Origin of the sequence: Limnothrix sp. FACHB-1083 (assembly GCF_014696485.1) — a bacterium.
Classification (GTDB): domain Bacteria; phylum Cyanobacteriota; class Cyanobacteriia; order CACIAM-69d; family CACIAM-69d; genus CACIAM-69d.
Map to the genome: position 1 here is coordinate 287,988 of NZ_JACJQD010000003.1, position 57,671 is coordinate 345,658.

51 protein-coding genes, 1 tRNA gene and 1 riboswitch (2 of these 53 cut by a window edge) are annotated in these 57,671 nt (G+C 55.4%); of the genes, 28 read left to right on the forward strand and 24 right to left on the reverse strand.

The genetic code is table 11. The features are described from left to right. On the reverse strand, nucleotides 1-337 hold the 5' portion of the coding sequence (gene recR / locus H6F46_RS05415; protein WP_190353861.1) for a recombination mediator RecR. It extends 290 nt beyond the left edge of the window; 337 of the gene's 627 nt are visible here — the first part of the coding sequence; the start codon lies at nucleotides 335-337; the stop codon falls past the left edge of the window. Between the two features lie 77 nt (nucleotides 338-414). On the opposite strand from recR, the gene purN reads away from it, so the two are divergent. Beyond that, entirely contained in the window at nucleotides 415-1,107 is a 693-nt protein-coding gene (gene purN, locus H6F46_RS05420) for a phosphoribosylglycinamide formyltransferase (RefSeq protein WP_242027790.1), read from the forward strand. A gap of 242 nt (nucleotides 1,108-1,349) precedes the next feature. On the opposite strand, the gene rpsJ is transcribed toward purN, so the two are convergent. The 7 genes from rpsJ to H6F46_RS05455 form a co-directional block, all read right to left on the reverse strand. Continuing rightward, nucleotides 1,350-1,667: a 30S ribosomal protein S10 gene (rpsJ, locus tag H6F46_RS05425; RefSeq protein ID WP_099532978.1), complete on the reverse strand. Its 318-nt coding sequence runs from the start codon at nucleotides 1,665-1,667 to the stop codon at nucleotides 1,350-1,352. 119 nt (nucleotides 1,668-1,786) lie between these two features. After that, entirely contained in the window at nucleotides 1,787-3,016 is a 1,230-nt protein-coding gene (tuf, locus tag H6F46_RS05430) for an elongation factor Tu (protein ID WP_099532979.1), read from the reverse strand. A gap of 25 nt (nucleotides 3,017-3,041) precedes the next feature. Further along, nucleotides 3,042-5,117 (reverse strand): elongation factor G, encoded by a 2,076-nt coding sequence (gene fusA, locus H6F46_RS05435; RefSeq protein WP_099532980.1) that lies wholly within the window; start codon nucleotides 5,115-5,117, stop codon nucleotides 3,042-3,044. Between the two features lie 228 nt (nucleotides 5,118-5,345). Then, entirely contained in the window at nucleotides 5,346-5,816 is a 471-nt protein-coding gene (gene rpsG / locus H6F46_RS05440) for a 30S ribosomal protein S7 (protein ID WP_190353862.1), read from the reverse strand. A gap of 279 nt (nucleotides 5,817-6,095) precedes the next feature. Continuing rightward, nucleotides 6,096-6,476 (reverse strand): 30S ribosomal protein S12, encoded by a 381-nt coding sequence (rpsL, locus tag H6F46_RS05445; protein ID WP_099532982.1) that lies wholly within the window; start codon nucleotides 6,474-6,476, stop codon nucleotides 6,096-6,098. Between the two features lie 232 nt (nucleotides 6,477-6,708). Further along, nucleotides 6,709-7,050 carry an iron-sulfur cluster assembly accessory protein gene (locus H6F46_RS05450; RefSeq protein WP_099532983.1) on the reverse strand — a complete coding sequence of 114 codons (342 nt, stop codon included), beginning with the start codon at nucleotides 7,048-7,050 and terminating at the stop codon, nucleotides 6,709-6,711. Between the two features lie 220 nt (nucleotides 7,051-7,270). Beyond that, nucleotides 7,271-7,693: a phosphomannose isomerase type II C-terminal cupin domain gene (locus H6F46_RS05455; protein ID WP_099532984.1), complete on the reverse strand. Its 423-nt coding sequence runs from the start codon at nucleotides 7,691-7,693 to the stop codon at nucleotides 7,271-7,273. A gap of 811 nt (nucleotides 7,694-8,504) precedes the next feature. Between H6F46_RS05455 and atpD the strand changes: the two genes are divergently transcribed. From atpD to H6F46_RS05470, 3 genes are all read left to right on the forward strand, one after another. After that, nucleotides 8,505-9,956 (forward strand): F0F1 ATP synthase subunit beta, encoded by a 1,452-nt coding sequence (gene atpD, locus H6F46_RS05460; RefSeq protein ID WP_099532986.1) that lies wholly within the window; start codon nucleotides 8,505-8,507, stop codon nucleotides 9,954-9,956. Nucleotides 9,957-10,063: 107 nt separating this feature from the next. Further along, nucleotides 10,064-10,465: an ATP synthase F1 subunit epsilon gene (gene atpC / locus H6F46_RS05465; protein WP_099532987.1), complete on the forward strand. Its 402-nt coding sequence runs from the start codon at nucleotides 10,064-10,066 to the stop codon at nucleotides 10,463-10,465. Between the two features lie 344 nt (nucleotides 10,466-10,809). Then, entirely contained in the window at nucleotides 10,810-11,196 is a 387-nt protein-coding gene (locus H6F46_RS05470; RefSeq protein WP_099533033.1) for a hypothetical protein, read from the forward strand. 299 nt (nucleotides 11,197-11,495) lie between these two features. Here the strand turns inward: H6F46_RS05470 and H6F46_RS05475 are convergent, their stop codons facing one another. Next, nucleotides 11,496-12,026, reverse strand: a complete 531-nt coding sequence (locus H6F46_RS05475) for a peroxiredoxin (protein WP_190353863.1) — start codon at nucleotides 12,024-12,026, stop codon at nucleotides 11,496-11,498. Between the two features lie 306 nt (nucleotides 12,027-12,332). Between H6F46_RS05475 and H6F46_RS05480 the strand changes: the two genes are divergently transcribed. From H6F46_RS05480 to rpsR, 4 genes are all read left to right on the forward strand, one after another. Further along, nucleotides 12,333-12,758 carry a biopolymer transporter ExbD gene (locus tag H6F46_RS05480; RefSeq protein ID WP_242027792.1) on the forward strand — a complete coding sequence of 142 codons (426 nt, stop codon included), beginning with the start codon at nucleotides 12,333-12,335 and terminating at the stop codon, nucleotides 12,756-12,758. Between the two features lie 175 nt (nucleotides 12,759-12,933). After that, entirely contained in the window at nucleotides 12,934-13,479 is a 546-nt protein-coding gene (locus tag H6F46_RS05485) for an RDD family protein (protein ID WP_099532990.1), read from the forward strand. A 159-nt stretch (nucleotides 13,480-13,638) separates the two neighbouring features. After that, nucleotides 13,639-13,833 carry a 50S ribosomal protein L33 gene (gene rpmG, locus H6F46_RS05495; protein ID WP_190353866.1) on the forward strand — a complete coding sequence of 65 codons (195 nt, stop codon included), beginning with the start codon at nucleotides 13,639-13,641 and terminating at the stop codon, nucleotides 13,831-13,833. 152 nt (nucleotides 13,834-13,985) lie between these two features. Further along, nucleotides 13,986-14,201, forward strand: a complete 216-nt coding sequence (gene rpsR / locus H6F46_RS05500) for a 30S ribosomal protein S18 (RefSeq protein ID WP_099532992.1) — start codon at nucleotides 13,986-13,988, stop codon at nucleotides 14,199-14,201. A gap of 150 nt (nucleotides 14,202-14,351) precedes the next feature. On the opposite strand, the gene H6F46_RS05505 is transcribed toward rpsR, so the two are convergent. The 4 genes from H6F46_RS05505 to rlmN form a co-directional block, all read right to left on the reverse strand. Beyond that, nucleotides 14,352-15,515 (reverse strand): sirohydrochlorin chelatase, encoded by a 1,164-nt coding sequence (locus tag H6F46_RS05505; RefSeq protein WP_190353867.1) that lies wholly within the window; start codon nucleotides 15,513-15,515, stop codon nucleotides 14,352-14,354. A 136-nt stretch (nucleotides 15,516-15,651) separates the two neighbouring features. Beyond that, nucleotides 15,652-15,824, reverse strand: a riboswitch (cobalamin riboswitch). Between the two features lie 124 nt (nucleotides 15,825-15,948). Further along, a complete protein-coding gene (locus H6F46_RS05510; protein ID WP_190353868.1) occupies nucleotides 15,949-16,773 on the reverse strand; it encodes a DUF3226 domain-containing protein in 825 nt (274 codons plus the stop codon). Further along, nucleotides 16,770-17,957: an ATP/GTP-binding protein gene (locus H6F46_RS05515; protein ID WP_190353869.1), complete on the reverse strand. Its 1,188-nt coding sequence runs from the start codon at nucleotides 17,955-17,957 to the stop codon at nucleotides 16,770-16,772. Before H6F46_RS05515 ends, H6F46_RS05510 begins: the two co-directional genes overlap by 4 nt. 89 nt (nucleotides 17,958-18,046) lie before the next feature. Continuing rightward, nucleotides 18,047-19,189, reverse strand: a complete 1,143-nt coding sequence (gene rlmN / locus H6F46_RS05520) for a 23S rRNA (adenine(2503)-C(2))-methyltransferase RlmN (protein ID WP_190353870.1) — start codon at nucleotides 19,187-19,189, stop codon at nucleotides 18,047-18,049. 221 nt (nucleotides 19,190-19,410) lie between these two features. Here rlmN and H6F46_RS05525 point away from each other — a divergent pair, with 221 nt between their 5' ends. Further along, on the forward strand, nucleotides 19,411-21,501 hold the full coding sequence (locus H6F46_RS05525; protein WP_190353871.1) for a PAS domain S-box protein: 2,091 nt from the start codon (nucleotides 19,411-19,413) through the stop codon (nucleotides 21,499-21,501). Nucleotides 21,502-21,509: 8 nt separating this feature from the next. On the opposite strand, the gene H6F46_RS05530 is transcribed toward H6F46_RS05525, so the two are convergent. Beyond that, the gene (locus H6F46_RS05530) at nucleotides 21,510-22,199 is read right to left on the reverse strand and encodes a phosphoribosylanthranilate isomerase (protein WP_190353872.1); all 690 of its coding nucleotides are present in this window, start codon (nucleotides 22,197-22,199) and stop codon (nucleotides 21,510-21,512) included. A 484-nt stretch (nucleotides 22,200-22,683) separates the two neighbouring features. Between H6F46_RS05530 and psaK the strand changes: the two genes are divergently transcribed. Beyond that, on the forward strand, nucleotides 22,684-22,959 hold the full coding sequence (gene psaK / locus H6F46_RS05535; protein WP_099533036.1) for a photosystem I reaction center subunit PsaK: 276 nt from the start codon (nucleotides 22,684-22,686) through the stop codon (nucleotides 22,957-22,959). Nucleotides 22,960-23,067: 108 nt separating this feature from the next. Here psaK and H6F46_RS05540 read toward each other — a convergent pair whose 3' ends face one another. Together H6F46_RS05540 and H6F46_RS05545 are read right to left on the reverse strand one after the other, a co-directional pair. Then, nucleotides 23,068-23,541 carry a hypothetical protein gene (locus H6F46_RS05540; protein ID WP_206753573.1) on the reverse strand — a complete coding sequence of 158 codons (474 nt, stop codon included), beginning with the start codon at nucleotides 23,539-23,541 and terminating at the stop codon, nucleotides 23,068-23,070. Between the two features lie 40 nt (nucleotides 23,542-23,581). Next, a complete protein-coding gene (locus tag H6F46_RS05545) occupies nucleotides 23,582-23,950 on the reverse strand; it encodes a hypothetical protein (RefSeq protein ID WP_190353873.1) in 369 nt (122 codons plus the stop codon). Nucleotides 23,951-24,267: 317 nt separating this feature from the next. Here H6F46_RS05545 and ccsB point away from each other — a divergent pair, with 317 nt between their 5' ends. The 3 genes from ccsB (at nucleotide 24,268) to H6F46_RS05560 (ending at nucleotide 29,102) form a co-directional block, all read left to right on the forward strand. Beyond that, nucleotides 24,268-25,278, forward strand: coding sequence for a c-type cytochrome biogenesis protein CcsB (gene ccsB, locus H6F46_RS05550; RefSeq protein WP_099533000.1), 1,011 nt, complete (start codon nucleotides 24,268-24,270; stop codon nucleotides 25,276-25,278). A gap of 23 nt (nucleotides 25,279-25,301) precedes the next feature. Further along, nucleotides 25,302-27,053 (forward strand): glycosyltransferase family 61 protein, encoded by a 1,752-nt coding sequence (locus tag H6F46_RS05555; RefSeq protein ID WP_190353874.1) that lies wholly within the window; start codon nucleotides 25,302-25,304, stop codon nucleotides 27,051-27,053. 261 nt (nucleotides 27,054-27,314) lie between these two features. Next, nucleotides 27,315-29,102: a chromosome segregation ATPase gene (locus tag H6F46_RS05560; RefSeq protein WP_190353875.1), complete on the forward strand. Its 1,788-nt coding sequence runs from the start codon at nucleotides 27,315-27,317 to the stop codon at nucleotides 29,100-29,102. A 76-nt stretch (nucleotides 29,103-29,178) separates the two neighbouring features. Here H6F46_RS05560 and H6F46_RS05565 read toward each other — a convergent pair whose 3' ends face one another. The 3 genes from H6F46_RS05565 to H6F46_RS05575 all read right to left on the reverse strand — a co-directional run bounded on the left by H6F46_RS05565 (nucleotide 29,179) and on the right by H6F46_RS05575 (nucleotide 34,247). Beyond that, nucleotides 29,179-31,638, reverse strand: coding sequence for a VIT domain-containing protein (locus H6F46_RS05565; protein ID WP_242027793.1), 2,460 nt, complete (start codon nucleotides 31,636-31,638; stop codon nucleotides 29,179-29,181). Nucleotides 31,639-31,869: 231 nt separating this feature from the next. Further along, the gene (gene der, locus H6F46_RS05570; RefSeq protein ID WP_099533003.1) at nucleotides 31,870-33,228 is read right to left on the reverse strand and encodes a ribosome biogenesis GTPase Der; all 1,359 of its coding nucleotides are present in this window, start codon (nucleotides 33,226-33,228) and stop codon (nucleotides 31,870-31,872) included. Nucleotides 33,229-33,350: 122 nt separating this feature from the next. Continuing rightward, on the reverse strand, nucleotides 33,351-34,247 hold the full coding sequence (locus tag H6F46_RS05575; protein WP_099533004.1) for a pentapeptide repeat-containing protein: 897 nt from the start codon (nucleotides 34,245-34,247) through the stop codon (nucleotides 33,351-33,353). A gap of 662 nt (nucleotides 34,248-34,909) precedes the next feature. On the opposite strand from H6F46_RS05575, the gene H6F46_RS05580 reads away from it, so the two are divergent. The 8 genes from H6F46_RS05580 (at nucleotide 34,910) to H6F46_RS05615 (ending at nucleotide 42,588) form a co-directional block, all read left to right on the forward strand. Next, on the forward strand, nucleotides 34,910-35,653 hold the full coding sequence (locus H6F46_RS05580) for a pyridoxine 5'-phosphate synthase (RefSeq protein WP_190353876.1): 744 nt from the start codon (nucleotides 34,910-34,912) through the stop codon (nucleotides 35,651-35,653). A 130-nt stretch (nucleotides 35,654-35,783) separates the two neighbouring features. Further along, nucleotides 35,784-36,119, forward strand: a complete 336-nt coding sequence (locus tag H6F46_RS05585) for an MgPME-cyclase complex family protein (RefSeq protein WP_190353877.1) — start codon at nucleotides 35,784-35,786, stop codon at nucleotides 36,117-36,119. 278 nt (nucleotides 36,120-36,397) lie between these two features. Then, the gene (locus H6F46_RS05590; RefSeq protein ID WP_190353878.1) at nucleotides 36,398-37,051 is read left to right on the forward strand and encodes a hypothetical protein; all 654 of its coding nucleotides are present in this window, start codon (nucleotides 36,398-36,400) and stop codon (nucleotides 37,049-37,051) included. Between the two features lie 297 nt (nucleotides 37,052-37,348). Then, on the forward strand, nucleotides 37,349-37,987 hold the full coding sequence (locus H6F46_RS05595; RefSeq protein WP_099533008.1) for a sigma-70 family RNA polymerase sigma factor: 639 nt from the start codon (nucleotides 37,349-37,351) through the stop codon (nucleotides 37,985-37,987). Continuing rightward, a complete protein-coding gene (locus H6F46_RS05600) occupies nucleotides 37,984-38,514 on the forward strand; it encodes a hypothetical protein (RefSeq protein ID WP_190353879.1) in 531 nt (176 codons plus the stop codon). The genes H6F46_RS05595 and H6F46_RS05600 overlap by 4 nt, the downstream gene beginning before the upstream one ends. A 38-nt stretch (nucleotides 38,515-38,552) precedes the next feature. Beyond that, nucleotides 38,553-39,218 carry a Spy/CpxP family protein refolding chaperone gene (locus tag H6F46_RS05605; protein WP_190353880.1) on the forward strand — a complete coding sequence of 222 codons (666 nt, stop codon included), beginning with the start codon at nucleotides 38,553-38,555 and terminating at the stop codon, nucleotides 39,216-39,218. A gap of 344 nt (nucleotides 39,219-39,562) precedes the next feature. Next, nucleotides 39,563-40,222 (forward strand): YqiA/YcfP family alpha/beta fold hydrolase, encoded by a 660-nt coding sequence (locus H6F46_RS05610; protein WP_190353881.1) that lies wholly within the window; start codon nucleotides 39,563-39,565, stop codon nucleotides 40,220-40,222. A gap of 74 nt (nucleotides 40,223-40,296) precedes the next feature. After that, nucleotides 40,297-42,588, forward strand: a complete 2,292-nt coding sequence (locus tag H6F46_RS05615; RefSeq protein ID WP_190353882.1) for an ATP-dependent helicase — start codon at nucleotides 40,297-40,299, stop codon at nucleotides 42,586-42,588. 249 nt (nucleotides 42,589-42,837) lie between these two features. On the opposite strand, the gene H6F46_RS05620 is transcribed toward H6F46_RS05615, so the two are convergent. Continuing rightward, nucleotides 42,838-43,491 (reverse strand): hypothetical protein, encoded by a 654-nt coding sequence (locus H6F46_RS05620; RefSeq protein WP_190353883.1) that lies wholly within the window; start codon nucleotides 43,489-43,491, stop codon nucleotides 42,838-42,840. Nucleotides 43,492-43,711: 220 nt separating this feature from the next. Then, entirely contained in the window at nucleotides 43,712-44,947 is a 1,236-nt protein-coding gene (locus H6F46_RS05625) for a HetZ-related protein (protein WP_099533013.1), read from the reverse strand. A gap of 610 nt (nucleotides 44,948-45,557) precedes the next feature. On the opposite strand from H6F46_RS05625, the gene H6F46_RS05630 reads away from it, so the two are divergent. Beyond that, a tRNA-Asn gene (locus tag H6F46_RS05630) sits at nucleotides 45,558-45,629 on the forward strand. Nucleotides 45,630-45,913: 284 nt separating this feature from the next. Here the strand turns inward: H6F46_RS05630 and H6F46_RS05635 are convergent. After that, a complete protein-coding gene (locus H6F46_RS05635) occupies nucleotides 45,914-46,855 on the reverse strand; it encodes an ABC transporter ATP-binding protein (RefSeq protein ID WP_190353884.1) in 942 nt (313 codons plus the stop codon). 321 nt (nucleotides 46,856-47,176) lie between these two features. Here H6F46_RS05635 and H6F46_RS05640 point away from each other — a divergent pair, with 321 nt between their 5' ends. The 3 genes from H6F46_RS05640 (at nucleotide 47,177) to H6F46_RS05650 (ending at nucleotide 51,855) form a co-directional block, all read left to right on the forward strand. Then, nucleotides 47,177-47,320: a hypothetical protein gene (locus tag H6F46_RS05640; protein WP_099533016.1), complete on the forward strand. Its 144-nt coding sequence runs from the start codon at nucleotides 47,177-47,179 to the stop codon at nucleotides 47,318-47,320. A 134-nt stretch (nucleotides 47,321-47,454) separates the two neighbouring features. Beyond that, complete coding sequence (locus H6F46_RS05645) at nucleotides 47,455-48,213, forward strand: phycocyanobilin:ferredoxin oxidoreductase (RefSeq protein WP_242027794.1); 759 nt, start codon at nucleotides 47,455-47,457, stop codon at nucleotides 48,211-48,213. A 1,500-nt stretch (nucleotides 48,214-49,713) separates the two neighbouring features. Next, nucleotides 49,714-51,855 carry an ATP-binding protein gene (locus H6F46_RS05650; RefSeq protein WP_190353885.1) on the forward strand — a complete coding sequence of 714 codons (2,142 nt, stop codon included), beginning with the start codon at nucleotides 49,714-49,716 and terminating at the stop codon, nucleotides 51,853-51,855. An 88-nt stretch (nucleotides 51,856-51,943) separates the two neighbouring features. Here H6F46_RS05650 and H6F46_RS05655 read toward each other — a convergent pair whose 3' ends face one another. Together H6F46_RS05655 and H6F46_RS05660 are read right to left on the reverse strand one after the other, a co-directional pair. Beyond that, nucleotides 51,944-53,197, reverse strand: a complete 1,254-nt coding sequence (locus H6F46_RS05655) for an MFS transporter (protein WP_347278283.1) — start codon at nucleotides 53,195-53,197, stop codon at nucleotides 51,944-51,946. Between the two features lie 281 nt (nucleotides 53,198-53,478). After that, nucleotides 53,479-54,474 carry a glycosyltransferase gene (locus H6F46_RS05660; protein WP_190353886.1) on the reverse strand — a complete coding sequence of 332 codons (996 nt, stop codon included), beginning with the start codon at nucleotides 54,472-54,474 and terminating at the stop codon, nucleotides 53,479-53,481. A gap of 244 nt (nucleotides 54,475-54,718) precedes the next feature. On the opposite strand from H6F46_RS05660, the gene rpsB reads away from it, so the two are divergent. From rpsB to H6F46_RS05675, 3 genes are all read left to right on the forward strand, one after another. After that, complete coding sequence (gene rpsB, locus H6F46_RS05665; RefSeq protein ID WP_099533040.1) at nucleotides 54,719-55,486, forward strand: 30S ribosomal protein S2; 768 nt, start codon at nucleotides 54,719-54,721, stop codon at nucleotides 55,484-55,486. A gap of 405 nt (nucleotides 55,487-55,891) precedes the next feature. Continuing rightward, nucleotides 55,892-56,551 carry a translation elongation factor Ts gene (tsf, locus tag H6F46_RS05670; RefSeq protein WP_099533020.1) on the forward strand — a complete coding sequence of 220 codons (660 nt, stop codon included), beginning with the start codon at nucleotides 55,892-55,894 and terminating at the stop codon, nucleotides 56,549-56,551. A 405-nt stretch (nucleotides 56,552-56,956) separates the two neighbouring features. Further along, nucleotides 56,957-57,671 carry the 5' portion of a hypothetical protein gene (locus H6F46_RS05675; protein ID WP_190353887.1) on the forward strand. Its footprint extends 437 nt past the window's final position, so only the first 715 of its 1,152 coding nucleotides appear in the window; the start codon lies at nucleotides 56,957-56,959; its stop codon lies off the right edge, out of view.

A 57,671-nucleotide genomic window follows, 5' to 3' on the forward strand; every position in this document is an offset into this window, starting at 1 on the left:
GCCCACGATATTCACGAGTGCGCTCGATCGCAATCAGATCCCGCGAATCCGCCACCACACAGATCGTCTGTTGATCGCGGTTCGGGTTGCTGCAAACCTCGCAAACCGGCTCCGCCGAGAGGTGATAGCAAACCTGACAATGGCCCACCTGTTGCTTGGCATCCAGTAGCGCTTGGGCCAGGGTTTGAATTTCCGCTTCCGGGCGATTCAACAGATACAGCGCCAACCGCTGGGCAGATTTGGGGCCAATGCCCGGTAGCCGTTGCAATTGCTCAATTAATCGAGCCAAAGGACGAGTATAAACAGCACACCTCCTGCGCTGCGCCGCGTAAAGCACCAGTTTGTTTCGCAGTCGCGTATTCTAGCACTTCCCTTTCGGGCAAGCGGAGCCTACAATCGTGCTGATTTTTCGCAATGGCTGGAACTATGACCGAGGCTCCGATCGATCGCGCTTCCGAGCCTAACTTGGTCTCCCCTCAACTGTCCGGTGACCTATTAGCGCTCTATCAAAACCTGCTCCCGATCGCCCTGGGCGTATTGGCCTCAGGAAGTGGCAGCAATTTTGAAACCATCATGGAGGCGATCGCCGATGGCCGCTTACGGGCAGAGGTGAAAGTGCTGGTTTACAACAATCCCGGGGCCAAAGTCGCCGCCCGGGCAGCCCGCTGGGGCGTGACCGCCGTTCTCCTCGACCATCGCCAATACCCCGATCGCAACCAGTTTGACGCAGCCGTTGTCCAAGCGCTCCAAGCCGCTGGAGTGGAATGGGTTGCCATGGCCGGTTGGATGCGGCGGGCCACCGAAACTCTCGTCAACGCCTTTCCCAAACGGGCCATCAACATTCACCCCAGCCTGTTGCCCAGCTTTCCCGGCATTCGAGCCGTTGAACAGGCCCTCGCCGCCCAAGTCAGAATCACTGGCTGCACGGTGCATTTCGTGGAGCTAGAGGTGGACAGCGGCCCCATCCTGATGCAGGCTGCTGTTCCTGTTTACCCCACCGACAGCGCCGAAACGCTCCACGCCAGAATCCAAACCCAAGAGCATTTGATTTTTCCCCAGGCGATCGCCCTGGCCGTCGCTCAAGCCAATCAAGCCACTCAGCCCTAGTCGCTTCAAGCTCAATCCAAAGTCAATCCAAAATCAATCCAAAACGCCCAAGAGTTACATGAACTCTCGGGCGCTGAAGCATTAGCTTGAGTAACAAACTCAATTCCCCACTGGGCAATTCAACCAACGCAGCATTTAATTACTGGCAACACTGGCAACTTTTTTAATTACTAGCAATTGCTGGTAATTGCTGATTGAAATTGCTAGGGATAATTGGCGATCAATCGCCCTACTGAAAATCTCTAGAGCTTCACTTCAATATCCACACCAGCCGGCAAATCGAGCTTCATCAAAGCATCGATCGTTTTCGACGACGGTTGATAAATATCAACCACACGGCGGTGAGTGCGCGTTTCAAAATGCTCACGCGAATCCTTATCCACGTGGGGAGAACGCAGCACGCAATAGATCTTGCGCTTCGTCGGCAGCGGAATCGGGCCCACCGCCGTTGCGCTCGTGCGGTTCGCCGTATCCACAATCTTTTCGCAGGAAGCATCCAACAGCTTCCGATCGAAAGCTTGCAAGCGGATCCGGATTTTCTGTTGCTGAATCGTCGCCATACTCAAAGACTCAGGGGGTGTAAAGACTCAAATTTTCAAGGTTCAGGGTTTGACTGAAGACAGCCGTAGGAACGCTGAATTCAGCGTTCCTACAGTGTCTAGCTCAGATGAACCAACAACTACTTAACGATCTTGGCAACCACACCAGCACCAATCGTCCGGCCGCCTTCGCGAATAGCGAAGCGCATCCCCTGTTCGATTGCTACCGGGCAGATCAACTCAACCGTCATCTTGATCCGGTCACCGGGCATCACCATTTCCACGGTCGAGCCGTCGTCAGCGGTGTAAGCCGTGATTTGACCGGTCACATCCGTAGTCCGCACATAGAACTGAGGACGATAGCCAGCGAAGAACGGGGTGTGGCGGCCGCCTTCTTCCTTGGTCAACACGTACACTTCAGCCTCGAATTGCGTATGGGGGCTGATCGACTTCGGCTTCGCCAGCACCATGCCGCGCTCGATATCTTCCTTTTGGATACCGCGCAACAGCAAACCAGCGTTGTCCCCAGCCATCCCTTGATCCAGGGACTTCTTGAACATTTCCACGCCGGTCACAGTGGTGCTGCGGGTGTCCTTCAGACCCACGATTTCCACCGTGTCGCCCACCTTGACGATACCGCGCTCGATCCGGCCGGTGGCAACCGTACCACGACCCGTAATCGAGAACACGTCTTCCACCGCCATCAGGAAGTCACGATCCACATCGCGCTCAGGAGTGGGCACGTAGGCATCCACTTCATCCATCAGCTTCAGGATCTTGTCAACCCACTCGTTTTCGCCGCGAGCGATCTTGGGGTTAGCGGTCAGGGCTTCCACAGCCTTCACAGCCGAACCAATCACGATCGGGATGTCGTCGCCGGGGAAGTCATAGCTGCTCAGCAGTTCACGGACTTCCAGCTCAACCAGCTCCAGCAGTTCAGCATCATCCACCAAGTCTTCCTTGTTCAGGAAAACCACCAGGTTGGGCACGCCCACCTGGCGAGCCAGCAGGATGTGCTCACGGGTTTGGGGCATGGGGCCGTCAGCCGCCGACACCACCAGGATGCCGCCGTCCATTTGAGCAGCACCGGTGATCATGTTCTTCACGTAGTCCGCGTGACCAGGGCAGTCCACGTGGGCATAGTGACGATCTTCGGTCTCGTATTCCACGTGAGCCGTGTTGATCGTGATCCCACGGGCTTTTTCTTCCGGTGCGGAGTCGATGTCGGCGTAGTTACGAGCCTTGGCCTTCCCTTGAGCCGCCAGCGACATGGTGATTGCAGCGGTCAGGGTCGTTTTGCCGTGGTCAACGTGACCGATCGTCCCGATGTTGACGTGAGGTTTAGTCCGTTCAAACTTTTCGCGTGCCATGAGTCTTGTGCGTTCCTTTTCCTTGCTATGCGTTCCCCTTACTCTTCGCGATGATCGCCTCAGCGACGTTGCGAGGAACTTCGCTGTATTGGCTGAACTCCATCGAGAAGATACCGCGGCCTTGCGTCATCGAGCGAATGTCGGTGGCATAACCAAACATTTCTGCCAGAGGTACTTTAGCAGCAACCTTGGCCGTTCCGCTCTCGGAACCCATCCCTTCGATTTGACCGCGACGGGAGTTGAGGTTCCCCATCACGTCACCGAGAAACTCTTCAGGAGCTTCAACCTCAACCTTCATCAAAGGTTCAAGGAGGACGGGTGCTGCTTTCATGACCGCCTCGCGGACAGCCATGGAGCCAGCAATTTTGAATGCCATTTCCGACGAGTCCACATCGTGGTAAGACCCATCGACCATGGTGACCTTCACATCGATCAGTGGGTAGCCTGCTAGGATACCGGATTCGCAAGCTTCGCGCATCCCCTGTTCCGCAGGGCCGATGTATTCCTTCGGCACCACACCACCGACGATCTTCGAGACGAACTCAAAGCCCGTCCCCGGTTCGCCCGGCTCAATTTCAACCACCACGTGGCCGTATTGACCCTTACCACCGCTCTGGCGAACAAACTTGCCTTCTGCTTTGGCAGCCTTGCCGATGGTTTCGCGATACGCCACCTGAGGCGCACCCACGTTGGCTTCCACGCGGAATTCCCGCATCATCCGGTCTACTAGGATTTCGAGGTGCAGCTCACCCATCCCAGCGATCACGGTTTGATTGGTTTCCGAGTCAATGCTGACGCGGAAGGTCGGATCTTCTTCCGAGAGGGATTGCAGGGCCTTGGACAGTTTTTCCATGTCCTGCTTGGTCTTCGGCTCAACGGCCACCGAGATCACCGGCTCAGGAATGAACAGGGATTCCAGAATGACCGGGTCGCTTTCGCTACAAATCGTGTCGCCGGTGATGGTGTCCTTCAGACCCAGGGCTGCGCCGAGGTCGCCAGCACGCATTTCGTCTACTTCGATTCGTTCGTCAGCTTTGAGCACGATCAAGCGCGAAATCCGCTCTTTCTTGCCCTTGGTGGCGTTATAGACATAGCTACCCTTGGTGATCACGCCGGAGTAGACCCGGATGAAGGTCAAGCGACCGTAGGGGTCAGCCATGATCTTGAAGGCCAGGGCTGCCGGGGGCGCGTTGTCGTCGGCCGGACGGGTCACTTCCGAACCGTCGGGCAGCAGACCCTTAATCGGGGGCACGTCGATCGGGGCGGGCAGGTAGTCCACCACGGCATCAAGCAGCAGTTGAACCCCTTTGTTCTTGAAGGCAGAACCACAGAGCATGGGGACGATCGTGCCGTCGATTGTGCCCTTGCGCAGCGCACCCTTGATTTCCTCTTGGGTCAGCTCTTCGCCTTCAAGATACTTTTCGGTCAAGACATCGTCGGTTTCTGCAACCGCTTCCACCAACTTCAGGCGATATTCATCAGCCAGGTCAACCAGATCTTCAGGAATATCGGTTTCTTGGATGTCGGTGCCCAGATCGTTGGTGTAGAGGTAGGCACGCATCTTCACCAGGTCAACAATGCCGCGCAACTCGGATTCAGCCCCGATCGGGATTTGAATCGGCACTGCATTGGCCTTCAGGCGATCGCGCACCTGACCATAGACCTTGTAGAAGTTCGCACCCGTCCGGTCCATCTTGTTCACGAACACGATCCGGGGCACTTTGTAACGGTCAGCTTGCCGCCACACCGTTTCCGACTGGGGCTGCACGCCACCCACCGAACAGAACACCGCGATCACACCATCGAGCACCCGCATGGAGCGCTCCACCTCGATCGTGAAGTCCACGTGACCAGGCGTATCAATGATGTTGATCTTGTGATCGTTCCAGCTCGTACTGATGGCCGCAGCGGTGATCGTGATCCCACGCTCACGCTCTTGCTCCATCCAGTCCGTGACGGCAGTTCCTTCGTGAACTTCACCGATCTTGTGAACCACGCCCGAGTAATACAGAATCCGCTCGGTCGTCGTTGTTTTGCCCGCATCAATGTGGGCGGCAATTCCAATATTTCGCACTCGTTCGAGCGGAATCGATCTGGCCACTTTAACCTCCTGGGACTCCTATCGCAGATACCATGTTACATCCTTGTTAAGTAATCGAAACAAAGACAGAACGCCGGGGGAACAGATTGGGCTGATCGCTATTTAGAGTGCGATCGAACCCCACTGCCACCAAAGCGCTTGTCTCAGTTTTCAACTCATGAGGACTGAAGCACTGAGCCATTTGTCAGCCGATGAATCATCGTGACAAACGCTCGAAACTCTCGAAACCTAGTAGCGATAGTGAGCAAAGGCCTTGTTCGCTTCCGCCATCCGGTGCGTTTCTTCGCGCTTCCGGATTGCGCTACCCGTTTCGTTGGCCGCATCCATCACTTCATTCGCAAAGCGGCTCACCATGCTGCGGCCGCCGCGTTGGCGAGCAAATTGGATCAACCAGCGCAGGGCCAGGGCAATGCCCCGATCGCTCCGCACTTCCATGGGCACTTGGTAAGTCGCACCACCCACCCGGCGGGCTTTCACTTCCACCAGGGGCGTTGCATTCTTTACGGCCCGCTCGAAAATATCAAGCGGTTCCGAGCCAGTGCGCTCTTGGATCAGCTTGAAGGCATCGTAAACAATCCGGGAAGCAACCGACTTCTTACCGGATTTCATGATCCGGCGAACGGTCATGCTGACCAGGCGGCTGTTGTAAACAGGGTCAGGGGGAACAGGGCGTTTGTTGACAGTTGTGCGACGAGACATATAACAGTAGCCGTTAGGTCACAATCAGAGCGTGAACAAGCAAACTAAAACTTTGGTGTCGCAAAGTCCATGAATATCTGCCACCCAGTCAGCACTCAGTCAGGGGGCTGCATGGGTGCTTGCTGGGAGCCTGAAATGGCTAACCGCGATTTTCTAATTCCTTTGCGTACCAAGCACCCGAGCAGTCACCGGCAACTTCGTTATGAGCAATTTCAGTGGTTGAACTGACCATGTTGAAGTTGCGGTTAACAGTGCCGGCCCGGGACTACGGAACCACCATTATTTTTGGGGCTTCGGGCGCTTCGCACCGTACTTGGATCGCCCTTGCTTACGATCTTTAACGCCGGCAGTGTCAAGGGTTCCGCGAATGATGTGGTAGCGCACGCCGGGCAGGTCTTTTACCCGACCACCGCGAATCATGACCACTGAGTGTTCTTGCAGATTGTGCCCAATGCCCGGAATGTAGGCTGTCACTTCAAAGCCGGAGGTTAGGCGAACACGTGCCACCTTACGCAGGGCAGAGTTGGGCTTTTTGGGTGTGGTGGTGTACACGCGCGTGCAAACGCCGCGGCGCTGAGGACAGCTTTTGAGCGCTGGCGATTTGGTTTTGCTCTTAGCTTTGGCGCGCTCAGATCGGATGAGTTGCTGAATCGTGGGCATGGGCTTACTGCACCGGCAGATTCTAGATATTCGATGGGGTCATAAAATGTCACGGTCTATAACTATACGGATGGGCTGTTACCTTTGTCAATGAAGCGTAGCTAGGTTGACAGCTTTCTGGGAATGGCTTCGCTAGGTGGGCGTTTCGCCAGGGTTTGCCGTTTCTTGGCCGTTGCGGTGGTCATGGTTTCGAGACGATCGCCCTCAACCCTTAACCAAACGCATCGATCGGCTACGATTCGCCATGGTCAAAGGAGTGCCCACAACTGCAATTGTTGCGAGCATTGGGATTTTGAAACCGGAAATTACCACCCACCAAATCTTCGGAATAGTCGATCGTCAAGCCCCGCAGGTAGGGCAAATCATGATCGCGCACGATCGCCCGCCAACCATCTCCTTCCAGAGCCTGTTCATCAGGGCCGATCGCCTGGCTCGGTGGGTGGAACTGCAAGACATAGGTTAAGGAGCGACATCCTCCCGATCGCACCTCCAGCCGAAACCAGCCTTGCTCCAATCCCCATTGTTGAGCAAGACGTTGAACTTCAGCTTGGGCCGCAGCAGACAGAACCAACATGGATAATCAACAGAATTTTTGAGAAATGGTTTAAAAAATGCGGTCAGCGAAGTGTGATTTGGCTCGCCAAACGCCAAGAGCCACCCCTGAAACCCTTGCCATAGCAACAGCGTTCACGATCTTAGGCAAACCCAGGCAAACAGACTCAATTCAAAATCAGGGCAAGCCAAATCAAGACCAATCAAGCAAGACAAATCAAAATTAAATCGAAGCAATTACCCTACTTAGCAGCAGGAGTGCGGGCGTAGTCATCCTGAAAACGAACGATATCGTCTTCGCCCAAATACTCCCCATTCTGCACTTCAATCAACACCAGGGGAATAGTGCCGGGGTTCTCCAGCCGGTGGGCAGTGCACTGGGGAACGTAGGTGGATTGATTGGGCGTGAGCATGATCTCGTTATCGCCACAAACCACACGCGCCGTGCCTGAGACAACGATCCAATGCTCACTGCGATGGTGATGCATCTGCAAGCTCAAGCGATGGCCGGGCCCCACCTCAATGCGCTTGATTTTGTAACCGCGTCCCTCTTCCAACACCGTAAAAGATCCCCAGGGCCGTGCTTCGGTTTGGTTCGTGCTGAGTCCGTTTTTCGGAGCAACACCGTTCTCGGTCTCGGGAGTTTGAGTTTTTGTTGCAGCCACCGTACTGTCCTCGTTGAGTGTGGGTGTTCAGTTATGGGTCATTTCTGACCGACTGTCCTTGCGCGTTTGCAAATCTTTAGCTCGTGAGCCATTCGGGGAGTCGGCCCTTACTAGGTAAAGTACCCAAGCTCAAATGGTGTTGATCTGGATGATGTTGATTTAGTGCTGATCGCTGGGCGTTGATCACGGAGCCAATCGAAGCCAATCACTGGTCATTGAGTCGATCGCCAGGTTAATCGCCCGTTGATGACCCACTGGAGCTTTCAGGAACCTCCCAGCCGATCGATCCACATCCCACATTTCGGTTGATGCAGTTCAGCTCCCTTTGCCGCTGAACCCCCTGATCATTCCTCTGTTTCGAGTATAGGCGAGGAATTTTGAGGCGAAAACAGTTTCCCTGCTCAGCACTAACCCCCTCCAAACCCGTCAGCACCCGCCCGATCGCCCCAGATTCATCCCCCAGCGGCATCGCCCTGTTGCGCCCCCCAGGAGTCGCCAATTCGCAAAACCAGAGCCTCCCGATCGCCCGATAATTTCCCAGTTCCTCGATCCCCAACCTTGGGATTCGATCGCCCCCCAGGGATTCACAGTGACCTGTGGCGCATCGGTGATAATCTGATACTTGGCAAAAATACCGATGAAGGCGCGCTGGCGTACCTTCAGTGCGGTTCGCCCCGTTAACACCGAGTTTGAAAAACCGCTCGCACCCCAATCAGCGATCGCCCGGTGCCTCCCACCACGACAGCGCGATCACTGGATTTGCGAGCAAGCCAACCCAGATCATTGAAGCGATAAACTCACAGGCTCGAGCATGGTCACCACCACTGAAAAAACCAACGTCGGCTACATCACGCAAGTCATCGGCCCCGTGATCGACGTGAAGTTCCCCGGCGGTAAATTGCCCCGCATTTACAACGCCCTCAAAGTCCAGGGAACGAACCGCGCCGGTCAAGAAGTTTCTGTGACCTGCGAAGTGCAACAGTTGCTCGGCGACCAACAAGTCCGTGCTGTGGCAATGAGCAGCACCGATGGTCTCGTGCGCGGCATGGAAGTCCAAGACACCGGTGCACCGATCAGCGTTCCCGTGGGTAAAGCCACGCTCGGCCGCATTTTCAACGTTTTGGGCGAACCCGTTGATAACCAAGGGCCCGTCGAAGCCACTGAATTTTCTCCCATCCACCGGGCAGCCCCCAAGCTGACCGAACTGGAAACCAAGCCCTCCGTGTTCGAAACCGGGATCAAGGTCGTTGACCTGCTGACCCCCTACCGTCGCGGCGGCAAAATCGGTCTGTTCGGCGGCGCTGGCGTGGGCAAGACCGTGATCATGATGGAATTGATCAACAACATTGCCACCCAGCACGGTGGGGTGTCGGTGTTTGCCGGTGTGGGCGAACGAACCCGCGAAGGGAACGACCTCTACAACGAAATGAAGGAGTCGGGCGTAATTAACGAGGAGAACCTGAAGGAGTCCAAGATTGCGCTGGTTTACGGCCAAATGAACGAGCCGCCGGGAGCACGGATGCGTGTTGGTCTGTCGGGTCTGACCATGGCTGAATACTTCCGCGACACCAACAAGCAAGACGTGCTGTTGTTTGTGGACAACATCTTCCGCTTTGTGCAAGCCGGTTCGGAAGTGTCGGCGCTGCTGGGTCGGATGCCCTCCGCCGTGGGTTACCAGCCCACCCTGGGTACGGATGTGGGTGACCTGCAAGAGCGGATTACCTCGACCACCGAAGGTTCGATCACCTCGATTCAAGCCGTCTACGTGCCCGCAGATGACTTGACCGACCCCGCTCCGGCAACCACCTTTGCTCACTTGGACGGTACCACGGTATTGTCCCGGGGCTTGGCCGCTAAGGGAATCTACCCGGCTGTGGATCCGTTGGGTTCGACCTCGACGATGCTGCAACCGGCGATCGTGGGTCGCGATCACTACGACACGGCTCGGGCGGTGCAAGCCACCCTGCAACGCTACAAGGAACTGCAAGACATCATCGCCATTTTGGGTCTGGATGAATTGTCTGAAGAAGACCGCTTGACGGTGGCCCGCGCCCGGAAGCTGGAGCGTTTCCTGTCGCAGCCGTTCTTTGTGGCGGAAGTGTTTACCGGCTCGCCTGGTAAGTACGTGACCCTGGAAGACACGATCAAGGGCTTCAAGCTGATCCTGTCGGGTGAGCTGGATAAGTATCCTGAGCAAGCCTTCTATATGGTTGGCGACATCGATGAAGCGATCGCCAAGGGCGAAAAGCTGCTGAATAGCTAGTTTTTAAATCGCGTTGCGGAATGCGGGGGCTGGGCTAACCGGTCTCCGCTGCCGCTGGTGTTGTTTGTTCACGGTGTTGCAATTCCGCTCGATCGAGCCAAGAGGTTATGAGCTTAACAGTTCGTGTTATTTCCCCAGACAAGACCGTTTGGGATAACCAGGCAGAGGAAGTGATCCTGCCGAGTACCACAGGACAGTTAGGCATCCTACCCGGCCACGCGCCGCTGCTGACGGCGTTGGGCACGGGAGTGATGCGTGTTCGGGTCAGTAAGGATTGGTTGCCGATCGCCCTGATGGGTGGCTTTGCTGAAATCGAAGATAACGAAGTGACGGTGCTGGTGAATGGAGCCGAACGGGGTGACTCGATCGACCGTTCCGCCGCCCAAGCAGAATATACCGACGCAGAAGCTCGGGTAGCTGCCGCTAACAGTCCTCAAGAGAAAATTAAGGCAACCCAAGCCCTCAAACGCGCCCGTGCTCGGGTGCAGGCGGCTGGTGGCACGGTTTAGACCGCCAACCAATTTTCATATTTTCTCGATCTCAATATCTATTTGTTGATGATCTTGATTATTCAGATCAACGATTGGATTGACTCATCCAAGGCGGGGTAGGGCTAAACCTATCCCGCTTTTCTTTATCCTGTTCCGATTTCGCTTCTATCCATCTCGCTTTTAATGAGAAGAGGCAACTTTGCTCACCGGTCGCGGGGATCCATCGGTCTTCGCGTCAGGGTTTTGGTAATCTCCTCCGAACGATCAAAATCATGCAAATTTCAGGTTTATTGCGGACGATCGGGCAGCAACTGAGCAAACGGCTGGGACAATGCGGGGCGATCGGCCTGTTGGGCTTGTTGATGTGGCTGATGGTTCCCACTGGTGCGGCCCAAGCCCTCACCAATATCAAGCTGTCGGATTTGAACTATCGGGAATGTCCGGCTGAAGTGGCCGCTGGGGCCGTCACCTCTGGTGGCGCAACGCTGCCGGCCAAATGCTTCATCGTCTATGGCAAGGCAAACAACACCACGGGAAAAACGGTGTTTGATGCGGATATCTTTGGGCGAATCTATGACGCGACGGATAATTCCATTATGGAAAATCGCACTCGTTTGGGCGCGATCGAGCAGATTCCGCCCGGCGTGAGCGAATTTGAGTTTCGGATTTCTGTGCCCGTCAGCCAACCGGAACCACTCCAGCTCAAGCAATTTAAGGCAGCAGGGTTCACCGCTCGCGTGCGTCGTTAATGGGTCGCCAAGATGGCTACCCACCCTTGGGATGAATCTTGGAATTAACCCAAAGATGCCTATCTAATTGCCATAACCATCCCGAGCTAACAGAAAAAACGACAGCAAAAACAGCAGCAAGAACGACAGCAAAAAGAGGGGCCCGTCTTTTAACTTGCCCCTCCTCGATGACATGGGTTAATTGAGCTAAGCCGCTCGATCGATCAAGCCGATCAAATCGATCCAGCTAATCCAATCAGTCGAATCGATCAAAGCAATCCAATCAGTTGAATTGATCAATTGAGTCGATCGAGCAGTTTTTATGACTGCACCGACTTCAAGTAAGCCAGCATCGTATCAGCATCAGAAACTTCAAAAGGATCGCTGGGAGCATTGTCTCCATAGCCAGGTTCAATGAAAATCTTTTCGATCGCGCCGTCATTGACCACCATGGAATAGCGCCAGGAACGCATCCCAAAACCCAGATTGGACTTGTCTACCAACATGCCCATCTTGCGAGTAAATTCCCCATTGCCATCGGGCAGCAAGAAGACATTCTGGGCGTTTTGTTGTTTGCCCCATTGAAACATCACAAAGGCATCATTCACCGACAAACAAACCACCGCATCCACACCTAGGCTCTTAATTTCTTCATAGAGTTCTTCGTAGCGCGGCAGATGGCTGGTGGAACAGGTGGGCGTGAAAGCACCCGGCAGCGAAAACAACACAACGCGCTTGCCACCGAAGAGGTCTTGGGTGCTGAGATCTTGCCAACGGAAGGGGTTAGGGCCCGGCACGGACTCATCGCGGACGCGGGTTTTGAACACAACATCGGGGACACGATCGAGCATGGTGGTGACTTCCTTATGGGTGAGATGGAATCTTATCTAAACTCATAATGATTATGACTTACAAGAAATGATTTGACAAGGGAAGAATTTGACAAGCGATCGCTCTTGGTCGGCGATCGATGCGCCCACAACCGATCTAAGGAGGGATAGTCGCTAAAATCAACGCAGTGCAATCATTAATTTCAACTGATTTAACCGTTGCGAGCGTGGGTACTGCCAGCATGGGCACTCCCAGCATGGACACTCCCAGCGTGGGCGAACAGATCGGGACTAAATTTCGTTGCAGTTATTGAAATTGGGGCACAGATGATGAATTTTCTGGATTCGGATGATGATCCGCCCCTTCAAATTAACGTCACGCCTATGGTGGACGTGATTTTTGCGATTCTGGCGTTTTTTGTGGTGGCTACGGCTTTCTTGACCCGATCGCGGGGTTTGCCGGTGAACTTGCCCAGCGCCGCCACAGGCCAAGCCCAAACCCAGTCAATGCCAGTGGTGACGCTGGATGCGGCGGGAAATTTGGCAGTTGATCGACAGCCGATCCCGATCGAACAATTACCCACCCTGGTGCAGGCAAAGTTGGGGCCCCGCAACCCAGATCAACCCATGCGCACCGTAGCCATTGAGGCCGATCGAGCCGTGAGCCACGGGCGAGTGGTGGAAGTGATGGATCGGTTGCGCCAAATCCCCAACCTGCAATTGGCGATCGCGACGAGATCGGGCAACCCCTAACCCCAAGAGCCTGAGCCTTGGGATTCCGAGCCATGACAATCCCAGCTATGGCATTCCGAGCCATGGCATTAATGGCATTATTTGGGGAGAATCGCAGCAGACCACTGCGCTGATTCTGATGCGTTGATTCTGAATTAGATCTCCCCCTCCTCCTCATTGTTTAGGCTCACCTGCCATGCGCGATCGCCTTGAACCTGCTCCTTACCTTCCCCGTGTGCCCCTGTGGCGGCGTGGTGTGGCCACGGCGATCGATGCGGTCATTGCGGGACTGTTCAGCAGCCTGTTGGGGGCCGGGTTTGAACTGCCGGTTTTTGTGATCCTGTGGCTCCTGGTGCGGGTGGTGATGGTAGCCAATAATCGCGGCCAAAGCATTGGGCGATTGGCCATGGATATCAAACTGGTGAACCCCCGCACCCGCCGCCTGCCAACGATGGTGGAGCTGACCCAACGGGAGGGCATTGTGGGCATTGAAGCTTGGTTGGCCTTGCAGGGATTGTCCCTGTTGTCACAGGTGAACCCGGTGGCGCTGCTTTGCTTGGCTCCGGCAATTGTCGATGGCATTGTGACGGCTACGGATGAAAGCCGCCAACAACAGTCCTTTCACGATCGCCTGATTGGGTCGATTGTGGTGCAAACTTCTCGGGGGTTTTCCCTAGATTTGAAGGTGCAACGGTGGTATCGTCTCCTGCGCGATCGAACTGAGCGTTTTATGCGAAGATAGAGTGCTGCAAAACTGCCCGAATCCGTTTGCGGACAAAATCAGCAGTTCTGCTCGATCGGCGATCGCCCCCCGCCTGTTTTGCCCAGTGCCAATGCGGCGGCGCACGATCGTCCAATCGCAAACCCTTTGCACCGATCGAACCATTAGGAGTTTCCCACCGTGGCTAAAGGTAAAGACGTACGGCTCGTGATCACCCTGGAGTGCACCGAGTGCCGCACCAACATCGACAAGCGCTCGCCCGGCGTGTCGCGCTACACCACCCAAAAGAACCGCCGCAACACCACCGCGCGTTTGGAACTGAAAAAGTTCTGCCCCCACTGCAACAAGCACACAGTGCACCGCGAAATTAAGTAATTTTTCGCCCATAACCCAGTCCTTGCCCGGAGCGCTCGATCGCCCCGGTCGCGGATTGTGCAGTCTCGTTATACGAACTCGGTGCGATCGGCTGTTTCCAAGCCGAGCCGCCCGTTTTTCCTGAATCACCCCTGAATCCTTAGCGAATCACCATGGCTTACTATCGTCGTCGCGTTTCTCCCCTCAAACCCGAAGAGCCGATTGACTACAAAGACGTTGATCTGCTTCGTCGCTTCATCACCGAGCGCGGCAAAATCCTGCCCCGTCGTGTAACCGGTCTGACGGCCAAGCAACAACGCGATTTGGCTGTAGCCATCAAGCGCGCCCGCATCCTGGCCCTACTGCCATTCATCAACAAAGAAGCCTAGATCTCCGTTTGGCATTTGGTTTTTAAGCCTTTGGGTTTTTCTAAACCTTTTGCCTAGAAACGCTGTATTTAAGGTGTTTAAAAGGGGCGATCGACTAGTTCGATCGCCCCTTTTGTTTGCAAGTGTTGTCCAAAAACTGCCAACGAAACCCTAGGGAACTCGCCAAGCCTTTTCGTGATAATCGTTTTGAGTGGCGTAGGGGTCGGGCGCATCGTGACTGTGCCCATGGCCGTGATCATGACTATGACCGTGACTATGCCCATGGCTGTGGCCGTGATCATGACTATGCCCATGGCTGTGGCCGTGATCGTGGCTGTGAGCATGATGCCCGTGATCGTGACTATGGGCGTGGCCGTGATCGTGACTATGGCCATGATCGTGGTGATGATGTCCGCTCGCCATCGCGTCCGGGGCGATCGCCTCGCCATCGTCCTGACCCAAGCCCAACAGATTGCGGCTGACGGCCCGGCGGAACTTGCATAGCTCGCAGTTCATGGCCACCTGACCGGCGATCGCCTCCTGTTCCCGCTCCTTCACCAGCTCAAACAAGACGGGATCTAAGCCAATTTCCGGCAGGGATTGGATTTGCACATCGGGGCGATCAAGCCGTGCTTGGTCGGAATAGCCATGAATCCGCTTCATCAGTGCCCCCGTGAACAGGAAGTGCGGCAACACCACCACCCGTTTGGGGTTCCAAGTCCAAGCCCGTTCCCAACCCGCATCCAAACGCGGATGCGTGATGCCACTAAAACACAGCTCCAAACCCTTGAAGCCGCTGCCTTCCCAAAGCACCCGCGCCAACTTATAAGCATCGCCATTGGCATCGGGATCCGAAGCGCCACGACCCACGAACAGCAACACCGACTCGTCGCGGGGGATCTCACTTTGCCGATCGAGTTCATCCAAGCGTGATCGCCACAATTCCACCAGGCGATCGGCCACACCAAAATGGCGACCATAGTGGAACTTCAGCCCCGGATGGCGGGCCCGGGCGCGATCGAGTTCATTGGTCACATCAAACTTGTTGTGCCGCGCCGCAAACAGCAACACCGGCAGAGCGGTCATTTCTTGGTAGCCCATGGCCACCATTCGATCGACCCCTTCTTGAATCGACGGTTCCGTCAACTCCAAAAAACAAGGAACGACGGGCCGCGAGGTGTCATAGGCCGCAAAGGCTTCCACAAACTCCATGAAGGTGCGGCGGCCATCGTCGTCGCGCGTGCCGTGACCAATCAACAGCAGCGGAAACTTGTCAGGGGTAGACGGGGCGATCGCTTCAACGGACTCAGCGGACTTAACAGACACATTCAGCATGGATTTCAGTTCGCGCCCCGGTGCATCGCCGAGGGTCTAAGGGAATGGGTGATTTGAACTGACGGGGCGATCAGTTTCCGCGTTTTTAATGGCTCACAGCCGATCGAATGCCACTCGCACAGGACAGGGAAGCAGCGCGATCGCCCCAGCAGATTGGAGGCATTCCGACTCATGGTTTGCTCAGGGCTGGCTAAGCATATTTGTTGGCACAGCCCCACCAATCACGGCTGCGGCACAGTCGCGGAATTTCACCGCCATTTCCCACCAAGCTGCCGAAATACCTTAGCACCTTGCCCGGTCTGGTACATTGCCCCTACTGGGGATCGGAGCTGGCTGGGCCAGCCGGGTCAGTATTTGGAACAATGGCAATCACGGGCGATCAACCTCAAACCCTTCCGCTTTCAGCATAGCTAAGGCGTTCACTCGCGAAAATTCAATCCTCAATCCCCAGCAACTCTTTGAGGAATTGCACAAGCTGCAACATATCTGGCACTTGCTCTAGTGTTTCCTGGGATATCCATTTGTCTTGAGCAATACTGACCGTGTTTGTGCAACCCGGTTGCAAAACACTGACAACAGTTGCAATCAGCGCTTTCTCTCGATCAAATGGTTTCCATTTGAGATGAGTATATGGACTTAAGAGTTGGTTGTCTTCATCTAGAAACTGCTGAATATAAGCCTCTGCTTTGTCCATATAGTTTGGATAAGCAAGGCTGCCACACTGGGTAATGAGATGTTCCAAAACGCCTTGATCTTTATTGTTAGGCAGGATGTAGATACCCATTCTTGGCGAACTTTGGATGACTTGACCAATACAGTCTTTTGCTAATTCGAATCCTGGAAAGAGATCTGCCAGTTTCTCAGAATAGTCATTGGCTACTTTATGTACAGCTTTCTTGTCAGAATCAGCAATAACGGCAAAGCCGCTTAAGTATTCGAGATAACCTGAATTATCTGCGAGTTGTAGTTCAAGATTGCTGACTAAACTACTACCACCACCTGCATATATACCAGCGCAAATTCTTCGATCCTTGCTATAGAAAAATGAGGGTGGATTCAATCTTTCATGAACTTTTCCGTCACCTACTGGATAGCGCGGGATAAATTTTCGCCAGAACCGGTCTAGCTCAATGACTTCCTCTAACTGTTGATGTGTGCCATCAAACTTACGAAAATTAAGTGCTTTTTGTAGAACTCGCCCAATGAAAGATTGATCGTGATTACCTTCAACAACAATGAGGAAGTGTTGCTGACTCACCACCGCACCTCCTGACCCAAGTTTTCACGCAAGCGCTTGAGGCGCTCCCAGTCGTGGCGGACAACTCTGGTTTTGGTCTCAGTTGGCTCTAATCGATATAAAACCAAATCTGATGCTGAATCAGCAGCATCAATCATGGCATCGATCGCTTCCAAGCTATGTGTTGTAGCAAAAACTTGAACATTCAGTTTTTTTGACCATTTTGCAATCATTGCAAAGATGTTTTGAAGAGCCTCTGTATGAATAGCTGACTCAATCTCATCAATCAATAAAATTCCATCTTTGGCTTGAAAAATTGTCAGAGCAATATGTAGCCATCGGCGAACCCCATCACCAAAGATACTGACAGGGACAAGTCCAAGTTTTGTATGGCGAATGTGTAGCTTTGGTCTACGGGATGTAGCCTCACCTTGAGGGCGAGAGTAGACCATTAAGATGTCTTGTATATTGTGATCAAGTTCTTGCATTATATCTACGATATCTTGCTTGATATGCTCTTGTAATTCATCAAACATTGCTGCTGAATAGAGCAAAGCCTGAGCAGTTTCGGAACGATGAGACGGTAGCGTAATATTTGATGTTGAGAGCCTATAGGATTTACTTTTTGCAGAGCCTAATCGTAGTGCTTGATTTTCCCATAACTGAATTTTAACAGGAGCCAGTTCCTTGAATTGACTCCATAGCTGCACTTGCTCACTTTCGATACTTAGATTGATATTTAGTTCAATTCCGCGACGCAAGTCAGATCCTTTGCCGTCATACATTACATCGTCTTCAGACGAAGGACTTTGCTCTTCATCAGATCCAGTTAACTGAATTTCTTCAATCGCTTCACAAGATACATCCAAGTTTCTGACAATAAACTTTCCCAGTCCATCAATAGAGATTTTCCCTTGATTTATGACTTCTTGATCTGAATCAATCTCATATGCGAATATCCATTGCAGTAACTCAATAGGTGATGAAGCGAAACGCAGCACGTCACCTTCTCGTCTTCTGATAGTAGAAATCCATTCCCGTAGGTCTAATGGATTGCAGTAAAGGTTGACAGCTTCAAGGACACTGGTTTTACCACAGTTATTCTCGCCTACTAATAGATTGACTTGACCGAGATCTTTGAGTTCTAGATCGCGGAGTCCTCGGAATTTATGGATAGTTAGGTTGTCTAGATGATTCTTCGCCATAAAGTTTTTGACTGAAAGGACTTTCAGCGCTGTACGAATCGGAATAGGGGTTTTGCTTTTAACATAACCCCATTCCTGGCTTGGATATTTTAGCGGCGGGGGGTGCGATCGCCCCCAAAGCGGCCGATTTTGCCGGTGGTTTTGCCTAGGTTGGCGCGGAGTTGGCCACAGGCTGCGTCCGATTCCAGGCCCCGGGTGCGGCGAACACTGACGGCGACGCGGCGATCGTCCAGGGTTTGCATGAAGTCCCGCACGCGCATCGGGTCGGGGCGCTGGTAGTCCACCTCCGCGATCGGGTTGTAGGGAATTAGGTTGACGTGGGCTTGGAACCCGCGCAACAACTCCGCTAGCTCGGCGGCACAGTCGCGGCTGTCGTTGACCCCCGCCAACAGGATGTATTCAAAGGTGACGCGGCGGCCGGTTTCGGCGGCGTAGTCGCGGCAGTCTTCGATCAACTCTTCGATCGGGTATTGGGCGGCGCTGGGGACGATCGATTCACGAATTTCCTGGTTGGGCGCGTGGAGGCTGACGGCCAGGGTGGCTTGCAGCCGTTCGTTGGCGAGCTGCCGAATCCGGCCGGGAATGCCCACGGTGGAAATGGTGATGTAGCGCTTGCCGATGCCGATGTCTTGGTTGAGCGATCGCGTTGCACTCAGCACAGCGGCGGGGTTATGCAGCGGTTCACCCATGCCCATGAACACCACATTGCTGACCCGGCGATCGAAGTCTTCTTGGACGGTCAGCACCTGATCCAGAATTTCCGATCGCGACAGGTTGCGCACAAAGCCGCCCTTGCCCGTGGCGCAAAAATCGCAAGCCATGGCGCAGCCCACTTGGGACGAGACGCAAACCGTCAGCCGATCGCGGGTGGGAATGCCCACGGTTTCCACGATTTGCTCGTCGGTCATCTTCAGCAGGAATTTCACGGTTCCGTCATGGCTTTCGGAGCGGTGGTGCAGCTCCGATCGACCGATCGGGATGTCGGCGGCCGCTTCCCGCCAGTTTTTGGGAAAGACGGTGATATCCATCAGCGATCGGGCCCCGCGTTCGTAGATCCATTGGTGCAACTGCTTGGCACGATAGGCGGGCTGGCCCTGGTCTCTCACCCATTGGGTCAGTTCCGTGAGGGAGCCACCCAACAGCGGCGGCAGGGGCTGACGATCGGGGCGGGACTGCAAAATCTGCGAATCGGTTTGGGCGGCGGTGTTCAGGGCGATCGGGGCGGGAGCCATGGTCAAGTCTCAGGACAAAGGGCCGAACAAACTCCCATGCGCTGTCGCCACTGGCCAAGCGGGCGATCGGGCGTGGGGGTTTGGAAATTGGGCGGATCAACGGCGGGCGATCGTGAAGCGATTCAGTAGCCGATTAAGGGTCGATCGAAGCCTGTATTAGCTTAGATCGTAGCGACTCTGATCGATGATTGCCCCGTTGTTTGTTTCTTCCCCGTCTCTCCATGACCCTCGAAGCCGAAAACGCCCGCCTCCAGCAGCGCGTGCATGAGCTGGAACAACAACTGGCCCAATGGCGCGATCGCCCAACCGCCGGGCCGCCGCCCAAGCCCTACGGCATCAACTTGGATCGGACGCAGGAACCCACAGAAGTGGATCCCTTTAACTCCGAGGGGCTGTTTCGGGCCTATGTGGAAACCGCCAATGACATGGTGTATGCGGTGGATCTGCTGGGGCGACTGGTGTTTATTAATCCCTACGGAGAGAGGTTGTTGGGGATTGAACCGGGCGAATGGCGCGGCCGCCCCTACATGGACTTTGTGGCTCCGGCTTTTCAGGAACCCACGGGCCAGGCCTTTGCCAACCTGTTGCATACGGGCGAGCTGATGGATTTTGAGTTTGCGCTGCTCGATCGCGCTGGTCGAGAAATTCACATGCAGGTGAATGGGCGTTTGCTCTATGCGGGGGGAGAGTTGATTGGTGGCTTGGGCATTGCGCGGGACATCACCGATCGCAAGCAGGCAGAACAGCAGGTGCAGATGTTTGTGCGGGCCCTGGAATCAACCCACGACAGCACCGCGATCGCGGACTTGCAGGGGGGCTTAATCTATGCGAACCCGGCGACCGATCGGGTTTTTGGTTGGATCACGGGGCCCAACCGCCCCCAAAATGCAGCGGCTTTTTATCCAGAAGCGGGCGCAAAACAAGTGCATTGGCTGGTGCAGCAGGCGATCGACGGCGGTTGGAGCGGGGAAGTCATTTGCCAGCGCCAAGGGGGCGATCGGTTCCCTGCGTTGGTCTCGGTGGGGCCCGTGCCCGACGAGCAGGGCCGTCCCGTGGCCTTTTCGATCGTTACCCGCGACATCAGTGATCAAAAGCAAACCCAAGCGGAGTTGGCGGCCAAAAACTTGGAATTGGAGCGGGCCAGCCAATTGAAATCCGCCTTTTTGGCCAACATGTCCCATGAGTTGCGCACACCGCTGACGGCTATTTTGGGCTTTTCTTCCCTGCTGAAGCAGCAGCTCTATGGGCCCCTGAACGAAAAACAGATGGTTTATATCGAGCAAATTCGCAAGAGTGGTGATCACCTGCTCAGTTTGATTAATGACGTGTTGGATCTGTCCAAAATTGAGGCGGGCCAAATTGAGCTAGCGATCGAGGCGATCGATGTGCCCACCCTTTGCGATTCGGCGTTGGCCCTGGTCAGTCAACAGGCGGCTGATCGGGATATTCGGATCCGCAAACGAATTCCCAAACGCTTGCAACCTCTGATGGCCGACGAGGTGCGTGTGCGCCAAATGCTGTTGAACCTGCTTAGTAATGCGGTCAAGTTTTCCCATGAGGGGGGCGAAATTGGCCTTGAGGCGATCGAGCGAGGCGGCTACGTGCATTTTTGCGTGTGGGATCACGGGATCGGAATTCCCGAAGAAGCCCGCGCCGTCATGTTCCAGCCCTTTCATCAACTGGATAATTCCCTCTCCCGTCGGCACCAGGGCACGGGGTTGGGCCTGTCTCTCACCCGACAGTTAGCGGAATTGCACGGCGGCTCCGTGGACTTTGAATCCAAGCTGGGCCAAGGCAGCACCTTCACGATTCGGTTGCCCTTAACCTTTGTGCCTCCCGGTCGATCGCCCGCGCCGGCCATTCAACCCGGCGCATCGGCAGCGCGCGTGATGGCGGCGGAACAGGCCCGGCCACCGCAAATTTTGGTTGTTGAAGACGATTCAACCAATGCCAAGTTGCTGCAAGACCTGTTGAGCAGTTGGGGTTGTGGCGTGGCGATCGCCCCAGACGGTTGGCGGGCGATCGATTGGCTAGACAGTCACCCGGTGGATTTGGTGTTGCTGGATATTCAACTGCCGGACATGGACGGGCTGGCGGTCTTGCAGCAAATCCGTAGTGATGAACGTTGGCAGGATTTACCCGTGGTGGCGGCCACGGCCCTGGCCATGGAGCACGATCGCCAGCGCTGTTTAGCCGCCGGGATGCAGGGCTATCTCAGCAAGCCGCTGGATCATCAAGCCTTGCGGGCGATCGTGGCCGAGTTCACCGGCTATCATCCTGTTGGCCTAGCCAGTGACGACGGTAGCAACTAGCCCAGCCCTTAAGACTCCAAGGGGCGATCGGTGACCGGCGCGGCCAAGGGCAACCGTTGGCGCAACACCCGAAACAACCGAGCCACCTGCTCCAGGTCTTTATCAGCGGGCCCCCGCTCCACCCCGCTCGACAGATCAATCCCGATCGGGGCAGCCATGGCCAGGGTGTCGATCGCCTGGAGCACGTTATCGGGGGTAATGCCACCCGCCAAAAACCAAGGCAGAGGCGATCGCCAAGCTTGCAACCGCTGCCAATCGAGAGTGTGGCCCGTGCCGCCCAAGGCCTCAGGCCGGTAAGCATCCAACAACAGAGCATCCACCGCCGTTGCGTAGGATTCTGCTAAATCAAGGGTTTCCGCCGATCGCACCCGCAGCGCTTTCCAAAGGGTTTGATGGGGCAAGCGCGATCGCACCGCTTCGCAAAACTCCGGGGACTCATCCCCATGCAGTTGCACGATCGTCAGGTTGCCTGTGGTCACGGTTGCGGCGATCGTGTCCAAATCCGTGTTCGCAAAGATGCCCACCCGCTCCACTGCACAGCCCGCCGCCACCAGCCGATCGCTTACCAAGCGCATTTGCGCCGGACTGACATAGCGCGGCGAAGCGGGCACAGCAATAAACCCGATCGCCCAAACACCTAAACGGGCGATCGCCACCGCTTGGTCAGGATCCTTCAGTCCGCAAATTTTGACGAGCATCAGCAAAAATTCCGAAAAATTCCAAGCCTGAGCGTTGTAATCGGGCCTTGTTGTCCAAAAACCCTAAGGTTGGCAATGTTGAGTACTGTTAAAGTCTACCGAAATTTCTGTTAAGTCTTAATAACAGGGCTGTCTACCCCTGAGATCGGGTTTCTATAATTTGGCCGGTTTCCGCTGCGGGGAGTCAGCAGGCTGCAATGGTTCATTCATGGCAATTTGAGCTAGTCATAAGCTATCCATGAGCCGCCAATGACCGATCAAAATGACCGATCAATGGGTCATGAATTTGCACCAATCATTAGCCCCATTTTCGATCCAACCAGCAGTTCCCAGCAGCCCGATTCCTTCACAACCTGTTTACAATATCAATTTCCATTGGATTTTTAACGCTTTGCTCTTGGGCAATTTCTGTTAATTATCCTCAACAATTGATGGCTTTAGCAATTGATGGCTTTAGCATTCTGAATCCTTGGAGGAACGACCCTTGTTTAATCTATTCACGATTCAAAATCTTTTGGCCACCGCCACCACCACGGAATGGTCACCCAATGTGGGGATCATCATGATCACTTGCAATGTGTTTGCGATCGTGATTGGTTACTACGCAATTCAAAAGCGCGGCGTTGGCCCCACTTTGCCCTTGCCTTTGCCTGCCATTTTCACCGGGTTTGGGATTCCGGAATTGTTGGCAACCGCGAGCTTTGGTCACCTGTTGGGAGCAGGGATGATTTTAGGTTTGGCTAACGCTGGTTTGCTGTAGGGTTTAGTTGCTCAACGTCGGCTTTAAAACCGCACGTTAGCATCACGCAAAAATTTCCACCCAATTTTCAGAACAAGGGGTTTAAAACCAAGATCTTAAGCCCCTTGTTTATCGACTAGATCGCCTAAGCGTACTAATTGATAGCACTAACAGAAAACCGTAAATTACCAGAAGGGGCAAAAAGGATTGCTCGATCGCACTCCAATGGGGCGGTTGATTTTGAGAACTGATTTCGCCTAAATTTCCCCACCAAACCTGAGCCAGGCTATAGCATTGATTGCCTTGCTTGAAACCATAGCAATTCCCCGGACTCACGATAATTGCCAAAATTTGGCTAACCAGAACCAAGACTAAAAATAACGGCTTGACTTGCAACCGATATCCACGATATCGACTGGTTAAGGTTGCCAGCCACAGAATTAAAAATCCATAGAATGGCAAGAGAAAAAATAGATAAACAATCCAAGCCAGCATGGTAAATGAGCTACCCATGAACAGCAGGGTGCTCAAGAGTAAATAGCTCAGAAAACAGAACCAAAATTGCCGAAGCGAGAGCCAGGGCAGAGAAGGCGGAAAGGACATTCTAGTTACGAAGTTCTACTGAATTAGTCCCTGGCGGCCATCAGAAATTCTCATCCGTTTCGTCCGCCTCCAGATCAATAATCCAATCCTGAACGAGTTGGGCAAATTCCTCGATCGACAGGGTGCAACTTGGCGATTCGTCATCCACCGTGTCTTCAATCGTGGCGCGATCGCCCGACAGATTCAAACAATAGGCATTACCTAACCGCTCCCAACCGTCTAGTTCCCCCGTTCGCACCGCTTCTAGCTTTTCGAGCAATTCTGTCGCCGCTGCTTTCACCCGCTGAATATCCAGGGTTAAAAACGCGATCGCCCGCTTCTGGGCGATCTGTTGCGCTTGGGGGGGCTGGGGTAGTTCCGGTTCGGGCATGTTAGACGGCTCGGGGCGATCGGGAAAAAGGGGGTTCATGGGTCGGAATGGCCTGACTGGTTGGGCGATTGGGAACAGCAATCAGGGGCTTGTTTGTTAGTTTACCGGCCCCGATCGGCCGGGCCCCAAGATCCAGTTCGGCGGCGCAAACGGTGATTGCCTCCCAAGACCAGACTTTCTGGCTCCCTAGTTCTCTAAAATCGATAGAGAAGAAAACACCGCGATCGAATCGTTTCCCCAACCCAACATCCCGCCACGGTCAACCGCCGTCGCTGCCGAAACTTGCACGGAATCGATCGGGAGTTGATAGGGTGGATGGTTGGGATTACTAGGGGCTTTTAAACCCGCCGTAAGCTATGGATTTGGTTGTACTGCAAACCTGGTTAGATAACGCATCGTTTGGCATCCTGCTGGTGACGATGCTGCTGTATTGGGTGGGGGCGGCGTTTCCCCAATGGATTCTGTTGGGATCCTTGGGCACGGCTGGCATGGCGATCGCCAACCTCTGCATGGCGGCATTGTTGGGCGCACGATGGATTGAGGCGGGCTATTTCCCCCTCAGCAATTTATATGAATCGCTGTTTTTCCTCGCTTGGGGAATCACGGCTGTCCATTTGTTGACCGAACGCAACAGCCGCAGCCGCTGGGTTGGAATTGTCACGGCTCCCGTGGCCATGGGGATTACGGCCTTTGCGGCCCTGTCCCTCCCGGACAGTATGCAGGCCGCTGAGCCGTTGGTTCCGGCCCTGAAGTCCAACTGGCTGATGATGCATGTGAGTGTGATGATGCTCAGCTATTCGGCCCTGATGGTGGGGTCGCTGCTGGCGATCGCCTTTTTGATTGTGACGAAGGGGCAGAATGTGACCCTGCGCGGTAGCTCCGTGGGCACGGGCAGTTTTCGGGATAAGGTGGCGCGGCTGGCGGTCAGCACGGCGGCCGTTGAAGCACCGGCCGCCCTGTCGATCGGGGGTGAAGCTAGCGGGGTTGCCCTGCTCGATCGCCCCGCCACTGACAGCACCACCGCCCTGAACCTGTCGCCCCAACGGTTGACCCTGGCGGACACCCTGGATAACATCAGCTACCGGACGATCGGGCTGGGCTTTCCCCTGCTCACCATTGGCATCATTGCCGGTGGCGTGTGGGCCAACGAAGCTTGGGGATCCTACTGGAGCTGGGATCCTAAAGAAACCTGGGCTTTCATCACCTGGTTGGTGTTCGCTGCCTATCTCCACGCCCGCTTAACCAAAGGCTGGCAAGGCCGCAAACCGGCGATCCTGGCCGCCTTGGGCTTTGTGGTGGTTTGGGTTTGCTATTTGGGCGTGAACCTGCTGGGCAAGGGCCTGCATTCCTACGGCTGGTTTTTTTAAGGGTTAATCAACGGCTAGTTCCTGTGGCGGCATCAGACCTCACCCCAGACCTGCAGCGGCTGCTCGATCGAGCGGCCGCTTGTCGTGAGCAGGGCAATTGGCCCGAGGCGATCGCGCTCGATCGACAGGCGATCCAGTTGGCTCCTGATTCCGCCCTGGCCTACGGTTCCTTAGCCCAGTCGCTACGGGGAGCCGATCGCCGACCAGCGGCCGTCCAAGCCTGGAACCAGGCGATCGCCCAAGGATTGCCCCAGCCCTCCCAAACGGCGATCGCCCATTGGGAACTCGGCAAACTCCAATGGGAGCTGGGGGAACACAATGGGGCGATCGAGCAGTTCCTGAACGCGATCGCGCTGAACCCCACCCTCATTTCCCTGCAAACCCTCGACGATCTCAGCCGTTGGCTGCGGCGGCGCGATCGACCCACCGAAGCCGCCGCCTTCGAGCAAGCGGCCTTGAAACGGCTCATTCCCGAAGTTCGCCAATTAATCCACCAGGGCAATGCAGCCCTCGCAGCCCGCTGGTGTTTGCGGGTGTTACGTATTGCCCCAGACTCTCATGCACCTCATAATCTCCTTTTTGAGGCATTTACAGCCCTTGATCGACATGAAGAGGCTCGCAGTTGTCTCTATCGAAGTATCCCAGATGCGTTATTAGATGAATTTATTCCTGATCTACTATGCTCGATTGAACGTTTACCATTAATTGACAATACAGAAAACGGAATAGGACAGTTAGTAGAATGGCCAATTTCTGATTCCTCAGAGATACCCGAGCCGCAGCCGATTCTTGCAGATCATAATGTTACCACCTTTGCCCCGCTCGGCCCGCTTGGTCAATTTCCTCGCCACTGCTGGGCCATTGAGCAGGGGCGTGTTTGGGTAGATTCTTGCAATCGAGTATTCTGGAATCGAGATGGAGCAGTAATTGATGGTCTGTCAATTGGAGCAGAGCGCCTGATTACTACTTCCAATCAACTCTCGCATCCCCAATACATTGCAGGAACAGTAGCTGTCATTGCCAAGCAAAATACCAATAATTACTTTCACTGGGTTACTGAGTTCCTACCTCAAGTGATTGATCTTCTAGAATTCTCAAAATCCATAGGTCAAACAATCGATTACTGGTACTTTCATGGGGAGTCTTTGCCTTTTCAGATTCAAAGCTTAGAAGCGCTGGGAATCAGTGAGAAGAATTGTATTTCTAGCCAATTCATTAATCATTTAGCAGCCGACACAATTTTGACATTTAATTTTCTGGGCATCATTGAGTGCCATAGCCGGAGTCTTCACAAACTACGTGATTGGCTGTTACCTAGAAACAATTTGAATTCATATCCATCGAAACGTTTATATTTATCCCGTTCCCGTGCTCGACGAGTTTTAAATGAAAACGAGTTGCGTCCAATCTTAGAGAAATTTAACTTTGAGTATGTTTCTGAGGGCTTGTCATTTACTGAACAAGTTGACCTTTTTTCGCAAGCAGAAGTTATCGCCGGCCCTCATGGAGCGGCTTTCACGAACATGATTTGGTGTCAAAAATCCGTGAAGATATTAGAATTTTTTGCTCCAAGTTATGTCAATCAATGCTACTGGCGCATGAGTCACCAATTAGGTTTTCAATATTATTACTTGCCAGGTAACACTGTTCTCAATAATTCTCATCCTTCTCTTAGTCAAATCAGCTTTTATCATAATCTAACTCTCTCACCACCAACTCTTGTTCAAGCACTGGAGCGTTGCTTTAATTCGAATGAAAGCTACAATTGCACATAATTCATTTGAATCCTTTAAAATAAACCACCACACTTAGATGCTGAGTTTCAACTTTCTAGGTTTAGGGTCTCAATCATGCATATAGCTGACTGATCAAGCTAGCTTGATCCAAACTCTCAATCTCTGATTCCCAATAGTGATAACGAAGTTGATTGCATGATTGCGATCCCCGTCGTCTCTCCACTAAGGTTAAGATTCGGGACGCGATCGACTCGTTCGATCCAAACCTTGCCGAGTGCGTCCCTTCTCGAGTGCGTCACTGTGATTTCGCCCAAACCTGCTCATCGTTCTTGGTTGGTGCTGTCGGCTGCCATTGGTGGCGCGTTGCTGGTTGTGACGGCCCTGGCGATCGCCCTGTTGTTGCGGGTTCCGGCCTTGCCCAACTGCCCCGCCATCTTTTGGCCGCTGGCTTCGGCTTCCATGCGCCTTTACTGCGCGGAAGTGGCGGCCAACAAGCGGACGGTACGGGATTTGCTGGAGGCGATCGCCCTGGTGGAGGTGCTCCCGGCAGATCACGAATTGCGCCCCCAAGCGAATCGCTACTTAGTCGCTTGGGTGGAGGAAATTTTGCGGTTGGCGGATGGAGCCGTGCAAGCGGGCAACTTGGAAGAGGCGCTGAAAATTGCTCGTCAGATCCCAACAACGGTTCCCAATCACGGTCAAGTGAAAACACAGATGGCCGACTGGGAGCGGAACTGGCGGGAGGCAGAAGGCATTTATAACGCGGTGATTGGGGCGATCGACCAACGCAAGTGGGATGCGGCGATCGGGAATGCTAACCGGCTGGTGCGTGGCCCCCTGCGCTATTGGGCAACGGTCAAACACGATGAGCTGCGGGTGCTGATTGCGGAAACGCGCCAGGATGATGGACGGATTCGCCGGGCCCTGGCGCTGGCAAAAGGCGGCAATCCCGATCGCTTTGAGCAGGCCTTTGAACTGCTGCGGGGCATTGAAGCACGGCGGCGACTTTATCCCCTGGCGCAACAGACAATCGCGGATTTAACGGAACAGGTGCTGACCTTAGCCCAGGCAAGTATCGATCGCGGCAATGGAGAGGCGGCGTTGCGGTGGGCGGATTTGCTGCCCGATCGGGAATCGTTGCGGGCCCAGGCGGAAGATTTACGCAACCTGGCAACGGCGGAAACGGCGGCCAAAGGGGGCACGCCTAAGGATTTGGAAGTGGCGATCGAGGAGGCCAGCAAAATTCCGGAAGGGCGGCCCCTCTATGAACGGGCCCAAGCCAAAATTGCCCAATGGCGACGGGACAGCGAAGATGCAGCGCGGTTGGAACGAGCAAAAGAGTTAGCCCAATCGGGCACATTGGTAGACTTGACCAACGCCATTTCCCAGGCTCAGGAAATTCCGGACACCAGCGGTTTGGCGGCCCTGGCGCGGCGGGAAATTACCAACTGGAGCCGTCAAATTCAAGAACTGCGCGATCGCCCCCTGTTGGATCAAGCGGAAACCCTGGCTGGTCAGGGGCGTTGGGCCGAGGCGATCGCCCAAGCCCAGCGCATTGAACCGGAAAGCCCTTTGGCCGCCGATGCCCGTCGCCGGGTGGCCGCTTGGCGAGCGGAGTTGGAACAGCGACAGGACGAGCCAATTTTGCAACAGGCGGAGGAGCTGGCTCGGGGGGGCGACCTCGCGGGGGCGATCGACATGGCGAACCAAGTTGCCAGTGGTCGATCGCTCTATCGCCAGGCCCAACAGGCGATCGCCCGTTGGCAAACCCAGCGCCAAGATCAACAACAACTCACGGAGGCCCAACAGCTCGCCACCGCCAACAGTCCGGACGGACTCGTGAGCGCCATCCTGCTGGCCGATCGGGTCAAACGCAACAGCCCTTGGCGGAGTCAGGCTGACGGTAACATTGCCCGCTGGAGCCAGCAGCTTTTGGCTTTGGCCCAACAGCAGGCGGCCAACGGCGACTTACCCGGTGCGGTGGCCTTGGCTCGCCGCATTCCCCGGGCAGCCACCACCTACGAGGCTGCCCAAACCCAAATTAGTGCTTGGCAACGGTGGATCTCGCCTGCGCCAGCCAGCCCCTAACCTCGACGAAGCCCATCAGGTCACGGTTTTGGCTGTGCAGTTTTGGCTGTGCAGTTTTGGCTATTCAGGCATCCCCCTAGCGCAATTCCACTTGCAATTGAAGCGATCGCAAGTTGGTTGGAGCATTGGCCCAACGCAGCAGCACTTGCCGGAATTGGGCCGCTTGCTCGGGGGTCAGGGCACTGGAAACCGTGTCATCCCAAACCACGCCTACCACGGAACCGCGTTCCAGGGTGAGGGTAACCACGAACGTCCCCCGCAGATTAGCTGGCAAATTGCGTTTGAGATATTGCGTGAGCTGCTCGATCGCCCGTTGATCCAATCCCGGTGCGCTGGCAATCTGCACCGTGGGGGCCGTTGGCAACGGAGACGTAAGATCGCCCTCCACTTCCCCAGCGGGCGGCGGCGGGGCGATCGGGAGGGGCGCGGGTTGCAAGCCGCTGCGGCCACCCGTGGGGCGCGGGGGAGCACCTACCGATCGAGCCGCCTCGGAGCGATCAGATGCGCCAAAGAAGCCTTCATAGCTGGTTCCTTCTGGCAACTCCACGGGAACCGTCACCCGCTGGGTTGAACCATCCGGGTTGACACGCACTTCCTCACTCACGGCCACAAAGGCAGTGTATTGAGACAAAACTCGGTAGGCCAAGGAGGTTTCAACCACCCGATCGATCAGGGATTTCACCTCGTTGCCATAGAGCTGATTCATGAGGTCTTTGATCCGTGACCGGGCCCACAGTTGAGCAATGGCCGGTCGATCGCTCTGACTAAACTCCACCTTGAACCGTTGTTCAAAGGGTTGGCTACCGGCGGTTCTGCCCGTCACAATTAGGGTTCCGGGGGCGCGATCGGCCTTGCGCCCAAAGATCACCAAGGGTTGAGCCGCAAACAGATCCGGCGCGGCGGCCGGATAAAGATCTGGGCCAGGGCCGGGCCCTTCCCAACGCACCCGCACCTCCGTGAGCACCGGGTTGGCAATTTGACGAAAGAATTTTTCCACGGGAGCTTCGGTGGTTTCGTCTTGGCGCACCACTTGCAGGGTTCCGCGTCCCACTTCCGCCAGGCGATCGAGCAAAAAGCGGTTGACGGAACTGCCCACCCCAAAGCTAAACAGCCGATTCCCGGGTTTTAGATTGCGCTGAACGCTGGCGATCACCTCCCGATCGTTGCCAATGTAGCCATCGGTCAGCAGCACCACACTCCGCAACCGCCCCGCTTCGGCCGCTGGAAACCGCAATACCTCATCGATGCCCGCTTGCAGATTAGTCCCGCCGTTGGCTTGCAGGGCTTCAATGTAGCCCAAGGCCCGCTGTCGGTTGGCGGCGGTGTTGGCCAAGGGGCGATCGGACAAGCGGGTGGCCGCATTGGCAAAGTCAATGATCGTGAAGGTGTCGTTAGGGTTCAGACCATTGATGAAACGGCGCATCAATTCCTTGGACTTGGCCAACGGCTGCCCCTGTTGGGAACCGGAAGTGTCCATCAAGAACACCACATCCTTGGGCACGATCGCCCGCTGGGGATAGCCAATCGCCGGGATCAGATATAGCCCAAAGAAACCGCCCCGATCGTCCCCTTGGGTGAGCACGCTGGCTTGGGTGTTGGCCCCCGCCACCCGATAGCGGAGGATGAAGTCTTTGTTAGGAATTGAGTCCGCTGGGGACAGTTGCACGGCGGTAAAGCGCCCCTTGCCGGTGAAGTCGATTTTGTGGGAGGGTGATCGCACCGCTTCGATCGGCACGCCCGCATCGATCGACAGTCGAAGGCTGATGTCATGGCCCGATCGACTGCCGGGGGGCAACACTGGCGGATTAATCCGCGAACCATCGGGCACTTGATCCGTGCTGCCATTGGGGCCGATCGGGTTGCCGGGGTTATACCGCGGCCCCACCACCATTGGGAACACAAATTCATAATCCCCCCCTTCAAACTTCAGGGATTCGGTGTATTGAATGGTGACTTGGATCGCTTCCCCGGGACGAATGTTAGCCAAAGATTGGGTGAAGATATTATCGCGCTCTTGCTCCAACAGTCCGGCCGTGCGACCCTCTTGGCGGGCTTGCTCATAAATTTGGCGGGCTTCTTCGCGGGTTTTTAAATCTCCCTTAATCACCCGATCGCCAATCCGAATTTCCATATCGTCCACGGCGGCATTTTCCGGCAGTGGAAAGACATAAACCGCCTCCAAAGGGCGATCGAACGGATTCGTAAAGGTCTGTTGCACCGTCACTCGCGACAGGTTGCCGGTCACCTGGGCGGTCACCTCGGTTTTATCCAACACAAACCGATCGATCGAGCCATCGGGATTGGGGGCATAGAGACCGCCCACCGGGCGATCGGGCTGGGGCGAAACCATCGGGCGGCCCTCCGGAGACATTCGTTGTGTTAACTGAGCAGCGGGAGCAACCGTGGGGCGAGTTATGGCAGCCATGGCATCGGTTTTGGGCATCGATCGCGCCATCACGGGTGCTGACGACTGAACCATCACGCCCCCCGCAGCCAGCACCACCATCCACTTGATCGCCGTCATTTGCTTACTCATCTCGATCCCCATGGCCTCACACCGGGCCCCATTAGCAATCCATTGCCATCCAACGTTCGGGCCCACCGGTCAACGGGCCCAACCAAACTCGACCCGGAACGACTGACCCTCCTGTTCATGCCTTGGGGGCATTTTTGGGGCGCTGTCCCGAGTCGGGGTTTTGCATGGCTGTACTACTGTTGTAGTGCTTCTGTTTTAGTTCCGCGATCGACGATCACCTTCCGGATCCATCTAGACCCTGGTTGCACGGTTTGTGGTGCGTTCTGCGTCGCGGGTCTTTTTGCCGCGCCAGAAGAATTTCACCGGAGTGCCTTCAAAGCCCAATTCTTTACGGAAATGGCCCTCAATGTAGCGGCGATAGTTGTCGTTGAACCGGTGGGGATCGTTCACAAACAGGGCGATGGCTGGCGGTTGGCTGCTGACTTGGGTTCCGTAATAGATCTTGCCCTGCTTGCCTTGGCGGGTGGTTGGCGGCGAGTGCCAACGCAGCGCATCTTCCAACACCTCATTGATTGTGGCCGTGGAAACCCGGCGACGATGTTGCTCAGCGGCGCGATCGACCAATTCCAAAATCTTCGGGACTCGCTGACCGGTCACGGCACTGGTGAAAATCATTTCCGCCCAATCTAGGAAATAGAGACGGCTACGCAATTCCCGCTCATATTCATAGATTGAGGTGGAATCCTTATCCACCGCATCCCACTTATTCACCACCAAAACACAGGCTCGCCCATCATCGGTAATCCGGCCCGCCAGGCGCTGATCTTGTTCCGTGATGCCATCCAACACATCAATCACCAACAACACCACATCCGATCGACGGATGGCCTTGAAGGCCCGATTGATGCTGAAAAATTCTGGGCCGTAGTCGATCATTTTCTTGCGGCGAATCCCGGCGGTGTCGATCAGCCGGTAGCGCTTGCCATTACGCTCCACCACCATGTCGATCGAGTCCCGAGTGGTTCCCGAAATGGGACTGACGATCGCCCGGTTTTCGCCCACAAAGGCGTTCAACAAACTGGACTTGCCCACATTCGGCCGCCCCACGATCGCAATGTTCAGCTCCGGTTCCTCCGGCAACTGATCCACAGGCGGCAGGTAGCGAAGCGCCGCATCCAACAAATCTCCCGTGCCGTTGCCGTGAATGCCTGACACCGCGAAGGGTTCACCCAATCCCAATTCCCAAAACAGACTCGCCTGAGCCAAGCCCTGATCCGGTGATTCACACTTGTTCACCGCCAGCAACACCGGCTTCGGTTGGCGACGTAACCAATCGGCAATTTCCCGATCGGCATCGGTGGGGCCTTGCTTCCCATCCACCACAAAAATCGCCACCGCCGCCTCCGACAGGGCCGCCATCGCCTGCTCGCGGATCAGGGGCAAAAACTCCGTGTCATCATCAAACACCAGCCCGCCCGTATCCACCACCAGGAAATCCCGATCGCCCCAGAATGCCGGCCGATAGGTGCGATCGCGCGTGATCCCCGGTTGGTCGAACACGATCGCTGATTGATCCCCCGCGAACCGATTCACCAGGGTCGATTTGCCCACGTTGGGCCGTCCCACGATCGCCACCACCGGAAGAGACATACGCCTCACCTACCGCTCTTTGTTCAAAACCAAACTAGCAATCATAGCGCGATTTGGAAGACGTAATTCACGATTAATTCAGGAATTCTGATAATTCAGGTAATTCAGGAATTCTTGGCCCATCACTCGTGCTTGTGACCATCGGGCATAATCGCCGCCGCCATCAGAGCGCCCTCAAAGGAAGCTGAGTAAAGATTCGCCCGGTGTAGATTGGCTCCTTCCAAGTTGGCTCCATGGAATTTCGCTTCTCGCAAATTGGCCATGCTCAGGTTAGCCAACATCAAATTCGCCCCGGACACATCCACCTGGCTGAGGGTCACCTCCCGCAAATCCGCTTCCCGCAAAATGGCATCTCGCAGCGTTGCCATATACAGGTTGGCCCCAATGAGATTCGCCCCAATCAGGGTCGCCTCATCCAAATTGGCACTCATCAAGCTGGCCATGCAGAGGTTAGCCAAGCTGAGATTCGCCATGCGGATATTGGCGCAATATAGGTTGGCCCCCACCAAGTTGGCCAAACAGACGATCGCCAGGCTCAAATTAGCCTCTCGCAGGTTCGCCTCCCGCAGATCTGCCATGCCCAAGTTCGCTTCTCGCAAATCGCAGCGGCTGAGATCCGCCTCCCGCAGCTTAATTCCCTTCAGGTTGGCCGTGTAAAGACTAGCTTCCCGCAAATCAGCTCGGCTAAAGTCCGACTCCCGCACCACACTCATGCACAGATCCGCCCGTCGCAAGGTTGCCTCGCGAAAGTCCACATGACGCATCACCGATTCCCGCAGGTTCACCCCCGATAGGTTGGCCGTGTAGAGGTTGGTTTTGCGAAGGCTGGCCCGCTGCAAATTGGCCCCTTCCAAATTCGCCATACACAAATCCGCATGGCTGAGGTCAAATTGCTGCAAGTTAACTTTGCTGAGATCGGCTTCGCGGAGGTTGGGATAGACGTTGGGGTTGGCGCGTCGCCAGCGGTTCCAAACATCTGCACCTTGCTCGATCAGCACGAGGTGCTCGGGGTTTGCCATCCTGTTGACTCCGGCTCTGAGGACGATGCAGCAAGGTGCGACAGGGAACGAGAAGGGGTTGATCGACGAAATTGAATAGATCGACGAAGAAATTGAATGGTTCTGCCCATTGGACTAAGCATATCAAGGCAATGAAGCCGTTGAAAGGCAACCCAAGGTTGCCCCCGCCTCCCATCGCCCTGTGGTGATGAAAAAGTCTTCAAAGGCTTCCGTGAGCTAGCTGGCTTGACCCGATCGCCCCGCAAATTGGCCAGGAAAGTGGCTAAATCATCCGGATGACCCTTGGGCGATCGAGCAATCAGTTTTTGAAAATAGATGCACCCCAATGCCAAATCCTCAGCTCCCAATGGGAATGGGGATTTTTTTTATGGGTTCGTTGGGTTTCTTGAAACTCGACAGGCTCAAGCTCAGCAGCCCTAGACTCGGAAGCCGTTGCATTAACCCTAAGCTTGAAAGCCCCAGACTCGGCAGGCTAAAACGCAACAGACTTGACCATTGAACCCGAGCAACCGGCAATCCGGCAATCCGTCGTAACTGCCCAATCGATCGGCAACATTCGCTACAATCATCAATCCAGATGCGTCCACTAGTCTGACCCAGTTCGTTGGTCATTCCGCTAGTTATTCATCATTTTATTCACTCACATACCGGAGACAGTCCCCTTGCTGACCCTCGGAGTCAATATTGACCACATTGCCACCATCCGCCAAGCCCGCCGCACCGTGGAGCCGGATCCGGTGGCCGCGGCTGTTTTGGCAGAATTGGGGGGTGCGGATGGGATTACGGTACACCTGCGCGAAGATCGCCGCCACATTCAAGAGCGCGATGTGCGTCTGTTGCGGCAAACGGTGCGCACCCATTTGAATTTGGAAATGGCGGCGACCGATGAAATGGTGGCGATCGCCCTGGATATCAAGCCGGATTACGTGACCCTCGTGCCTGAGCGGCGAGAAGAGGTGACCACTGAAGGCGGCCTGGACGTGGTGGGGGCGGTCGATCGGCTCGGAGATGTGGTGGAAGCCCTGCAAGATGCCCAGATTCCCGTCAGCCTGTTCATTGATGCCGACAGCAAGCAAATTGAAGCCTCTGCCAAAACGGGCGCGAAATTCATTGAGCTGCACACGGGTCGCTATGCGGAAGCTCACAGCCCCGAAGAGCGGCGCAAGGAGCTGGGAATTTTGGCCCAAGGCGCTTGGCGGGCCCGGGAGGCGGGCTTGCGGGTGAATGCGGGCCACGGCTTGACCTATTGGAACACCTACGAAGTGGCCTGCATTGACGGCATGGAAGAGCTAAACATTGGCCACACGATCGTCAGTCGGGCGGCGCTGGTGGGCATGGAGCGAGCGGTGCGCGAGATGAAGGAAATTTTGCAGCGGGCAGCGTTGGATATAAAGTTTCGTCGCTAGGGGTGCGATCGCCCAACGATTCGATCGCCAGGCCGCTAAAATGCAAAGTCGCTAGCACTTCCGTTGATTGCGCCTGTTTTCAAAGTCCTTAAAATTCCTCTGGTAAACCTGCTACCTCTCCCCAAAACCGATGACCACCTATCACTTCTGTTTGGCTAGCCGTCATTTTCTCCTGGAAGAAGAACCCCTTGAAGAAGTGCTCAAGGAACGGACGCGCAACTATCACGAGCGGGAACAGGAAATTGATTTTTGGCTGGTGGAGCAACCGGCATTCCTGGAAGCTCCTGAGTTCAAGGAAATGAAGAAGCAATGCCCCCAACCGTCGGCGGCGATCATTTCCACCAACCCCACCTTCATCACCTGGTTGCGGTTACGGTTGGAATATGTGGCGACGGGCCAGTTTGAAGCGCCTTCTGAGTCGATTCCGGAACCGTTAAAGTCGTTGGCTCCCGTTTCGGCCAGCTAGGTTCTGCACAAGCGACTACGATAACCAGCGCAAGGCTGAATACCCCGATTGGTCTTGGCCAGGGCTGTGCGTTGGGGAAGAGGGAGGATCCACAGTCGGATCCTCCCTTTTGGTGTTGATCGGTGATTGCTGGCGTTGATCGGTGATTGCCAAATGTGACGGAATTAGTTTTTAGGTGGAAAGTCCGGTTTTTCACGATCGCTCGGGTTAGGCTTGGGAGACTGCACCCCAGATTCCATTCCTCAGAATCCACCCCTCAGAATCCATCCTTCAAACCCATGTTGAAACAGCGGTTATGGCGGCCCCTGTGGCAATCCCTGGCGATCGGAACCGGCCTGGCGGCGATCGCGGCCGGTGGCCTGATTCCTGCGGCCCAAGCCCAAACTCGGGAAGACTTGCCCGAGTGCGAACCGCCCCAGTCCGGTGAATTTTTGCTGTTGGTGCGCCGGGCCAGCCGGGATGTGGAAGATCGGCTTTACACGGCGTTGCCCCAAAATGTATCAGCGGAACCCTGTCGCTACGTGGGGGAAGCGGTGATGCGCTTGGAAGGGTTTCCCTCGTTGAACATTGCCAAGGCTTGGGCTGATTATGTGCGCGATCGCACGGGGTTGCAGGCTTTTGCGATCGAATCGCCCAGCGCGCGGGCGGCGGCGGCCTTTCAGCCCACGGCATTAGGAAATGGCTATGCGGTGTTGGTGAATTATTTTGACGACCCGACGGTGGCTCGCGAGTTACGGGATTTTCTGAGCCGGGATGTGGGGTTAGCCAGCTATGCCGATCGCCCGTATCTGTTGGCATCAAGCAGCACAGACAGCAAGGCGGCGGGTGAGTTGATGCGCCGTTTGAGCGATCGGGGATTCACGGCCATGGTGGTGGACGGTCGGCAAGTGATGTTGCTGCGCCAGGCGATCGCCCTACCGGTCGATCGATAAACGCCCCAGGAGAGTTGTTTCAAATTTTCCGCAAACACTCCTCAAAAATTCCCCAAAAATTCCCCCAAAATACCTCCCCACAAATACCGCAAAGTCCCTAACCCAAGAGCATCCCAGCCCTTTTCTCCAGCCATTCAACAAACCGTTATTCACAATCACCCCAAAAACTTTGCCCCAACGCTGAACCTTTTTCGCTAGCCCCCTGTCCAAAGGAGCAATTCAACAGCATTGCGAGCATGGAGGGGCAAACAAGCCGCCAGCAGCAGTGTTTCTAGGATTTCTAGGTTTAAGGGCTGAATGCTGGGAAAGGCTCTCTATGCTCAATTGGGTCGCTGGCAAAGGACGGCGGTTTTGGCGGTGGCCACGGACGATCGCTCGATCGTGCAACGGGCCGCTGGTGGGGACGCGCGGGCCTTCCAGCATCTCTATCGCCAACACCAAGCTCGGGTACGCGCCACGCTCTATTCCCTCTGCGATGCGGATGGTTTAGATGATTTGGTGCAGGAGGTATTCCTGCGGGTTTGGCGAGGGTTGCCGCGTTTTCGAGGGTCGGCCAGCTTTTCCACTTGGCTTTATCGAATTACTTGGAATGTGGCCAGCGATCGGCGGCGGGAGTTGGCCAAAAACCGCGCCCGCCGCTTAGAACCGACGGCGGATCCTGACTTGTCGGAACGGGCGATCGAACAGGCGATCGATCCCCGAACCCAAGACAAGTCCCCCCTCAGCCAACTGCACTACCAAGACTTGGTTCAGCGATCGCTGGCCATCTTGGGGTTCGAGGCCAGGGCCGTGTTGGTGTTGTGTGATCTCGAAGATGTTTCGCAAAAGGAAGCGGCGGAAATTTTGGGAATTCCGGTGGGAACCGTCAAATCGCGGCTCTTTTACGCCCGGGCCCAAATTCGGCAGTTTTTGCAGCAACAGGGGGTGGAACTATGACCGATCGCCCATCTCACCCATCCGATGAGGCTAACGCTCAACCCCGCCCCGGTGGCAACCCCCGCCGGCCCGCCCATCCGGCTGCCGGCCCTTCCGGTCAGGAGGATGTCAAATTGGTGAACTTCTTGCGCCAACATCGCCCCAGCCCACCGCCCGCCGCCCCGGGTCTAGAGCGATCGCTGCTGTTGGAAATTGAGGCCAGCCAACTGCGGGCCGCCCGCCGCCATCGGCAATGGTGGTTAGGCAGTTTGGGGGCGATCGCGATCGGCTGTTGGGCCCTCTTCCAACAGGGGCCGGGAACTCAGGCCCCAGCCCCCAGCGTTGCGGAAGCCGATCTCGAAAGCTTCATCAACGAAACCTGGGGCATGACCCTCGCGCCCAGCAACGTCACCACCCAAACGGCCAGCACCGATGACTCGCTGCCCTGGAGTTTTGACCCCCACACCTGGGAAACGGAGCCGACCAAGCTGGTGAACCGATCGCTCTCAGCCATGGCGCTTCCCGATCAATGGACACCTTACCTCTAGCCCCTGATTAATCAGCATCTCTCAGGAGTTCGTCAATTATGAAATTTTGGAACTTGAATCGCCTTCAGATCACCCTCATGGCCATGGCCGCCGTCGCCACCGTGGGAACTGCGGCCCTGGTGCCGCTGGCCAACGCCCAAGCGGGGCCCGATGATGATTGGATGTCGCAAATGGACGATCGCCCCGGCCCGGGCGGCCCCGGCGGCCCAGACGGTGGCCCTCCCGGTGGTCAACGGGGCGGTCGGGGTGGCCCCGGCGGCATGTTGCGCGACCTGAACTTGACCACCGAACAAACCCAAAAACTCGATCAAGTGCGCGAACAATTCCGCAGCCGCATGGATCAACAAAGAACCGCGATCGACACCGTTCGCCAAGAGATGGGCCGCCTGATGGCCGGCAGCGCCAGCGCCGACCAACTGCGCCAACAGCACAACCGCTTGCAGGCGGAAATGCAAAAAATGGGTGATTTGCGCTTTGAAAGCATGTTAGCCATGCGGGAAATTTTGACCCCGGCCCAGCGACAACAATTGGCTCAACGGATGCAGGAGCGCGGGCCCGGCCGGCGACATGGCGGCCCCGACGGCCAGGGTGGGCCCGGCGGTCGAGATCGGCAAGGGCAACCTAATAATCAAGGTGGCCAGGGCTGGAATCGGCAAGGACAACCCAATAACCAAGGGCAGCCTAATAACCAACGGCCACAATAGAGCCGCAATAGGTTGGTGTTCTCCAATTGATTCCTCAAAGCAATTTTTCTAGGGAAATGACTAGGGAAATTGCTAGGAATTGCTCAGAGAGTTTCCCAAAGGTTTTTTGGTTATTTTCCCAGCACCAGCCAACTTCCCAGCGTTAGCCAACGCTGCAACCCAATAGCCGTGTAGGATCGCCTGTCCTGCGCGGTTTTCTGCTGCGAATTTTCTGCTGCGAATCTATTAAAAATTTGGTGAACATTTGACCAATCAGGGCGATCACAATGTTGGGATCGTAACTGTGGTGATCACGGCGATCATGCTGCCCGTTTGCTGTTTTTCCTTGGCTTGGATCCAGCTCTATGCGCTATCTCTACCTGCACGGTTTTGCTTCGGGCCCCGGTTCATTCAAGGCCAGGGCTTTGACCGATCGATTCCAACAGCATCAAATTACCCTTGAAGCTCCCGACTTTAATGAGGGGGGATTCACCGGGTTGACCCTCAGCCGCCAAATTCAGCAAGTGCAAGCCCTGATTAACCAAACACCGGAGGAACCGATCGGGCTGATTGGTTCGAGCTTTGGTGGCTTGACGGCCCTGTGGCTGGCGGAACAATGCCCCCAGGTGCAACGGTTGGGGCTGTTGGCTCCGGCCTTGGGATTTCCCCAAAGTTGGCACGATCACCTGTCGCCGGATCAGTTAGATCAATGGCAAAGGAGCGGCCAGTTGATGGTTTACCACTACACGGCGGGGAAAGAGCTGCCCTTGGAGTTGGGCTTTTGGGAAGATGCCCAGCGCTATGATCAGTCCAAGCTTCAGCGGGTGTTGCCAACGGTGATTTTGCATGGGCGGGCCGATCGCACGGTGTCGATCGAGCTGAGTCAGCAGTGGGCAGCGAGCCATCCTTGGGTGGAGTTGATCGAACTGGAAACGGATCACGGCATGGGCGACGCGATCGAGCCAATTTGGCAAACGATCGAGCGATTTTTTCAGCTCCTCAACCCTCCCCAAGCACTCCATTAGTTTTGGGCTGAATAGTTTTGGGCCGAATAGTTTTGGGCCAAATCATTGCGGAAATCACGAGCAAGATAGCCAGCATGGTCATCACCAGCAGTCGAGACGAGATCGCTTGGCAACGGTTACGGGATGGTTTGCGGCCGGGCCAGCGGGAAATTGCTGACTGGGCGGGCGGGCCCTTGGCGGTTTCGGCTGTGCCGGGCGCGGGCAAGTCCACGGGCATGGCCCGAGCAGCAGCCCTGACGATCGCCCGGTTCCAGTTGGACGCGCGCCGCCAATTGGCCGTGGTGACCTTTACCCGATCGGCTGCGGCCCACCTGAAGGCCAAAATTCGCGAATCCCTGCAAATATTGGGCCTCCCGCGCCAGGGATTCACGGTGCAAACCCTCCATGGGCTGGCCTTGCAAATTGCCGGACGCAATCCGGAGCTGTCGGGCATGGAGCGCGATCGCACCCTGGTGTCTCCCGATCGCCAGCACCGACTAATTGCCAATGCCGTGGATGATTGGATTACCCAAAACCCATCTCTTTACGGGCTGTTGCTGGAGGGGTTGGAATTTGACGGGGAAGAGGCGGAACGGTTGCGGCGACTGTCCGTGTTGCGAACGGATTTGTTGCCGGAGTTGATGCTAACGGTGGTGCGCGAGGCCAAAAGCTCGGGTCTGAAACCCGCAGATTTGCAGCACATGGGCCAAGCACCGGAGCTGGCCGCCGATCGCTACCCAGGTTTGGCGATCGCGGCGGGTCTCTACGAAGCCTATGAAGCCCAACTGCAACGGCGCAATGCGATCGACTATGACGACATGATTTTGGCGGCTTTGCGGGTTTTGGCGGATCCGGAGGCGGCTAGTCTCTGGCGATCTCGCATCTTTGCGGTGTTTGAGGACGAAGCGCAGGATTCCTCGCCCCTGCAAGCGCGGCTGTTGGAACAATTGGCGATCGACCCGGCCACGAATGCAGTGAACTTGGTGCGGGTGGGCGATCCCAATCAGGCGATTAACTCCTCCTTCACGCCGGCCGACCCGGTATTCTTTCGGCGGTTTTGCGAAGCCTGTCGATCTCAGGGACGATTTGCCCAAATGGATCGATCGGGACGCAGCAGCCTGATCATTCTGGAAGCGGCCAACGTCCTGGTGCAGTGGACGAACGATCGGGAATTCCCCCGCCTCACCCAACAGATTGGCACTCGATCGGCCCTGCCACCCTTTGAGTTGCAATGCATTCAACCAGCAGAACCCAACGACCCCCAGCCGAACGCCAACCCAACGCCGCTCGGATTGGGGCTGGAGTTGGTGCGGCCCGCCGATATTCACCAGTCGATCGCCCAAATTGGCCAACGGGCGATCGACCTGTGGGCCAAGGCCCCCGATCTCAGCTTGGCGGTTTTGGTGCGCACCAATGATCAGGGGCGCTGGGTGGCCAAATCCTTGGGCGATCGATTTGGCGATCGGCTCAATCTTTATGAAGTGGGAGCCAGCGATCGCCAATCCCACGTGCCCGGGGAAATGTTGACCCTGTTGCAATTTCTCGATCGGCCCCACTCGCCCCAATACCTGAAGGCCCTGCTGCGGGTTTTGGTCGATCGACAACGAATCCCCACCCAAGACCTGGACAGCCTGGCCGCCCAGCCCGAACAGTTTCTCTATCCGGGACCGTTGGATCCACCCTTGGCAGAACCGGCCCGCCAGGCCCGGCGCATTTGTGCTGGCATTTTGGCCGCCCGGCTGCATTTGCCCCACTATGCCCTCCTGTCCTTTTTGGCCATGACCTTGGGCTACGATCGCGCCGAGCTGGCCACCACCGACAAATTGATCGAAACCCTCGTGCAGCGCGATCGGGGTGACCAACGGCTAGAAACCACCCTGAACAACCTCGTTGAAATTGTCAGTAACGAAACCTTCGCCCCCGTCGAAGCCGAGGAGTTGCCCGAGTCTCCCTACACTCGCCCCGGCCAGCTCACCATCATCACCGCCCACAAAGCCAAAGGCCTCGACTGGGATGGGGTCTTTTTGCCCTTCCTCCACAGCGACTATTTCAGCACCGAAGCGCGTGTGCCTTTGCAAATGGAGTTTTTGGGGGCATTTAACTTGGGCGACTGTTTACGGGCCCAAATTCGCGATCGGGTGCATGGAGCCGCCAAACTTCCCCCGATCGCGATCGCCACCCACCAAGCCCGTTGGTTAAAAGTGGCCGAAGAATATCGCCTGCTTTACGTGGCCATGACCCGGGCGAAGCGACTGCTGTGGATGGCGGCCGAACAACAGGCCCCCTTCACTTGGAACAAGCCCGAAAACCTCACCACCAAAACGCCCTGCCCTGCATTTTTGGCTTTAGAGACAGATTTTCCTGAATGCAAGCGATCGGCTCCCTAGCTCAACCGCAACCAACAACCGCAACCAATAACCGCAACCAGCAATGGAAAAGGGACTGGCCGAAACCAATCCCTTTTCCAAAAACCCTTTTCAGAGTTGTTTGCCAGAGCACTTTGCAGCAGCAAGTCTAGAGAGTCTTGAGACCGGATCTAAACTCCGCTGCTTCACTCCGCTGATTTAGACTCCGCCAGCATTGATCACGATTCGGCGTTGAAACCGAATGCAGCAACCAGAGCAGGAGGGGCTAATTTACCACAGACCTTGAATCGGGCCCGAGGGAACCATCGGCGTAGAAGGAGCCACGAACGGACGTTGCTCAACCACCACGTCACGGCACTGACGATCCATGCTCACGGGGGTGGCGCGGCCGATGAACTGACGGCACACGGCCTTGCCGGAAGCATTCAGCACAATATCGCGCGACAGCTCTTGGCCGTCCTTGTTGTAGATGAACACTTCGTTACCGGTCAGGTCACGAATCAACACAGGGCCAGCCTTCATGCACTCTTGCACTTCGCGCGACCAAGCTTGGAAACGCGAGTTGCAGATGCCCCGGTGAATATCGAGGTCTTCGAAGGTAATTTTGTTGTCGCTGTTGCAATCACCAAATTGGTGAATCTTGTAGCGATCGGTGATCGGGGTGCTGGTGGTGATGCTGCTCTCTTTCTTCATCGAGAGGTCGATCGGGAACTCAAAGCTCTTGCGCAGAGCTGCACCGGTCGGATCGGTCACCACGCGCAGGCGAGGGCCATCGTAGTAGGTTCCATAGACCACCTCTTGAGCAAGGCTTTGCTCGTGGTAGTCAACTTTGATGTGGGGGTTCAACGCAGGCGCAGCTTGGGCCACCGTAGGCACGCTAGCCGCCACCAGGGAAACCAAGCCCCAAAATGCTTTCGATTTCATAGGTGCTGTGGGTCTTTCTCGTCGGTTGGAAACGAGCATACCGCTTTGGCGGCAGCCCGCAGGGTCGGTGGTGCGGAGCTTCCAATTACTCTAACAGATTGCCTGAAGTTGACCAGCTAACAAAAACGGCAGGCGCGGGGCCTGCCGTTGAATTTCGTCGTTACCGAAGGGGCTGAATTCCTGAGAGATCGGCCCCTAAGAGGGGAAATGGGTTGATCGCCTAGGCCTCTTGCAGCAGCGTTACTTCACCGTTGCGCACTTGCCAAGCAAAGGTCAGCAGCTTGAACCAGCGTTTTTGTACCTGTTTGGGGGTGCAGCCGATCGCCTTGCCAATGGTTTTTTCGTCTTTTTGAGCTTGCTTCAGTTGCACCAGTTGCTGTTGCTCGGGGGTCAGTTCCTCCCAAAACAAGGTCCACAGCGCACCGGACATCCCTAGGCGATCGTCCACATCGGCCCCGAGCCACTGGTGAACCAGTTCCCAGTTGTGCATCCGGGAAAAGCGCTCCACATGATACTTAAACCGTTGTTGCAAATAGTCCCGCTGGCGAGGGCTGAGGCCCAACACTTCGTCAATTTCCGGGGCAGACAGGTCTTGCATTTTCAGGGCCAGGTAGTCCACGCAGTCGTGGTGACCTTGGTTGCGCAAATAGTCCACCAGTTCGTTCAAGATTCGATCGCGCAGGACAGCTTCCGCCGGGTCGATCGCCTCCGAAACCATCTGCTCGCGCACTTGCTGCACGGCGCTGCTGCGGGCATATTGTTCAGCCTCTTCGCCTTTGCCCCCTTCCACGGCCAATTCCATGTCGATCGCCACTTCCGGCGGTTGGCGACGGGCAAAGCTTTTCGCCCGCAGCACGATCAATTGTTGGTTGCGGCAACCGGGCAGGGAAATGCGGCGCTTGGCATATTGCTCCGCGAAGGAGAGATATTCAGCCAACTCCAGCCGGGTGCGAGGTTGGTAGGTCTCAGGCAAGTCGTTTTCCCGCCGAAAGGCCCGCAGGGATTCGATGTAAAACGCTTGCATGAAATCTTCAATCAGGGTGTAGCGAGCCTGGAAGCTCAGTTCCGCTTGGGCCGGAGCAATGTAGCGATAGACCATGGCGCTGAGGGTGCTGTGCAGTTCCACTCGGCCACGCTCGGAGCCGCGCTTATAGTAAGCCAGGCACTTTTGAAGCCGGTGACGAGCCAAGGACAGGGCCCAATCGTCCACTTGACCGGAAGCTTGGATGCGATCGCTCTTTTGGCAAACACGGCTGACTTCGTTCAGGATGCGCTCAACTGTGGCGATCGCTCGGGTGGGCATTTGTCCCACCGAATTCATCACCTCATCCAACAACATCTGTACTTGGGCGCTGGCATCGGCGGGGGCTGGCACAAGGCTGAGGGCAACGGTCGCGGCGGGAACAGGGCTGGAAGGGCGGCGGACTTGGGGGGCGGTGGCCAGTTGAGCGTTCACGATTCTTACCTCAGGATGCACAACACAACGGTGACGACGAAGGTTGTCGGGGAAGCGCTTGGGAGGTGCGTTTCTCTTGACAGCTTCACTCTACGGAGCTAGCCCCATTGCCGATCGCGCGTCTGTGTCACTGGCTCGATCGCAATCGGCCCCCTGTTTCGGGGCGATCGACCATCGCAGACACCTAAAACGCCCAAGAGCAGACGGGATAAAGCTTGTGGCGATCTGTTTCCGAGACCATCCAGCTTGGCAACCGCCCCTGAAACCGTCGCTTTCCTCAGCCAGTTGACCAACCGGATCGAAACAGCGCATTTTTGAGGATGGGGTTGCGGATTTGCCGGGTTGCACAATCCTCCCTGCCAATGTTTCGGGCAAGGGGGCGAGGATCCGGATCTGCGCCGCCGAATCCTGGAGTATTCAAGCCAAGAGCCGCTCGATCGCCGTGGTTCAAAGCGTTGTGCGCTCAGAGGATGCCGGAATCGTCAAAAATTTCCCGAAATTTTCCGACCGCCTCGCAGACCCCAAACAGCAGCGTTCAAAATTTCTTGAGCAATTCGCTTGACAAACCCTAGCGGCGGCGATTATCTTAGTTTCCGCGTTGGACGCGCATTCCTCAGTAGCTCAGCGGTAGAGCGGTCGACTGTTAATCGATTGGTCACAGGTTCGAATCCTGTCTGGGGAGTTTCTAAAATTTCGAGCGCCGTAGGGGTTGGGTCTCCCAACCCTAACCCGGGTGATCGCCAAAACCCTGTCCACCCCTGGGAACACCCAAGGATCACGGGAACTGGGCGGGGAGACCCTGGAACTGGGCGGGGAGACCCCGGAACTGGGCGGGGAGACCCCGGAACTGGGCGGGGAGACCCCGCCCCTACGATTGATTGGTTTGAAGAACGAGATCATCAGGGTTTCAGGCGACTTGATGACAGGCCCTAAACCCCTTGCTCCGAGGCCCAGCAATCGCAAGGGCTAACTGGGGCGAACCTGTCGATCGCGGATCAGGTTCATGAAAAAATCCTCCAGGGAAGGGCGTTGAAGGTTCAAGCTCAGCACTTGGGCTTGGGCCTGGTCGATCGCCCGCAGAAACTCAGCCGGATCGCCCTTCAGCAAACCACGCCAGTGATCGCCCTGAAAATCCGCCTCCGTCAGCCACGACGCGATCGCCTCCGGTGTCCCCCCTCGGCCCACAACACGATAGGTACTGCTGGGGCCCAGTAGTTCATCCAGAGATCCCACACAGAGCAACTCTCCCTGAGCCAAGATAGCCACCCGATCGCACACTTGCTCTACATCGGAGAGGATGTGGCTATTGAAAAAAATCGTTTTGCCGCGCTCCTTCAGAGTCAGCACAATTTCTCGAAACTGATGCCGCCCGATCGGGTCAAGGCCCGACATTGGCTCATCCAGAAAAATCACCTCCGGATCATTAATCAGCGCTTGGGCCATGCCCACCCGCTGCAACATGCCTTTGGAATATTGCTTCATCAGTTTTTTGCGGGCCGCCGTTTCGGACAGTTGCACCCAATCAAGCAGTTCCACGATGCGCTTTTGGGCAACGGCACGCGGAATTTGAAACAGGGCCGCCGCCTGCTCCAAATATTCCCAACCGGTGAGGTGGTCATAGAAATAGGCATTTTCCGGCAAATAGCCCACCCGCTGCTTCACGGCTCGATCGCCCAAGGGCCGCCCCAGCACCGTGCCGCTCCCGGCCGTTGGGTTAGCAATTCCCAGCAGAATTTTGAGCAGGGTGGTTTTGCCCGCCCCGTTGGGCCCCAACAGGCCAAAGGTCTCGCCCGATCGCACCGCCAAGGACACGCCCCGCAACGTGGTGACCAATTGATTGAGCCAAAAACCAGTGCGGTAGGTTTTGCGAATGTTGTGGGCCTCAACAATCCAGGATTCCAGTTCCATAGCAACGCAGCAAGGTTAATGCAGCAAGGTCGGTACAGCAAGATCAATCCAACACAGGTCGATCAAAACGGGATGCATCCAGATCCAGCCAATGCACCAATTTTGTCGCAATCCCCATTGTGCTGTTCATGAACCCTGTGGATGTGGGTTTTGCATTGGGTTGGCAGACGATCGCCCTTGGCCCGGCGAGCCTTAGACTGAAGAATACACAAGGCCCCCGTTGGGCCCATGATTCGGGACACTGAGACTTTCAGCACCCCAGCCAACTCGGTCAATTCCGAAAATACCGCGAAAACACCCTAAACCTTGCGAGGAACCCCCATGACCCGATCGAAGTGGGTAGCCATTGCCACTGGCGCAATTTCGTTGCTGTTGGGGGCAATTTATCTGATTGTGGTGCAGATCTTAGATAGCCGAGAAATGGTTCCAGCGCCCATTTTAGAATGGTTGCCTATGGGGTTTTAGGGGACTTTATTCATCCAAACTTCAGTCATCCCAAGCTCAATCACTCAAAATTCAGTCATCCAAATTTCAGTCATCCCAAGCTCAATCATTCAAAGTTCAGTTCATTCAAATCATTCAAAAATTCAACAATCATCATGACTTCTGAAATGTCTTTAGAAGCGCCTATCAAGCCAGGTTCCTTGCGCGATCGACTGCATCCCACCATTACCGCCGTTGCCAACGCGATCGAGCAAGTTTGGAAATCGGAATTGACCCTGGAACCCTACCAGATGCCCGAGGATTTGGGGTATGTGGAAGGAACCCTAGAAGGCGAAAAATTAATTATTGAAAATCGCTGCTACCAAACTCGCGAATTTCGTAAAATTCACCTGGAATTGGCGCAAGTGGGCAGCGCCTTGGATATTTTGCATTGTGTCATGTTCCCTCGATCGACCTTTGCTCTGCCCATGTTTGGATCTGATTTGGTGGCTGGACGGGGGCAACTGAGCATGGCGATCGCGGACTTGTCACCCGTAATGGACGATCGCGCCTTGCCCAGCCCCTATGACCAAGCCCTCAGCGCCTTACCAGAATTGGTTTTCAGCCAAGAACGGACATTCCCCAGTTGGGGCACCATTTTTTCCGCTCACTGCCTGTTTGTGCGGCCCGAAAATGCCCAAGAAGAGGCACAAATTGTGACCCGCATTGGTGACTTTTTGCGGCTGCACTGCCAACAGGCGATCGCCCTTTCTCCCACAGAAGATGCCGCTGAAATTGCCGCCATTGAAATGGGTCAGCGGCGCTATTGCCAACAACAACTGCAAAACGATAAAACCCGCCGCGTGTTGGAAAAAGCCTTTGGAGCCGATTGGGCCGATCGCTACATGACCACTGTTCTTTTTGATGTTGTATAGGACGTGATATAGCCTGCGATCGGCTGAATATCGGCTAAATATTGGCTGAAGTAGGCGCAGGTTTGCCTAACCTAGTAGCGTGACAGGCTTAAGGCATTGGGTCAAAGTTGCGGAGCCAGTCGTGGTAACAAGGGGCTTAAGCCCCTTGCTGCTTAACGATTAGGTGACGGTAACAGTCATGTGCTTTGACCAAGCGAATTAAGCTAGCCGCGCTACTAGACTGAACTCGCTGAAATGGACTTGCTGAAATGGATGTTTCGTTAACCCATACTTCAGTCCAAAGTTGAGCTAATTGCCCGAAAGTCAGTCCCTTGAATCCATCTTCACCCTGTGCCCAGTTGCCCTCAGCATCTGGGTTCAGTTGTTTGGGGCGATCGCCTGATTCGTCAACGGGCCGGAAGCCAACCCAAAAGCTTCCCAGGAGCATGGGCTGAAGGGCAATACCAGAGGAACCCGCGCGATCGAACCAGCACCCCAACGGATTCTGGCCAGGTTGCCGGATCGGCGGGGATCAATTGGTAAAAGTAAGCGATTCATCATAGCTATCCCCTAGATGCCTCGATGAATGACTTCCATGGTTTGCTCTTTTAGGGGCGTTGAACCGGGGCTTATTTTCTGTCTATGCCTTCGATCAATGTGCCAATATCAGCTTCTTTTCGATCACGGTTTTCTAGTCAAAAAAGACCGTTATTGATTGAAATTGAATCGTTTTTCCTGAAAACTTTCTGAAATTTCACCCGACTTAGATCGAGTCCACAGGGGAAAGTCCCAACTTGCAGCTCGTCTTAGACCAATTCAATGCACTTCTTGAGATTTTCTTCATAAAACCGATGAATGCGTCTACTTTTGCATGTTTTTAAAGAAAACTTATAAACTTTTAGGGGATCAGAGCTTTCTCAAGAGTTTTTACATTTTTTTAAATTTCCATACGGGTTGTGACAATCTTCGCCACAATACAATCAGCGTTCATTGCTTTAAATTTGCGAAAAATCTCACAACCAACCATTGGCCAAGCTTCAATCTAGCTTTCTCAATCGATTTATAGGAGGATAGTTTTACATTCAAAGCCGTTACATTCAAAGCAGCACTGAGAAATGATGAGTCGAGAACCACCAACCTTGGTTAACTCGGTAATCCTTCCCATTTTCAATCCGCTCATCCTTTAACCCAAAGACTCATAGCGATCGTGATGGATGGAGACTAGCATCATTTCTCAATGCATCTTTGATCTGTTTTGATCGGTTTAAAGGTGCTGAAAAGATACCGTTGGGTTCATTTTCTTTGATTTCGATTTCGACTTGATCCGATTGCGACTCAATTTCTTACTTAATTTTTTTAGACTCCCATCATTGGCATTGACCAGTGAGACTTGATTGTTTTAACAACAATCTGCGCAATGCTTCCATTTCTTCTCAGCTCTAAACCATGCATGATATCGCGCAAAGCCCTGCTATCCATACACTCCTCAGCAAGATGCCAGGGGTTGCTTATCAGCTCCTAATGGATCGTGATGGCCGATTGTCATTTCTATTTATTAGCGAAAGCTGCCATCGACTATTTGGTCTTTCGGCAGAGGCGATTATGACCGATAGTCACTGTTTGTTGTCGCGCATTCATAGCCGCGATCGCCGGGCTTTTCACCGATCGCTCCAGGCAGCCGCCCGCAATCGATCGTCCTGGTTTTGGCAAGGGCGATTTGATGGTCATCAACATCAAGAATGTTGGGTTTATGCCACCTCAGAACCGGAGCTATTGGCGGATGGTTCAATTTTGTGGCATGGCACTTTGATGGAGGTGAATTCCTTCAAGCAAGCAGAATCTCGCCTCAAGCGATCGCGCAAAACTGTACACAAGGATCGGATGCGCTATCGCTACGCCCTGGATAGCACCAGCGAGGCGGTGGCGCTGGTTGATACGGAGGGGCAACCGATTTATCACAACGGGGCTTTTGCGCGGTTGTTCCAGGTGGATGAGCTATCGACGCTGGTGGCGGCGGGGGGCATGGCGAGTCTTTACGCCCAACCGCAAACTTGGCAGGCGATCTATGACTTGGCGCGATCGGATCGCTCTTGGGTGGGCGAGGTGACCATGAAAAGCACCCGTGGGCAAATGCTGACGATTTTTTTGCGAGTCAGCCCCATCCATGATGCAGATGGTTCCTACATGGGTTGTGTCAGTTTGTTTTCGGATGTGACCCTGAAGCGGCAGGCGGATCAAGAACGCCGTCAACTGGCTGCGCTGGTGGAAAACAGCCCGAATCTCATTGGCATCACCAGCCTGGATGGCGAAGTTTTATATATGAACGGGGCGGGCTTGGCCCTGGTGGGGTTGCCTAATTTATTGGCGGCTCAAAATCACCAGCTCATGGACTTTTTCGCGGTGGAAGATCGCCCGATCGCGGCTGGACTCATTCACCCGATCGCCCTCCGGGACGGCACTTGGAGCGGGGCTTTTCGGCTGTGGAATCTGCAAGCCCAAAGTTATATTCCCGTTGATTACACCATTTTCGTGATTCGCCATCCCCAAACGAATGATCCCCTCTGTTTAGGGGTCATTGCGCGGGATGCGAGCGATCGGGAAGCGGTGGAAGTGGCCTTGCGGGAATCGGAAATGCGGTTGCGGCAACAGGCCAAAGATCTAGAAGAAACCATTAGCGAATTGCGCCACACGCAGGCTCAACTGATCCAACAGGAGAAGATGTCGAGCTTGGGCCAATTGGTGGCGGGTGTGGCCCATGAAATCAATAACCCCGTGAACTTTATCTATGGCAATTTGGATCATGCCAAACGATATGCCATTGATTTGCTCGATTTGATTTTGCTTTGTCGGGAATATTTTGACTTTGAAGCAATTCAGCCGATCGCTGAGCATCTAGAAGACATTGATTTTGAATATCTCAGTCAGGACTTACCTAAACTATTTACTTCCATGAAAATGGGAGCCGATCGGATTAAAGCCATTATTAAATCCCTGCGAACCTTCTCGCGAATGGATGAGTCAGAACTGAAGGAAGTGAATCTGCACGATGATTTGGAAAGTACTCTGACCATTTTAAATCATCGATTGCGGGGCAGCGATAAACATCCCCCCACGCAGGTGATTCGCAACTATGGGCATCTGAATTTGGTGGAATGCCACCCGGGCCAACTCAATCAGGTGTTTATTAATATCTTGGCCAATTCTTTGGATGCGTTAGAAGATCGCTATCAGGTTGAGGGGAGGAATTTTCAGCCGCAAATTGTGATTTCCACTCGCCCAATTTTGGATAACCATTGGGTACAAATTTCCATTTCGGACAATGGAGCGGGGATCCCCGAATCCATCCGAGCGCAACTATTTGACCCGTTTTTCACCACAAAAGCAGTCGGACGGGGAACGGGGCTGGGATTATCCATTAGCTATCAGGTGGTGACGGAGCGACATCATGGCCGCCTGCTGTGCGAGTCCCAGGAGGGATTAGGCAGCACTTTCACGATCGAGATTCCCACCCGCCAATCGAGCTACCCCAGCCGGGGCCCGGAACGACGCTCCACGGCGATCGCCCATCGATCGCCCCAAAACGGTTCCGCCACTTCCTCCACTCCACCGATCGCGGCTTCGCCTTCGGTGCTCAGCACCCGCCCGGAGTCCTCGTCGGATTGAGTTCTGGGCTGGGTGCTGATGGGGTGAGGGTTGATTCAGAGGCCGGGTTAGGCCAGGAATCCAGGGGTTAGATCACGGCAATTGGAATCTAGTGGGATTCCGAAGGGCTGAGGGCATAGACATCCGGCGATCGCCCAAAGGCGAACCGGATCGATCGACCCACGGACTTGCTCGACAGGGTGATAAACATCATCAACGCCACCAAAGCCAACCCAGAGGCGATCGCGAACAACACCCGATAGCCCAAGGCATCGGACACGGCCCCCAAACCGGGCCCAGCGATCGCAATGCCCAGATCAAACCCCAGCAACACCAGGGAAAAACTGCGGCCGCGCTCGTGGGCAGGAACCCGATCGGACACCAGGGCCACAATCGAGGGAATCAGCAACCCAGCCCCCAGCCCTTCGAGCAAGGCGGCCACGATGAATCCCGCCACGGATTCCGCTTGGGCCAACAAGCCCATGGACACCACATAACAAACCAAGCTGAGGGTGATGAACGCACCGCGGCCCAGGCGATCGGACTGTTTGCCCGCTAAAAATCGGGCGCTGAAGCTGGCCACGGCGGCGGCGGTGTAGAACAGGCCGGGAATCAGGGCCACGCGGCTCTCCACAATCAGGAGCGGCACAAAGGTGCTGAGCGTACCAAACACCAGCCCGATCGTTAGCATCACCAAGGCTGGAGTCCGCAGAGCGGGCGTGGCCAACTTGGCCCAAAAACGCTCTGAACTGTCGGATGAGCTGGCGGCAGGATCCTCCGCTGGGGGAGCTGTTTCTTGAATAAAGCTCATCCCGATCGTGGCGGCCGTCCCAAAGCTGGCGGCCACAATGAAGGTGGGCCAAAAGCCATAGGCCGTTTGCAAATAGCTGCCCAGGGCCGGGCCGATCGCCACGCCCACCGGCTGAGTTAGGGTCATGTAGCCAATTAGCTCCCCCTTTCGCTCCGGAGGAGACAAGTCCACCACCAAAGCGCTGTAGCCAGTGGTGAAGGCGGCAATGCTCAGGCCATGAAAAATGCGCACTAACATCAGGAGGGGAACGGAGGTGACCAAGCCATAGCCGATCGGGGCGATCGCCGCCACCACGGTTCCCAGCAGCAACACCCGCCGCCGGCCTTGGAGATCGGCCAACTGGCCCAACTGCGGGCGCGACAACAACAGCCCGATCGCGAAGGCTCCCATCACAAGCCCCACTTGGCTATCGTTGCCGCCCGTTTGACGCACATATAAGGACAGCACCGGCAGTTGCGAGGCCATGCTGCACCAAAATAGGAAGGCCGCCCCTGCTAAAAACAACAGATTCCGCCGACTGTGGGCCGGCAGCGATCGAAACAGCGATAACACGGCAACTTCAGGTGCTTACACGCTGGCGATAGGACTGATCATTGTAGCGAATGTGACAAAAATGCAATGAAGCGCCGCTTGGCCCCAGGCCGCGATCGCCCCTTGGCAAAGTCTTTTGATGTCAACGTCTTTATCAACGTCTTTTCACAGCTTCCCCGCAAACCGATCGGCCTGCGAATCCGGTGTCGCTCAACCGCCGCCAAGCCATTACTCAAGCCATGACTGCGGATTAGCTGCTGCTGATCAACTTGATCAGGTTGATCAACTTGATTAACCGTTGACTAGCCCACTTCTTCCCGAATTCGATAAATCGGTCGGCCCTGGGATTCGTGGTAGGTGCGCATGGTCAACTCCGACAACAGACCAAAGCAGAAGAATTGAAAGCCCGCCAGCAACAACACAGTGGCAATGGTCAACAGGGGGCGATCGCCAATGGCCTGGGCCAAAAAGACTTTGATTGCAATCAAATAGAGAAACAGGACTCCCCCGATTGCAATTAGCCCCAACCCTAGGGGGCCAAACACATGCATCGGCCGGGTCAGAAATTTTTTCATAAACCAAATGGTCAGCAGATCCATCACGACCCGGATCGTGCGGCCCAGGCCATATTTACTTTGGCCAAACTGGCGGGCATGGTGACGCACGGGAATTTCTGTGATTCTGGCCCCTTCCATGAAGGCCAAGGCGGGCAAAAATCGGTGTAACTCGCCGTAAAGGTTCATATCGGCCAGCAATTCAGCGCGGTAGGCCTTAAGCGAACAGCCATAGTCCCGCACACGCACGCCCGTGACCCGGCGAATGATGGCGTTGGCAATCCGCGAGGGCAACAGTCGGGTCATGGCCGCATCTTGGCGCTTGACCCGCCAACCAGTCACCAGGTCATAGCCCTCGTTGAGCTTCTCCAGCAGGGCCGGGATGTCTTGGGGGTCGTTTTGCAAATCCGCATCCAGGGTCACGATCGTGTGGCCCAGGGAGCGATCGAACCCTGCAGCCATGGCCGCCGTTTGACCATAATTACGTCGCAAAATCACCGATCGCAGGTTGGGACGCTCGATCGCCGCCTGCTTCAGCCAATCGCCGGAGCCATCCCGCGATCCATCATCCACACAAACAATCTCGTAGCGATCGCCCGTTGGTTCCATCGCCGCCGTAATGGCATCCAGCAGATGGGGCAGGCTTTCAATTTCATTGTGGATGGGCACAACGATCGAGATGTCGGGGCGATCATCCAAGGGCAACTCAGACCCAGGAATCGATCGAGCCGGAGAAGAGATCATGGGGGCATCCTTAGGGAATCGGCCTTGCGCCTCAGCGGACGCTTGCAAAAGAATATCGCGATCGCACCCCCCGTGATACCCTAGTCAAGCTCTCTAAAACGCACATCCAGCGTTTCGGGTGTTTTGTCGGTTGCCAAAGAGCCGAAGCCAAGGTCGCAAACCCTGAGCTAGTCAGCCTTTCGCCTTCTGCAAAATCGCTCGCTGGATGGAGGATAAACCCGAATATCAGGAGAAATCGCCAACCATGGCAGTCGTATCCCTTACCCAAATGCTCGATGCTGGTGTTCACTTTGGACACCAGGCTAGCCGCTGGAACCCCAAGATGTCGCCCTACATCTTCGCGGCTCGCAACGGCGTGCATATCATTGACCTGGTGCAAACCGCCCAGTGCATGGAATATGCCTATCAATTTCTGCGCGAAGCCTCCGAGCAAGGCAAGCGCGTGCTGTTTGTGGGCACCAAGCGCCAAGCTGCTGGCATCGTGGCCCAAGAGGCTAGCCGTTGCGGCAGTTTCTATGTGAACCAGCGTTGGTTGGGCGGGATGCTCACCAACTGGACCACGATCAAGAGCCGGGCCGATCGGCTGAAGGAACTGGAGCGCCGCGAAGAAACCGGCGGTCTTGACCTGCTGCCCAAGAAGGAAGCTTCGGTGCTGCGCCGCGAAATGGCCAAGCTGCAAAAGTACCTGAACGGCATTAAGCACATGCGCAAGCTGCCTGACATCGTAGTCATGGTGGACCAACGTCGGGAATACAACGCGGTGCAAGAGTGCGTGAAGCTGGGGATCCCGATCGTGGCGCTGCTGGACACCAACTGCGATCCCGATACGGTGGATGTGCCCATTCCCGCCAACGACGACGCAATTCGATCGATCAAGCTGATCATCGGCAAGCTGGCCGATGCGATCTATGAAGGTCGCCACGGTCAATTAGATAGCGAAGACGAAGCCTTCGACGAAGAGTACGACTACGACGCAGAAGAGTACGAAGAAGAAGAAAGCACCGAAGCCTAAGGTCTGTCTTCAAGACTTGTCCTCGGATCGGCAAAATTCTGATTCTTCCGCTGCGAGATCCGAAGAAGTCAGGCGTTGAAATCACTGCTTGAGCCGCTGTCTGGATTGATCGGCCAAGTCGCAAGGGTCGGCGCTGGTCGATCGAGCCGGATCAAACACCGCCAGATTTTGGCTCACCAAGCTTCGGCTCAATTAACTGTCCTAATTTCCGTCGCTTCTTCGGTTCATTCGTCTCGGTTCAGCTCAGCACATTTTCAGCTCAGTTCATTAAGTTGATATCGATCAGGCGAGCCGGGTTAGGGCAAGCTTAACCCCGTCCTGACTCGTCAGGTTTTACAATCAACGGCAAATAACTGCTGCACAGTTCACGACAACGCTTGCAAACGCTTAGGTAACGAGGGCCCCATGGCAGAGATTTCGGCAAAGCTGGTTAAAGACCTGCGCGAACGTACCGGCGCGGGCATGATGGACTGCAAAAAAGCCCTGGCAGAAAACAACGGCGACATCGAAAAGGCCACCGAATGGCTGCGCCAAAAGGGCATCGCCTCCGCTGGCAAGAAAGCGGGCCGCGTTGCCGCTGAAGGGCTGGTTGATGCATACATCCACACCGGCGGTCGGATCGGCGTGCTGGTGGAAGTGAACTGCGAAACGGACTTTGTGGCCAAGCGCGATGAATTCCGGGAGCTGGTGCGCAACATTGCCATGCAAATTGCCGCTTGTCCGAATGTGGAGTTCATTTCGACTTCGGAAATTTCTGAGGCAGTGGTGGCCCGCGAAAAGGCGATCGAAATGGGTCGCGAAGACCTGGCCGGCAAGCCCGAGCAACTGAAAGAAAAGATTGTTGATGGTCGGATTAAGAAGCGTCTGGAAGAGCTGTGCTTGCTGCCTCAGCCGTTTATCCGCGACCAAAGCAAGACCGTGGAAGAACTGATCAAGGAATCGATCGCGAAGATTGGGGAAAACATCCAAGTTCGTCGTTTCCAGCGCTTTGTGTTGGGTGAAGGCATCGAGAAGCGAGAAAGCAACTTCGCTGAGGAAGTGGCTGCCCAAACCGGCAACAAATAGGACGGCTGGGGCTGGATGGCCCATCCGATTTGTGGGGAAGGCGGTTTTGTCCGGCTTGTCGCCCCAACGGCTGAATTAAACCCGAAGGCATGGCCCGATCGATCGCGCAACCGTCCGAACGATCCGTGGCTGTGCCTTTGGTGCTGTTGGGGCGATCGTTCCTAATTTTGGTCTGGTTCAGCCTGGTTTACTGTTCAGCCTGGTTTGAAAGATTGGATTTGTTTGAGCTTGTGCAAATTGCTGCAAATTGCCGCAGATTGAGTTTATGTAGCCTGAATTTGCGCGGTGAAATTTGCGCAGTGGGATTTGCATAAAAATTTGTGCGTAAGAATTTGTGCGTAAGAATTTGCACGTAAGAATTTGCACGAATTTGAACTGGTGCAGAGAGAAGAGGCGAAACCACCCGTGACCGACCCGATTCATCGACTGGAGCAAGAATTGGCGGAGCTGAGCGATCGGTCTCGATCGCTGGCGGAGTCCTTATACGAGGCGGATTTGAGCTATCTGCGCACCTTGGGAGCCGCCGCCGGTCAGCAGTTGATTTTGGCCAGCTACCGCATCTGTACCCATAAGTATCCTGAGCGGTTTTTGGCACTGCCTTTCATGGAGCGCCAAAACCTACAGCAGGCCCTGCGACAGTTGGCCCGCGACCTGTCTGAACAGTTGGCACAAAACCTGGCCTTACCCATTCCCAAGCCCGAGCGGAAACAGCGGATTGTGAAGGTGGAGGCGATCGATCGACCCAAATCCAGCGGTCGCCGTTCGGCCAACGGATCAGACAACGAAGACAACGAGGGCCCCAGCACCGCTGAAATGGCGGCGGCTCTGGCGGCGGCTTTTAACTCGTTGGTCAATATTGAGTCGATCGAGCTGGAGGGGGATGATGCGGACGACGCTGAAGATCCTGAAGATGCTGACGACGAAGCGAGAGATCGCCCCCGAAACGCGAACTCATCCAACGCCAACTCATCCTCAGGGCGCGATGACGACGATCTAGCAGCCGACCCAGAGGAAGCAGCCGACTCAGAACCGGAGTCAGATCCCGAACCCCGGCCCCCAGCGATCGACCTGGATGCTGGAATGCCCGAAGTGCTGGCAACGCTGGCGACCCACCCCAGTC

Coding starts and splice junctions, on each gene's coding strand:
- purN (WP_242027790.1), top strand. CDS start 415: ATGGCTGGAACTATGACCGAGGCTCCGATCGATCGCGCTTCCGAGCCT.
- rpsJ (WP_099532978.1), bottom strand. CDS start 1,667: ATGGCGACGATTCAGCAACAGAAAATCCGGATCCGCTTGCAAGCTTTC.
- tuf (WP_099532979.1), bottom strand. CDS start 3,016: ATGGCACGCGAAAAGTTTGAACGGACTAAACCTCACGTCAACATCGGG.
- rpsG (WP_190353862.1), bottom strand. CDS start 5,816: ATGTCTCGTCGCACAACTGTCAACAAACGCCCTGTTCCCCCTGACCCT.
- rpsL (WP_099532982.1), bottom strand. CDS start 6,476: ATGCCCACGATTCAGCAACTCATCCGATCTGAGCGCGCCAAAGCTAAG.
- H6F46_RS05450 (WP_099532983.1), bottom strand. CDS start 7,050: ATGTTGGTTCTGTCTGCTGCGGCCCAAGCTGAAGTTCAACGTCTTGCT.
- atpD (WP_099532986.1), top strand. CDS start 8,505: ATGGTCACCACCACTGAAAAAACCAACGTCGGCTACATCACGCAAGTC.
- atpC (WP_099532987.1), top strand. CDS start 10,064: ATGAGCTTAACAGTTCGTGTTATTTCCCCAGACAAGACCGTTTGGGAT.
- H6F46_RS05470 (WP_099533033.1), top strand. CDS start 10,810: ATGTGGCTGATGGTTCCCACTGGTGCGGCCCAAGCCCTCACCAATATC.
- H6F46_RS05475 (WP_190353863.1), bottom strand. CDS start 12,026: ATGCTCGATCGTGTCCCCGATGTTGTGTTCAAAACCCGCGTCCGCGAT.
- H6F46_RS05480 (WP_242027792.1), top strand. CDS start 12,333: ATGATGAATTTTCTGGATTCGGATGATGATCCGCCCCTTCAAATTAAC.
- H6F46_RS05485 (WP_099532990.1), top strand. CDS start 12,934: ATGCGCGATCGCCTTGAACCTGCTCCTTACCTTCCCCGTGTGCCCCTG.
- rpsR (WP_099532992.1), top strand. CDS start 13,986: ATGGCTTACTATCGTCGTCGCGTTTCTCCCCTCAAACCCGAAGAGCCG.
- H6F46_RS05505 (WP_190353867.1), bottom strand. CDS start 15,515: ATGCTGAATGTGTCTGTTAAGTCCGCTGAGTCCGTTGAAGCGATCGCC.
- H6F46_RS05515 (WP_190353869.1), bottom strand. CDS start 17,957: ATGGCGAAGAATCATCTAGACAACCTAACTATCCATAAATTCCGAGGA.
- rlmN (WP_190353870.1), bottom strand. CDS start 19,189: ATGGCTCCCGCCCCGATCGCCCTGAACACCGCCGCCCAAACCGATTCG.
- H6F46_RS05525 (WP_190353871.1), top strand. CDS start 19,411: ATGACCCTCGAAGCCGAAAACGCCCGCCTCCAGCAGCGCGTGCATGAG.
- H6F46_RS05530 (WP_190353872.1), bottom strand. CDS start 22,199: ATGCTCGTCAAAATTTGCGGACTGAAGGATCCTGACCAAGCGGTGGCG.
- H6F46_RS05540 (WP_206753573.1), bottom strand. CDS start 23,541: ATGTCCTTTCCGCCTTCTCTGCCCTGGCTCTCGCTTCGGCAATTTTGG.
- H6F46_RS05545 (WP_190353873.1), bottom strand. CDS start 23,950: ATGAACCCCCTTTTTCCCGATCGCCCCGAGCCGTCTAACATGCCCGAA.
- ccsB (WP_099533000.1), top strand. CDS start 24,268: ATGGATTTGGTTGTACTGCAAACCTGGTTAGATAACGCATCGTTTGGC.
- H6F46_RS05565 (WP_242027793.1), bottom strand. CDS start 31,638: ATGAGTAAGCAAATGACGGCGATCAAGTGGATGGTGGTGCTGGCTGCG.
- der (WP_099533003.1), bottom strand. CDS start 33,228: ATGTCTCTTCCGGTGGTGGCGATCGTGGGACGGCCCAACGTGGGCAAA.
- H6F46_RS05575 (WP_099533004.1), bottom strand. CDS start 34,247: ATGGCAAACCCCGAGCACCTCGTGCTGATCGAGCAAGGTGCAGATGTT.
- H6F46_RS05585 (WP_190353877.1), top strand. CDS start 35,784: ATGACCACCTATCACTTCTGTTTGGCTAGCCGTCATTTTCTCCTGGAA.
- H6F46_RS05590 (WP_190353878.1), top strand. CDS start 36,398: ATGTTGAAACAGCGGTTATGGCGGCCCCTGTGGCAATCCCTGGCGATC.
- H6F46_RS05595 (WP_099533008.1), top strand. CDS start 37,349: ATGCTGGGAAAGGCTCTCTATGCTCAATTGGGTCGCTGGCAAAGGACG.
- H6F46_RS05600 (WP_190353879.1), top strand. CDS start 37,984: ATGACCGATCGCCCATCTCACCCATCCGATGAGGCTAACGCTCAACCC.
- H6F46_RS05605 (WP_190353880.1), top strand. CDS start 38,553: ATGAAATTTTGGAACTTGAATCGCCTTCAGATCACCCTCATGGCCATG.
- H6F46_RS05610 (WP_190353881.1), top strand. CDS start 39,563: ATGCGCTATCTCTACCTGCACGGTTTTGCTTCGGGCCCCGGTTCATTC.
- H6F46_RS05615 (WP_190353882.1), top strand. CDS start 40,297: ATGGTCATCACCAGCAGTCGAGACGAGATCGCTTGGCAACGGTTACGG.
- H6F46_RS05620 (WP_190353883.1), bottom strand. CDS start 43,491: ATGAAATCGAAAGCATTTTGGGGCTTGGTTTCCCTGGTGGCGGCTAGC.
- H6F46_RS05635 (WP_190353884.1), bottom strand. CDS start 46,855: ATGGAACTGGAATCCTGGATTGTTGAGGCCCACAACATTCGCAAAACC.
- H6F46_RS05640 (WP_099533016.1), top strand. CDS start 47,177: ATGACCCGATCGAAGTGGGTAGCCATTGCCACTGGCGCAATTTCGTTG.
- H6F46_RS05645 (WP_242027794.1), top strand. CDS start 47,455: ATGACTTCTGAAATGTCTTTAGAAGCGCCTATCAAGCCAGGTTCCTTG.
- H6F46_RS05650 (WP_190353885.1), top strand. CDS start 49,714: ATGGATCGTGATGGCCGATTGTCATTTCTATTTATTAGCGAAAGCTGC.
- H6F46_RS05660 (WP_190353886.1), bottom strand. CDS start 54,474: ATGATCTCTTCTCCGGCTCGATCGATTCCTGGGTCTGAGTTGCCCTTG.
- rpsB (WP_099533040.1), top strand. CDS start 54,719: ATGGCAGTCGTATCCCTTACCCAAATGCTCGATGCTGGTGTTCACTTT.
- tsf (WP_099533020.1), top strand. CDS start 55,892: ATGGCAGAGATTTCGGCAAAGCTGGTTAAAGACCTGCGCGAACGTACC.